The sequence below is a fragment of the Acinetobacter sp. ME22 genome, assembly GCF_022012315.1.
GTDB lineage: Bacteria > Pseudomonadota > Gammaproteobacteria > Pseudomonadales > Moraxellaceae > Acinetobacter > Acinetobacter brisouii_A.
Genome location: NZ_JAKLTL010000001.1, coordinates 113,746 through 171,416 on the forward strand (window position 1 = coordinate 113,746; position 57,671 = coordinate 171,416).

General features: G+C 38.1%; 51 protein-coding genes and 2 pseudogenes (2 of these 53 only partly in view). 36 read left to right on the plus strand and 17 right to left on the minus strand.

Annotated elements, in window-relative coordinates:
* The 10 genes from LVY74_RS00640 to LVY74_RS00685 all read left to right on the plus strand — a co-directional run.
* Window positions 1-1,354, plus strand: partial view of a hypothetical protein gene (locus tag LVY74_RS00640; RefSeq protein WP_237813378.1) — the 3' portion only. 695 nt of this gene lie to the left of the window's left edge; only the last 1,354 of its 2,049 coding nucleotides appear in the window; its start codon lies beyond the left edge, outside the window; it ends in the stop codon at window positions 1,352-1,354.
* A gap of 72 nt (window positions 1,355-1,426) precedes the next feature.
* Window positions 1,427-2,071: a hypothetical protein gene (locus tag LVY74_RS00645; RefSeq protein WP_237813379.1), complete on the plus strand. Its 645-nt coding sequence runs from the start codon at window positions 1,427-1,429 to the stop codon at window positions 2,069-2,071.
* 14 nt (window positions 2,072-2,085) lie between these two features.
* Entirely contained in the window at window positions 2,086-2,553 is a 468-nt protein-coding gene (locus tag LVY74_RS00650; RefSeq protein ID WP_237813380.1) for a DNA alkylation repair protein, read from the plus strand.
* Window position 2,554: 1 nt separating this feature from the next.
* Window positions 2,555-3,448 (plus strand): hypothetical protein, encoded by an 894-nt coding sequence (locus tag LVY74_RS00655; RefSeq protein ID WP_237813381.1) that lies wholly within the window; start codon window positions 2,555-2,557, stop codon window positions 3,446-3,448.
* A 73-nt stretch (window positions 3,449-3,521) separates the two neighbouring features.
* Window positions 3,522-3,800: a hypothetical protein gene (locus LVY74_RS00660; RefSeq protein WP_237813382.1), complete on the plus strand. Its 279-nt coding sequence runs from the start codon at window positions 3,522-3,524 to the stop codon at window positions 3,798-3,800.
* A gap of 15 nt (window positions 3,801-3,815) precedes the next feature.
* On the plus strand, window positions 3,816-4,271 hold the full coding sequence (locus LVY74_RS00665; protein ID WP_237813383.1) for a hypothetical protein: 456 nt from the start codon (window positions 3,816-3,818) through the stop codon (window positions 4,269-4,271).
* Window positions 4,272-5,228: a hypothetical protein gene (locus tag LVY74_RS00670; protein WP_237813384.1), complete on the plus strand. Its 957-nt coding sequence runs from the start codon at window positions 4,272-4,274 to the stop codon at window positions 5,226-5,228. It begins immediately after the preceding gene.
* Window positions 5,229-5,279: 51 nt separating this feature from the next.
* Window positions 5,280-6,008 carry a hypothetical protein gene (locus LVY74_RS00675; protein ID WP_237813385.1) on the plus strand — a complete coding sequence of 243 codons (729 nt, stop codon included), beginning with the start codon at window positions 5,280-5,282 and terminating at the stop codon, window positions 6,006-6,008.
* A gap of 76 nt (window positions 6,009-6,084) precedes the next feature.
* Window positions 6,085-7,671: a hypothetical protein gene (locus tag LVY74_RS00680; RefSeq protein WP_237813386.1), complete on the plus strand. Its 1,587-nt coding sequence runs from the start codon at window positions 6,085-6,087 to the stop codon at window positions 7,669-7,671.
* Window positions 7,671-8,315 (plus strand): hypothetical protein, encoded by a 645-nt coding sequence (locus tag LVY74_RS00685; protein WP_237813387.1) that lies wholly within the window; start codon window positions 7,671-7,673, stop codon window positions 8,313-8,315. The genes LVY74_RS00680 and LVY74_RS00685 overlap by 1 nt, the downstream gene beginning before the upstream one ends.
* Before the next feature lie 59 nt (window positions 8,316-8,374).
* Here the strand turns inward: LVY74_RS00685 and LVY74_RS00690 are convergent, their stop codons facing one another.
* On the minus strand, window positions 8,375-9,127 hold the full coding sequence (locus tag LVY74_RS00690; protein WP_237813388.1) for a DUF4850 domain-containing protein: 753 nt from the start codon (window positions 9,125-9,127) through the stop codon (window positions 8,375-8,377).
* A 158-nt stretch (window positions 9,128-9,285) separates the two neighbouring features.
* Here LVY74_RS00690 and LVY74_RS17790 point away from each other — a divergent pair, with 158 nt between their 5' ends.
* From LVY74_RS17790 to LVY74_RS00790, 20 genes and pseudogenes are all read left to right on the plus strand, one after another.
* Window positions 9,286-10,662: a hypothetical protein gene (locus LVY74_RS17790; protein ID WP_237813389.1), complete on the plus strand. Its 1,377-nt coding sequence runs from the start codon at window positions 9,286-9,288 to the stop codon at window positions 10,660-10,662.
* 10 nt (window positions 10,663-10,672) lie between these two features.
* On the plus strand, window positions 10,673-11,368 hold the full coding sequence (locus LVY74_RS00700; protein WP_237813390.1) for a hypothetical protein: 696 nt from the start codon (window positions 10,673-10,675) through the stop codon (window positions 11,366-11,368).
* A 74-nt stretch (window positions 11,369-11,442) separates the two neighbouring features.
* Complete coding sequence (locus tag LVY74_RS00705; protein ID WP_237813391.1) at window positions 11,443-15,249, plus strand: LPD1 domain-containing protein; 3,807 nt, start codon at window positions 11,443-11,445, stop codon at window positions 15,247-15,249.
* Window positions 15,250-15,433: 184 nt separating this feature from the next.
* The gene (locus LVY74_RS00710; RefSeq protein WP_237813392.1) at window positions 15,434-16,228 is read left to right on the plus strand and encodes a hypothetical protein; all 795 of its coding nucleotides are present in this window, start codon (window positions 15,434-15,436) and stop codon (window positions 16,226-16,228) included.
* Window positions 16,228-16,938 carry a hypothetical protein gene (locus tag LVY74_RS00715; RefSeq protein WP_237813393.1) on the plus strand — a complete coding sequence of 237 codons (711 nt, stop codon included), beginning with the start codon at window positions 16,228-16,230 and terminating at the stop codon, window positions 16,936-16,938. The genes LVY74_RS00710 and LVY74_RS00715 overlap by 1 nt, the downstream gene beginning before the upstream one ends.
* Complete coding sequence (locus LVY74_RS00720) at window positions 16,913-17,119, plus strand: hypothetical protein (RefSeq protein WP_237813394.1); 207 nt, start codon at window positions 16,913-16,915, stop codon at window positions 17,117-17,119. The genes LVY74_RS00715 and LVY74_RS00720 overlap by 26 nt, the downstream gene beginning before the upstream one ends.
* A 77-nt stretch (window positions 17,120-17,196) precedes the next feature.
* The gene (locus LVY74_RS00725; protein ID WP_111894508.1) at window positions 17,197-17,505 is read left to right on the plus strand and encodes a phage holin family protein; all 309 of its coding nucleotides are present in this window, start codon (window positions 17,197-17,199) and stop codon (window positions 17,503-17,505) included.
* A gap of 253 nt (window positions 17,506-17,758) precedes the next feature.
* Entirely contained in the window at window positions 17,759-18,283 is a 525-nt protein-coding gene (locus tag LVY74_RS00730; RefSeq protein ID WP_237813729.1) for a glycoside hydrolase family 108 protein, read from the plus strand.
* A 354-nt stretch (window positions 18,284-18,637) separates the two neighbouring features.
* Window positions 18,638-19,819, plus strand: a complete 1,182-nt coding sequence (locus LVY74_RS00735) for an MFS transporter (protein WP_237813730.1) — start codon at window positions 18,638-18,640, stop codon at window positions 19,817-19,819.
* A 77-nt stretch (window positions 19,820-19,896) separates the two neighbouring features.
* Window positions 19,897-20,361, plus strand: coding sequence for a hypothetical protein (locus LVY74_RS00740; protein WP_237813395.1), 465 nt, complete (start codon window positions 19,897-19,899; stop codon window positions 20,359-20,361).
* Window positions 20,362-20,757: 396 nt separating this feature from the next.
* Window positions 20,758-21,774 (plus strand): 3-deoxy-7-phosphoheptulonate synthase, encoded by a 1,017-nt coding sequence (locus LVY74_RS00745; RefSeq protein ID WP_237813396.1) that lies wholly within the window; start codon window positions 20,758-20,760, stop codon window positions 21,772-21,774.
* A 1,205-nt stretch (window positions 21,775-22,979) separates the two neighbouring features.
* Entirely contained in the window at window positions 22,980-23,159 is a 180-nt protein-coding gene (locus LVY74_RS00750) for a DNA-binding protein (protein ID WP_004911030.1), read from the plus strand.
* Window positions 23,160-23,387: 228 nt separating this feature from the next.
* Window positions 23,388-24,098 carry a hypothetical protein gene (locus LVY74_RS17795; protein ID WP_330847858.1) on the plus strand — a complete coding sequence of 237 codons (711 nt, stop codon included), beginning with the start codon at window positions 23,388-23,390 and terminating at the stop codon, window positions 24,096-24,098.
* A pseudogene (locus LVY74_RS00760) lies at window positions 24,095-24,688 on the plus strand (transposase); the annotation flags it as partial. The gene LVY74_RS17795 and the pseudogene LVY74_RS00760, both read left to right, overlap by 4 nt.
* Before the next feature lie 1,312 nt (window positions 24,689-26,000).
* Window positions 26,001-26,951 carry a TniB family NTP-binding protein gene (locus tag LVY74_RS00765; protein ID WP_237813397.1) on the plus strand — a complete coding sequence of 317 codons (951 nt, stop codon included), beginning with the start codon at window positions 26,001-26,003 and terminating at the stop codon, window positions 26,949-26,951.
* A gap of 47 nt (window positions 26,952-26,998) precedes the next feature.
* Window positions 26,999-28,231 (plus strand): hypothetical protein, encoded by a 1,233-nt coding sequence (locus tag LVY74_RS00770; protein WP_237813398.1) that lies wholly within the window; start codon window positions 26,999-27,001, stop codon window positions 28,229-28,231.
* A 188-nt stretch (window positions 28,232-28,419) separates the two neighbouring features.
* A pseudogene (locus LVY74_RS00775) lies at window positions 28,420-28,848 on the plus strand (IS5 family transposase); the annotation flags it as partial.
* Window positions 28,849-29,288: 440 nt separating this feature from the next.
* Window positions 29,289-30,683, plus strand: coding sequence for a GntP family permease (locus LVY74_RS00780; RefSeq protein WP_237813731.1), 1,395 nt, complete (start codon window positions 29,289-29,291; stop codon window positions 30,681-30,683).
* A gap of 37 nt (window positions 30,684-30,720) precedes the next feature.
* Complete coding sequence (locus LVY74_RS00785; protein WP_237813399.1) at window positions 30,721-31,878, plus strand: iron-containing alcohol dehydrogenase; 1,158 nt, start codon at window positions 30,721-30,723, stop codon at window positions 31,876-31,878.
* 43 nt (window positions 31,879-31,921) lie between these two features.
* A complete protein-coding gene (locus tag LVY74_RS00790) occupies window positions 31,922-33,418 on the plus strand; it encodes a CoA-acylating methylmalonate-semialdehyde dehydrogenase (protein ID WP_237813400.1) in 1,497 nt (498 codons plus the stop codon).
* Between the two features lie 45 nt (window positions 33,419-33,463).
* Here LVY74_RS00790 and LVY74_RS00795 read toward each other — a convergent pair whose 3' ends face one another.
* The 3 genes from LVY74_RS00795 to LVY74_RS00805 form a co-directional block, all read right to left on the minus strand.
* Window positions 33,464-34,216, minus strand: a complete 753-nt coding sequence (locus LVY74_RS00795; protein WP_237813401.1) for an IclR family transcriptional regulator — start codon at window positions 34,214-34,216, stop codon at window positions 33,464-33,466.
* Between the two features lie 575 nt (window positions 34,217-34,791).
* Entirely contained in the window at window positions 34,792-35,769 is a 978-nt protein-coding gene (gene acuI, locus LVY74_RS00800) for an acrylyl-CoA reductase (NADPH) (RefSeq protein ID WP_237813402.1), read from the minus strand.
* A gap of 81 nt (window positions 35,770-35,850) precedes the next feature.
* Window positions 35,851-36,495, minus strand: coding sequence for a TetR/AcrR family transcriptional regulator (locus LVY74_RS00805; RefSeq protein ID WP_237813403.1), 645 nt, complete (start codon window positions 36,493-36,495; stop codon window positions 35,851-35,853).
* Between the two features lie 392 nt (window positions 36,496-36,887).
* On the opposite strand from LVY74_RS00805, the gene LVY74_RS17730 reads away from it, so the two are divergent.
* Window positions 36,888-37,016, plus strand: coding sequence for a hypothetical protein (locus tag LVY74_RS17730; protein ID WP_269090913.1), 129 nt, complete (start codon window positions 36,888-36,890; stop codon window positions 37,014-37,016).
* A gap of 62 nt (window positions 37,017-37,078) precedes the next feature.
* Window positions 37,079-37,243, plus strand: a complete 165-nt coding sequence (locus tag LVY74_RS17825) for a transposase (protein WP_442862764.1) — start codon at window positions 37,079-37,081, stop codon at window positions 37,241-37,243.
* A gap of 297 nt (window positions 37,244-37,540) precedes the next feature.
* Here LVY74_RS17825 and LVY74_RS00810 read toward each other — a convergent pair whose 3' ends face one another.
* The 4 genes from LVY74_RS00810 to LVY74_RS00825 form a co-directional block, all read right to left on the minus strand.
* The gene (locus tag LVY74_RS00810) at window positions 37,541-39,268 is read right to left on the minus strand and encodes a cation acetate symporter (protein ID WP_237813404.1); all 1,728 of its coding nucleotides are present in this window, start codon (window positions 39,266-39,268) and stop codon (window positions 37,541-37,543) included.
* Entirely contained in the window at window positions 39,265-39,573 is a 309-nt protein-coding gene (locus LVY74_RS00815) for a DUF485 domain-containing protein (RefSeq protein ID WP_237813405.1), read from the minus strand. The genes LVY74_RS00810 and LVY74_RS00815 overlap by 4 nt, the downstream gene beginning before the upstream one ends.
* A gap of 118 nt (window positions 39,574-39,691) precedes the next feature.
* Window positions 39,692-40,567, minus strand: coding sequence for an enoyl-CoA hydratase (locus LVY74_RS00820; protein WP_237813406.1), 876 nt, complete (start codon window positions 40,565-40,567; stop codon window positions 39,692-39,694).
* 39 nt (window positions 40,568-40,606) lie between these two features.
* Window positions 40,607-41,872: a CaiB/BaiF CoA transferase family protein gene (locus tag LVY74_RS00825; RefSeq protein ID WP_237813407.1), complete on the minus strand. Its 1,266-nt coding sequence runs from the start codon at window positions 41,870-41,872 to the stop codon at window positions 40,607-40,609.
* A 1,055-nt stretch (window positions 41,873-42,927) separates the two neighbouring features.
* Here LVY74_RS00825 and dddY point away from each other — a divergent pair.
* Together dddY and LVY74_RS00835 are read left to right on the plus strand one after the other, a co-directional pair.
* Window positions 42,928-44,133 (plus strand): dimethylsulfonioproprionate lyase DddY, encoded by a 1,206-nt coding sequence (gene dddY / locus LVY74_RS00830; RefSeq protein WP_269090914.1) that lies wholly within the window; start codon window positions 42,928-42,930, stop codon window positions 44,131-44,133.
* Between the two features lie 14 nt (window positions 44,134-44,147).
* A complete protein-coding gene (locus LVY74_RS00835; RefSeq protein ID WP_237813409.1) occupies window positions 44,148-45,320 on the plus strand; it encodes a hypothetical protein in 1,173 nt (390 codons plus the stop codon).
* Window positions 45,321-45,554: 234 nt separating this feature from the next.
* Here the strand turns inward: LVY74_RS00835 and LVY74_RS00840 are convergent, their stop codons facing one another.
* The 7 genes from LVY74_RS00840 to LVY74_RS00870 form a co-directional block, all read right to left on the minus strand.
* Window positions 45,555-46,460 (minus strand): AEC family transporter, encoded by a 906-nt coding sequence (locus tag LVY74_RS00840; protein WP_237813410.1) that lies wholly within the window; start codon window positions 46,458-46,460, stop codon window positions 45,555-45,557.
* An 11-nt stretch (window positions 46,461-46,471) separates the two neighbouring features.
* Entirely contained in the window at window positions 46,472-46,903 is a 432-nt protein-coding gene (locus LVY74_RS00845; protein ID WP_330847859.1) for a TauD/TfdA family dioxygenase, read from the minus strand.
* Complete coding sequence (locus LVY74_RS00850; protein ID WP_237813412.1) at window positions 46,887-47,375, minus strand: hypothetical protein; 489 nt, start codon at window positions 47,373-47,375, stop codon at window positions 46,887-46,889. Before LVY74_RS00850 ends, LVY74_RS00845 begins: the two co-directional genes overlap by 17 nt.
* A 690-nt stretch (window positions 47,376-48,065) precedes the next feature.
* The gene (locus LVY74_RS00855; RefSeq protein WP_237813413.1) at window positions 48,066-48,872 is read right to left on the minus strand and encodes an oxidoreductase; all 807 of its coding nucleotides are present in this window, start codon (window positions 48,870-48,872) and stop codon (window positions 48,066-48,068) included.
* A 28-nt stretch (window positions 48,873-48,900) separates the two neighbouring features.
* Window positions 48,901-51,969 (minus strand): efflux RND transporter permease subunit, encoded by a 3,069-nt coding sequence (locus LVY74_RS00860; RefSeq protein ID WP_237813414.1) that lies wholly within the window; start codon window positions 51,967-51,969, stop codon window positions 48,901-48,903.
* On the minus strand, window positions 51,966-53,090 hold the full coding sequence (locus LVY74_RS00865) for an efflux RND transporter periplasmic adaptor subunit (RefSeq protein ID WP_237813415.1): 1,125 nt from the start codon (window positions 53,088-53,090) through the stop codon (window positions 51,966-51,968). The genes LVY74_RS00860 and LVY74_RS00865 overlap by 4 nt, the downstream gene beginning before the upstream one ends.
* 81 nt (window positions 53,091-53,171) lie before the next feature.
* Window positions 53,172-53,792 carry a TetR/AcrR family transcriptional regulator gene (locus tag LVY74_RS00870; protein WP_237813416.1) on the minus strand — a complete coding sequence of 207 codons (621 nt, stop codon included), beginning with the start codon at window positions 53,790-53,792 and terminating at the stop codon, window positions 53,172-53,174.
* A gap of 127 nt (window positions 53,793-53,919) precedes the next feature.
* Between LVY74_RS00870 and LVY74_RS00875 the strand changes: the two genes are divergently transcribed.
* Together LVY74_RS00875 and LVY74_RS00880 are read left to right on the plus strand one after the other, a co-directional pair.
* The gene (locus LVY74_RS00875) at window positions 53,920-55,356 is read left to right on the plus strand and encodes an efflux transporter outer membrane subunit (RefSeq protein ID WP_237813417.1); all 1,437 of its coding nucleotides are present in this window, start codon (window positions 53,920-53,922) and stop codon (window positions 55,354-55,356) included.
* 63 nt (window positions 55,357-55,419) lie between these two features.
* Window positions 55,420-56,196 carry a thioesterase family protein gene (locus LVY74_RS00880; RefSeq protein ID WP_237813418.1) on the plus strand — a complete coding sequence of 259 codons (777 nt, stop codon included), beginning with the start codon at window positions 55,420-55,422 and terminating at the stop codon, window positions 56,194-56,196.
* A 121-nt stretch (window positions 56,197-56,317) separates the two neighbouring features.
* Here LVY74_RS00880 and LVY74_RS00885 read toward each other — a convergent pair whose 3' ends face one another.
* Together LVY74_RS00885 and alc are read right to left on the minus strand one after the other, a co-directional pair.
* A complete protein-coding gene (locus LVY74_RS00885) occupies window positions 56,318-56,800 on the minus strand; it encodes a 3'-5' exoribonuclease (protein WP_171265590.1) in 483 nt (160 codons plus the stop codon).
* 775 nt (window positions 56,801-57,575) lie between these two features.
* Window positions 57,576-57,671 carry the 3' portion of an allantoicase gene (gene alc, locus LVY74_RS00890; RefSeq protein ID WP_237813419.1) on the minus strand. 918 nt of this gene lie beyond the right edge of the window, so only the last 96 of its 1,014 coding nucleotides appear in the window; its start codon lies off the right edge, out of view; its stop codon occupies window positions 57,576-57,578.

The window sequence follows — 57,671 nt, forward strand, 5'->3', positions numbered from 1 at the left end:
ATGGTCTGAAGATGATGAGGTCTCTGGATTTAAGTTGTATCGATGTCAGGAGAGTATGGCCTTATTAACACTGAACACCATTCTTGAGCGTGCATTCAATCCTGAAGATTATCAAAATAATTTTATTGATTATGCTCAGAATTTCACAGCAAGTAGCTTGGCTACATCGAGCAACTTTTCAGTGAAGTTTAGCCAAATGGCCTTAGACAATCAGACATTACAACTTACAGCATTACTGACTTTGGCCAAAAGCTTTGATGGAACATCTTATACATTTTCTGAATCAGGATCTGTGTCAACTACAATCAATGATTTGATCGCAATTATTGTCGATCGCTGGCAAGCTGCCAAAAACTATAGCTTGATCAATTTTGTTGGTGTGACGGGACTTGGCAATGTAATTGCCAATAATGCATGGTTTCTCTCATCACAGGGTGTGATTTACTATAATGCAGTGAATCCTCAATATTATGCATCTTTTTATCAAGTGCAGAGTGTGACCTATAGTTATACATCCTTTGAGAATGCTGCATACACATATTATGTGAATGTGATCTTGGCCAATAAGACGGACAATGATGATTATGGCGATTTTGTCTCTGCAACCCACAGCTGTAGTACTTCAGATCTTGCTTGCCAAGTTGAAATTGTTTACCAAAGCACCTCAGATCCTGAACTCACAAATACCCTGACGATTACAGTAGACCAGGTTGAAAATGCTGAATACTACCAGTATTGGTATCAATATGATGACGTCAATTATAGCTTCACATCTTTTGAGCAGGCAGCAGAAAACTATTACAACCGGGTCATTTTACCCAACAAAACTGAGACGGATGATTATGGAGCATTCCAGTCAGTGAGTCACAGTTGTGGTGTGACTGATGCGAGCTGCAGTCTTACAATTCAGTATTCAACTGCAGATGATCCAAACCTCAGTAATAGTCTAACTTTAATCTTTAGCTGCGTAGAGAATCCAGATTATGATGCAGATCCGAGCTCTTATAATCAGATTGAACTCAGTGGGGCTGATGTAACTGAGTATCTGGAAAGCTATTTGCAGGATAACCTAGAAAGTGAAGATTCTGTTAGCTTCATTCTTGATGCTTCTGCTGGGGACAAAATCTATGGCAACAATGCATTAGCAGAAAGCTTTACACAAATTTTATTAGATGCGATGCAGGCACGCACAGCGACTATTTCACCATTACCAATTCTGATGTGTACAACTACGGATCAGGCCTATGCTGACCACTTTTATCTCGATGAAGGAAAAAATTACTTTTATCGTATGAGTGCCTACTCATCTACTAAAGAGAAATTAAGTGCAAGTGAAGCAACAATCAGTGTTTGATTGGTACTTGGCTAAAAGGGAAAACTTCGCCTAACGCACACTATCACAGAACAAGTAATCAAGAGAGTAACGATGTCTCAGATCAACAAGGTTCTGTTATCGCAATTGCGTCAGGATTATGAAGCGATTCAGCAACAAGGTTCTCCATTATTGGCATGTCAGGGTATGTTGGTGCCTCAAGGTATGGAAGATATGCGCTTTTTAATTAAAGGCTCTATGCGTCCGATCGTTTCCAATGGTGATCCTGCTGAAGTGCAATATGCAGGAGGTTTTACAGGGATTGTGCCAGGGATTCCCAATACCAAGTATTCAGGCAATATTCAAATTCTGGTGACTGAAGCGGGCTATGATCAGTGGTTTGCAGAGTATATTGTGGCGACAGGTGGTGTAATTGACTGTGATTATTATGATGGTCGTTTAGATAACTTCACTCGGAGTTATGAGCTACTTAACTGTGCTATCCGTTTTGAACAGGCGGAGTTTGATAGCGAAAGTCGTTCTCAAGTCATGACGATTTCTTGCCCATGTGATTATAACTATTTTGGGATTAATGCCAGTATTGGAACTAATGGTACCGTACAGTTGGGGCAGAATAGCTCTGGTGCAACGTCCTTTGCCAGTCGTGTGCAAAGTGTTATTTCAACGACCCAATCTGCACTAAGTAGTGTGAGTCAAATTGCAAGTGCTGCAAGTCGTCTTGGCTCGTTGTTTAGTTAAGAGGTCATTAGCTCATGACCATGCAACTACAAGCCAAGGATAGTGAAAACCCGCAAGTACCGAGTTATCTCGGCATTACAGCGGGTTCAATCAATCATATTGCCACACAGCTTTATGAAGAACTATCGAGTAATGGCTATTCTCTGTTACCTGAAGATGTCATCAATACAGCAGTACTTGAGGCTCAGTACTATGCAGCATGGCAAATGCTGCAGGCACAAAAAAATGCAACCAGCACAATACTACTGGATCAAAATATTGTCTTACAAGCCGCAGAGTGGGCAATTCTAGATCCTGTGATTCGTGCGCATTGTGATTTACAACAAGCCCGTATGATGGAGGGCGTGCGGAGTCTAGGAGCTGAAGGGTTTGGTCTAGATGTGAATACAGCGACACAAATTTACAATGAAGCTAGAAAGACCATGCAGGACGAAGCTTTTTTTGAGGCACCATTTTCTTATGTCACCATGAGTGGTAAGTAAAATGCAGATCACTCTTGTTGATGCCAATTTAACGATTTCTGCTTCCAATTTATTAAGTGCAACACTACGGACGGATCTTGTCCCGGTTCCTACCAGTCTAGAGTTTACTGTGCAGGATACCGAGGCATTAAAAAAGGCTTTGGTATTAGGTGCTAAAGTAACTGTTGGTGAGTTCGGTGCCACCTTTAGCCTCATTAAGGTCATGCCATTGAAAACACAAACAGTTAAGGATGATCGCCGTGTTGGTGGAATAGCCTGCGTTGCAATTCCTGAAGGATGTAATCGATTAATTCAGGCCGTAGACAATGCTGTGATCTTAGATCAGAGCTCATTTAATGCGGCTTATCGTGCTAGTGGTGCCAAAATTAGTCTAGGATCTGATTTACCTTTGCCTGAGTTTATTTGTCTCAAAGGCTCTATGCCAACGCAACGCCTGGCACTCTACATGCAACAGGAAGCTGCCGTTATGGCTTTTCGCAATGGCAAGATTGGCGCCTATAAGATCGATGCGCTGTTCAAACAGGAAGTTGCCCAGAAATTTGATCCAAGTGCCGTAGTGTGGTTTAACAGTGATAAGTTGGAGAACATGAACAAGGCTTCTTATGTGTCAGTCGATGATGATGGTGCAACTATTTTAGGAGATGGTGATACTGTTTCTTCACAGAAAATCATTCAGAAAGCTGGCTTAACCAGTCGGCAGCTGAAGAACATGAATAAGGTTCTGATTCAACGAGGCACAATTTTACGCCCATTAACTACAACAATTCAGGCAGGAGATCTGCTGGAGATCGAGAGTAAGAATTATATCGTTCTTACAGCAGCACATTTGGTGAATACAGGTGCACTGGGTGGCGCAACAGCAACAGCAAGTAAGTTTTGGATTGGTTCCTTGTGATTTGGTACCTGTGACATAACCATGTGATTGTCAGTACGACAATACCCATAGTCAAAAACCATGGGTATTTTTTATGATTCGTACCAGTGTACTTGGAGAAGCTGTCGGGATTCAGTGGTCGGGACTTACTGACAAGAGTGAAACCAATAGTCAGTCAGGTTTGGGCTATCCATTAATTGTTGGTCAGTTTAAACGTGGACGTACAGACCAGCCAATGACCATTACCAGCGGTAACATCAAAGCACTACTGGGCTATGATCCAACCAATAAAGATTACATAGCTGTACAGGATTATCTTGATATTAAAGTGCCAAGTGTTCAAGTACTACGGATTGGTGGAATGAGCTCATAAGTAAGGATATTACCCATGCAATATGGATTTAAACGAGCAAGAATCCTCAGCTATGATTCATCTACACGTACAGCCAAAGTTCACATCTTTGGCTTAACGGATGGAGCGAGTGACGGTCTAACAGCAACATTTGCTTATGCTGTTGGTGAAGATGATCGAGATACTGAGCTTAAAATTCTAGGCAGTTCGAGTAATTTACCAGATGTCTATGTCTTTTTTGAAGGTGGTGATGAAGCTCGTCCAGTGATTGCTTTCTTTAGTAGTCATGGCAGTGATAATGTCACAGACGTACGTCGTATTCGGCAACAAAATATTGAAATCTTAGCAACAGCTAAGGTAACAATCGAAGCACCTGATATTTATATTACAGGAAGTAATACAGTCAATATTAGTGGAACAACGCAGGTCAATGTTAGCTCTGAGACAAAGGTATCCTTGAAAGCACCACAAGTCAGTATCAATGGTGGATAAATGACACAGTTCTGTATTTCATATCCACCGCCAAGTTATCAGGATCTCATCGCTCAAATTGATGATTACACCACAATTGATTTCTCTAATTTAACGTCGATCAGTGCATTAATTGGTATTCCAATACCTATTTATCCTGATATTAGTCAGTACACATTAGAGTTCTCGCAAATTGTTCAATACTGGCAGAACATGCTTTCAGTAAATACGCTCTTTGCAATGATCAAACCTATGGTCAATCTACTAGGTTTGGATCTCGCGGCATTACTTCCCCAAATTCCATATTTGGGAGTATCTATTCTTGATCTGATTACTATTGATCCAGCTCAGTTACGAATACAACTTAAAGAATTGTTAGCACAATATGGCCAAGATTTTATAAATGCATTCTCAGCATTTCTACCCATACCAATTTATTATGATCTTTCAATTTCTTCTTTTGAAATTAATACGTTACTGAAATCTATTTACAATATGTCGGTATATCAGTTGATTAATATTTGCAAAAGCTTGATCGATCAAACACTAGGTAAATTAAAAATTAACGCAGTGCTGAGTTTGCCAACCATACCAACATTGGCAGAGCTACAAGAGATGATCAAAGGAATTGCTTTAGAAAAAATAAAAGCGATTCAGGATGAGATTATTGAATTTGAAAATGAGTTCGAGGCAATCAAGGCTGCTTTAAGTCTTACAGATCTAAGCATTCCAGACATTTTTGCCTTAATTTCATTTGATGGGCTGTCTCTGATCACGTTTCCTGATCCATTTTTCCCAGACTTCTTAAGCTATGCAATTGAGTTAAGAGAAATTATGCTGAGCTATATGCAGGCAATTTATACTCAGATTACAGAGAAAATCGTGTCATTTGTTAAAAGTGTATTAGGAATATTAGGTATCAGTTTCCCTAGTTTATGTATTGAGTTGCCAAGTTTGGAACAAGTCGAAATTTTATAAACGAGATAAGATCACAATATCCATAGTCAAAAAAACTATGGGTATTTTTTTATGATTCGTACCAGTGTACTTGGAGAAGCTGTCGGGATTCAGTGGTCGGGACTTACTGACAAGAGTGAAACCAATAGTCAGTCAGGTTTGGGCTATCCATTAATTGTTGGTCAGTTTAAACGTGGACGTACAGACCAGCCAATGACCATTACCAGCGGTAACATCAAAGCACTACTGGGCTATGATCCAACCAATAAAGATTACATAGCTGTACAGGATTATCTTGATACTAAGGTACCAAGTGTTCAAGTATTAAGAATAGGTTCTATCATCGATTCTGATTGGGAAACTGCCGCTTATCAGATAGCATCATTGTCTCAATATCAAGAATTACCTGCTGGAAAATATCATGTTGTTTTACAAATATTTGAAGATAATGCTGTAAAAAATGTAACTGCTCAATACACTTCTAGTGCATCAATGCAGCTTACATATTTATTATTTTTCTTATTTGTGAATGCGGGTTTGGCATACATTGGCAATGATGTATATCCAGATAATGATGCTGTTAGTTTATTTGCTCTTTTTGATACAAATTCCGATGACAATACGGGTGTTTTTGGAAGTAGCCCAAGTTTCAATATTGTTGAAGCACGTTCGGTGGCCATTTCAATTCTAAAAACCTCTGTTGCTGGTAGTATAGATATTTATGATTATTTATTCTCATCAGGAACATCAAGTGCCAAAGTTCGGAGTGATGGCTATATGGCAGAATTTACCCTACCTTAAATGGGTTGGAACTATGAAGAATACTTGCTAAATCCATAAGCCAGAATACTCATTATTTGTTTATTCTGGCTTTTTTATGGCATTTCACGATGTACTTTCAATTCTGCTTGGAACGGATACTTCGGCATTATCTGTTCAACAACAAGATCTTCTAAATGATACAAGTCAGGAAAACATGGCTCGTATTCAAGAGACAATGAATCCGTTTACCCTAGGAACACTTGACAATAAGCAGAATAAAAAGCGTTCACGCATTGAAATTTACACTAAGTGGGAAAAGATGCTCCGTTTTGCACCGATTGCTGAAGCAATGGGAATTCATATTGCAGCAGCATTGGGTGGTGATGCCACAACAAGCCAGCAGGTTTTTATTACTCCAGCAGCCAGACTGCGCGATAACAAAGAAGCCAAGGTAAATAAAGCTCAGTTAGATCGTTTAAATAAACGTATCAAGCCTATGGAAAAACTCATTAATCAATATATTGTCAAAATATGTCGTGATGGAATTGGCTTTGGTGACGGTTATGCTCGAGTCTATGGTAAGAAAAATCAAGGCATTGTCGATATACTCGCAAATGAGTATACCTATCCGCCGTTGGTACAAGCATATGAGCAGGTCAATAAGACAGTAGCGTACCAGGTTCTGGATTTTAAGAACTGGCAAAAGTCTATCTCGAAACTCAATATGGTTCAGATGCTTCGTCTGAAAATGCCACGTATTACACATGTGCCTCAATACAACATCTCTGACAGTTTCTATGTCACAAAAACCTTGCAATCAGATGATATGGAGCAAGCACCGATTATTCCTGCTTCTGTTGGCGGATCTTTCTGTGCTGAGGTTGAAGAATTTTACGACAACATTATTTTGTGTTTATCTGCAATGAATAGCCAGCAAATTGCAGATGCAGTGAATCAGGTCTTCGTTTCAATCAATATGTCAGCTATGCCACCCATGCAGCGTGATGCTTATAAACGTGGTTTGAATGAAATGATGCGTAGCCATGAGGAATATGTTCGTGATGCGTTGGCAGGTGGTGAGGCGATTTGGAATACAAAATATCATTTCTTGCCTACAAACAATGAAAAGCAGGTCTTGAATCCAATAGGGGATATTAAAGGACAACGAACTTCAACCATTAACACCGAAACCCTAATGATCAATATCCGCCTATTAATGGGTGGTTTAGGCTTAGATCCATCGATGGTTGGTTGGGCCGATATGCTGGCAGGTGGATTGGGGGACGGTGCTTCATTTCACACATCCAGTCAGATTATGCGCCGTTCAATGATGGTTAGGCAGAGTGCAGCTACACTCATTAATCAGCTAATGGCACTGGATTGGGGCTATGCCTATAACGAAGAGTTTGAAGATCCAGCAGATTATCCATGGCAAGTGGAGTTCTATAGTGATCAATCAGCTGCAATGACCGAAGCAATTAGCAATCAGCAACAACGAATGAGTAACTTGACATTAAAAGCTCAGGCTATTGCCGCATTAAAAGAATTAAATCTAAGCGAAGCAGTGGTTGCCCGACTCCTAGAGCGTGATGGTGGAATGGATTATGACGAAGCAGTTGCCCTGGCTAAGGATTTGGCTGAACAGGTTAGACGGGAGCAAGCAATGAACCAAGGATATGGTAGTAATGGAGATGAAAGCTAATGGCAGGTCAAATCATTGAAAATGGGGGAACATTTGATTCTATCGTTGTCAACGCAAATAGCGAAGGTGGTTATTGGGCTGGTATGGAGGTTCAAAAAGCGCGATCAATCTATGAAGAACTTTATCAATTAGGAACTTTATCTTCTGCCCAATTCGGTATTGAACTCGAACCACTGTTTTCTGATCATAGTCTTGGGGATGATGTTCCATTATTAAAAATGAATAGCTCAGACCCATATTACATTCCTTATTTAGCTCAAAATGTAGATGCTTCAATTATTGATGCGGAGACTGACAGCATCAAAGTGGGTACATTTCAGTTAAACCAAATTACAGGAAATACATCAACGGAAGTGCAAGTCACTTTTCTTGAAACAAAAGATGCACGTATATTAAATAGTGCAATTCAGATTAAAGATGCAATGTTTAGTGATGATGGTACTCAAAGCCCACCATCTGATTATTTGCTAAAGATGACTGTATATAGCTTTCAGCGTGATCATCGCAATATTAGACCTTTTGAGCAGTCCTATGTTGTCGCATTACAGTCTGCGAGTGTGCCTTTTGAAGCTAGTAATCAAAACGGAGTACTAATAGTACCGTTGACTTTTATAAAGATGTTTCCAATGTTAGTTAATTTATAATACTAAAAGGCCCCTCAATAACTTGAAGGGCTCTTTATTCTATAACTTTACTTTAAAAATTATTTATGTGTTAGCGCAAAGAAATTTAGCATAATTCGTGCATACCCTATTTTATCAGCAGGTACAGCTACGCTCATATCATCATAAGGGTTATCTTCATCAGGTCTAAATTTGGCGATACCATTGGTTTGATACTGACCCTTCAATTGATATTGATAATAAACGGTTTTCTTATTAGCTCTAACAATATGCAAAGGCGTTGATACACCACTATATTTTATGCCAAATGATCTTTGATATTCTTGAGCTGCTTCAGGGAAAAAAGGGCTAGCTGCATCAAGAGCGCAACCAACACAAGCAGGAACAGAATATAAGCTTAGATTCGATTTTTGATCAGAGGATGTAATCGTGAGAGTAGTATTTCCATCAGCCCCCATATCACCTTGCATTCTTGTCCATTCTGCAGGTGCCAATATCCATTCATCAGTTTGAGCAATATTATAGACTCTCATATGAGAGGCTATATCTTTCGGTAAATCCATTGCAAAATAACATTTTGAAGATTTGCAGTTATTAGTTGGGTAATGGATTTCGCCATCTGTCGCATCACTTCCCATAGGAACACTAACTGAGTAAGCAGGGACATGCACGCCATTTTTAAATGTTGCTTGCCCGATAAAGGTTAAAGGGTGAATCTTTTTTTGTTGATTAATACTGAGTTTAACTCTAGGTGGACTAAAACTATATTTTTCAGCAAAACTCAATGTTGATAAAAGTGACATCGTTAATATTGCGATTATTTTATATTTCATTGAAAAGCTCGTTATTTATTACTAGTAATTTAATGAGTAAGTTAACTATTGTATCGGTTAATTATAGAGATAATAAAGTGATGCATTTGGTACACACCAAAAAATAAGTGCATTTGAATGACCACAATAGCCTCATGAATTTTCTTGAGGCTATTTTTGTGAAGAATACAAAAAACTTTATCCAGCAACATGCACCACATACAGGTTATGTTGTTACAGGTTTTGATGCGGCATTAAATACAGGATCATGCTCAATTGGCTGTATTCAAGGTGTACATCGTAAATTGACTGCAATTGTCACCGAGTCAGCAACAGAAGATGATGTATGGCATGTCGTTAATTTTAAATCACAACAAGGCTTTGATTCGTGTGCTGTCTTAGGTGTTTCTGATGAAGATGACGCTAAAAACATTGCTCATCTTTATTTTGGTCGTATGTTTGACGGTGTAGCAACGGAGGTTATGCTTTCAAATGAAGAAGGCTTAAAGCGCCATTTAGATAATGGTTATTTTCACCGAACCAAAGGAACAGCTATTCAGCCCTGGCAATTAGAAAAATTGCAGGATGTTATTGCTGGTGAACAGCCGATGTGGGATGGGCTTCAATTAAAGTCACATGATGGTTCACTGGCACACCTACTTTCAGATATGCAATTCCATGATGATCACAATGGTCTATTGAACCAGTTTGATGGTTTGCCGGCTTTACTTGATACCTTAGATGCTGAACATCAAGAATTTGATTCGATCATTATTGATTACCAACACCTCGAAAAATTCAGCAATATGCTTAGCAAAGCGATGGATCTTGCAGCAAAAGGCGGCGTTGCGATTACAAGTATGGAAACCTCAAAGCCATTCAAACGCAAGAATGTGGTTAATGTCGCCGTCACCTATAACGTTGCGGATGGGCAGAATGTCACGATTGTTTATCACAATCCAGACAGTACACCGTCAAAACTTGCTGCTACAGATACGCTGATTTCATGGAAAATCATGCTGAATAATCGTGATGTGACAGGTGCAATTCAACCAAACCAAGGTGAAGGTATTGCATTGCCTATTCTGGCAGGTCGCATTATGCAATTGGTCAATAAAAACAGTGCTCGTTTTCAGCGTACGCAAGCGAAAAAAGCCGAGACAAAGCAAAACTTAACCGATGCTCAAGGACGATTAACAAATAAGCAAGGTACATTGGAAGCATTAGATACAGAGATTGAAAGTTTAAAATTGCAATTGGATGGGATAGTTGCATCAAGTCCAAAAGATCAAAACACTCTACCTGAACCTGAACCTGAACCTGAACCTGAACCTGAACCTGAACCTGAACCTGAACCTGAACCTGAACCTGAACCTGAACCAAAATTCAGTCAGGATGATATCGATTATCTCAACCTTATCATCGATGGAGAAATTGCACCTTTAGATGCGGATATGGACAAGATTGTATATCTAGCTGAGCTAGATGAAACAGATCCATTGCTATTACAAGCGATGCAAATCATCAATGAAGCAATCGATCAGGCAAGTGCATAAGGGTAAAATCATGAATACAGTAGAACGTGCAAAAGCCCTGAAGCAGCTTAAAGAATTGCTTGGCCAAAAATCTCAAGTACAAGGTTTGGAATTGGCAAAGGTACTGCGAGATATTATCGCATTACGGCAAAAGCTGGGTATGAATACCCAGCAGGCTGAGGAGCCAAGCCCAGTTTTTACTGCCATTATCAATGGTCAAAAACCTTTTTCAATTGATACTGTACGGGAAGCGATTGATGAAGCTGAAGCTCATCCAGTACATTCACAGTTGGTTCCTGCAACTCAAAAACTATGGGATGAGTATCAGGGGCAAAAAGGCTTTGATGATATCCATGAGGAGGATGATTTTGATTCATGGCTACGTGATGGTCACTTTGACCAGATTGCTTTAAGTGAACTAAAGATTCATCCAATGGCTGGACAGATCCGTCATGCACCGTCTACCACGAAAAGTGTTGTCCTGGTGCAAGAAACCAAAGATCATCATTTCAAGATTCTTATAGGGCAGGAGGTTTATGAAAAAGCTGCAAAAGATGAATATGAATTTTTGCCATGTATTATCCTTCGGGAAAAAGAAGGTTTTACCGATCAAGTGATTAAAACTTTCATTCAGAAACATCCTCATGTGGCTTATGATCCACAATCATTTGCTCAGGCATTAGATGAAGCCATTGCAGACGACGCTGAGCAAGCTTTACCAGGCTAATTGGTACTCCTCCCAAAACCGATGTTTTAAGTCAGCCACAATCACCAAAATTCCTTTGTTATTGTGGCTTTATTATGTCTATCAAAATTGGTAAACGGGCAATTCAGAATAACCCTATATCTGTACTCAAAAAAATCTTATCTCAAGTTGAATCCCGCTTAGAATCCACGGCACAGAACGGTTTTTTCCAAGGTCGAGTAAAAACCATCAAAACAGCCAAAGGGACAAAACTTAATACTGTATTTGCCCTGATCAATATAGATCGAGTTATTGCGTCACATACTGCTGCCGGTGCAGAAAATCCCCAATACCCTCAAGAATTACAGCCGCGTGACCGTAGTCGAGATTCATCTCAAGCATGGGTACAAAAAACGGCAAATGATATCGATCCTGACAGTTTAGGTATGTCTGGCCGCGCAGATACTGGTGCACCGATTGTGGGTGATGATCTGGTGGTAGAATCTGGAAATGGTCGAACTATGGCACTCAAGCTGGCATATGAACGTGGTACTGCAGATGAATACAAAGCATGGTTAGAAAGTGAGGCGGAGTATTTTGGATTTAGCCATACACAGGTGCAAGCCATCCAAAAGCCCATGTTGGTACGCATGCGTACAACACCGATTGATCGTGCACAGTTTGCCATTGAAGCCAATCAGGATGACAAACTTAGCTTTACAGCAACGGAACGCGCCAAAGCAGATGCGAAACGGATTGATGATCAGTTGACCATGTTATTTTCACCCAGTGAAGATGGTGATCTGCTGTCTGCCAGCAACCATAAATTCCTGACTGGATTTATGGCCAAACTTGGAGATACTGAATCTGCACAATATCGTGATCGAGACGGTAACTTTACCCAGGCATTTGCAACACGGGTTAAACAGGCGATTTTTGCCAAGGCATTCAATGATGATCGTTTACTTGAAATGATGGCAGATCACAGTAAGCCTGAAATGCAGAACATGATTAATGCTCTGACTGCATCGGCACCTAAATTTATTGAGGCTCAGGCAGTCAGCCGTGCTCAGGTTGAAGATGTGGCCAGTAAGATTGTGGATGGTTTAGAGCAGTCCCTTGACCAAAAGGTCATGAATGCCATCATTGATGCAACTAATGCTATCTTAGCCGCCCGCCGTAATAATCAGGAAATTACCGAATTCATTAAACAACAAGGCTTATTTACAGATCTGCATGAAGGCGTACCTGAATTGGCAGTATTCATTGCTGAAAACAATCGCAGTGCCAAGAAACTAGCAGTCTTTTTTGAAGCAATCGCTGAATATGTCGAGAAAACTGGTTTAGATAGCCAAAACTTAGGGCTGTTTGGTGAACCTGAACCCATCAGTGTGGGGGATGCTGTGCAGTATGCGTTACAGACCTATCAGAATCATTTTAAGAATAAAAACCTTGTAATGTTTGATTCTGTTTCAGCGGAAGCAATTTTTAAATCATTCAGAAATATTTTTGAGAATATGCTGTCTAAAGAAGGGGCAGATCTATTCCATCAAAACCTAAAATCAGCAATTGATTGTCAGGCTCATCAGGCAGCGACTTCGCCGTTGAATGACTTACCTGAACCCACAGATCAGGAGAAATTAAGTGGTCATTATCAAAAAGGCATACTGGATATCGCGGGTTTAAAGATTGCTATTGAGAATCCCGCAGGATCTGTTCGCCAAGGTGTTGATGCAAATGGTAAAGCTTGGCAATCCACCATGCAGCATCATTATGGCTATATTCTGGATAGTAAAGGCTTTGATGGGGATGAGCTGGATATCTTTGTTAAAAACCATCTCAGTGACTTCAATGGCAAGATCTATATCATTCGCCAGATAGATCCGATCACAGGTGATTTTGATGAGCACAAATTGGTGATTGGTGCAGATTCACCTGAAGAAGCGCAGCAGATTTATCTTTCAAATTATGAGCAAAACTGGCAGGGCTTTGGTTCTATTGGTGAAATTTCTATGGACGATTTGAAAAGTAAGCTTAATCGAACTTGGAATGAGTTTGACGATGCTTATTTGGGTAATACTGAAATTACCCAAGCGAATGCCTTAGAAATCTTACGAACAATTTATACCAGTTTACAAGACAATCCGAATACTGGTGATTTGCTGAGTAACCCATATTCGATTCAGGATTTGGGTGAGAAGATTGGCGGTGCACGTAAAGATACGGCTATGAAAGGCATGAAGAAATCCCGAACATCAGCCAATCTGGATTCCAGACCAGGATGGATGCGCCGTTTTAATATAGTTGAAATTGTTGCTGGGAATGGCGCTGGTACTTGGGAAATCATTGATACCCGTAAAAAACACTGGAATGGTGGTGCTGTAACAGTTGCCCGAGGTTTTAGCAGCGAAACAGAAGCAGAAATGGCAATCCCATTGGTAGCTGTATCACAAAAACATCGTATTTATCGCGCTGCAGGTGAGAACCGCGATAAATTTGCTATTTACCGAAATATCAATGACCGAAAACGTGTTCAGATTGTTGAAACGCTATTTAATACTGAAGAAGAAGCCAAGCTGTATATGGTTCTACATGCTAAGGACATCATTGAAACTAATAGCACATTTGGTGAAGTAGATATTCCAAAGCCTGAAAATACAGTGCGCCAAGGTCCAGAGTATCGTCAGGGTAATGCCGATGGCCAAGACTTCATGAACACTTTTGGTTTGCGTGGGGTTGAGTTTGGTAACTGGAATAATCAGTCTGAACGTCAGGAATTATTAAACGATGCTTTTGATGGCTTAATGGATTTGTCCACAGTACTCGGTGTTTCCCCTAAGGCAATCAGTTTAAATGGTGATCTTGCTTTGGCATTTGGTGCACGTGGCCAAGGTCTAAGTGGTGCTGCAGCGCATTATGAGCGTTCTCGCGCAGTGATTAATCTGACCAAAAAGAATGGCGCAGGTTCACTGGCACATGAATGGCTACATGCTTTAGACCATCATTTAGGGCGTTTAGATGGGCGCGCAAGTTCAGATTGGAATCAACATAATGATGGTACCCGATCCCTTAAAATTGATGAAACTGGTTATCGTGATTATGTTAGCCATGGCTTTTCGTACAACTCAAAGCTTGATCTTGAAGTCATTGAAGCTCATAAAAAGTTGATGAAAGCGCTTAGCTATAAGAATGAACAAGTTGCAGCAGATACAGAAGGGGCTGAAAAATTTGTTAATGAAGCTAAAGATCGTGTTAAGAGTAAGTTAGATGAAATTCGCGCATATTTACTGAGACAGCTTGATCCAAAATACTACAAACGTTTAAACAAACCTGCTTCAGAGAAACAAATTGCTGAGTTTGATGAATGGGCAAATAAGATTCTCTCAGCTGAAATGTTAGAGACTGAAGCGCGTAAAAATCCAAATGCACGTAGCGCTTGGGGATTCCGACAAACCAATGATGCTTTGGATGCAATCAATAACATTATGAAAGCTGTTCGTGGGCGCCAGGGATTTGCAAACGATGGTAAGGGAACGTTAGATTATTTACGTAGCTATATGAGTGGTTATCGTTCACGTCTCGAAATGCTAAAAACCGAGCAAAGTAGTGATACGAAGACCAAGCAAGTGGTGACCGATTTTAAGATGGATGCTAATCGTTTGGATAGCGGTCGTTTAGGTAGTTACTGGCAACTAGATACAGAAATGTTGGCACGTGCATTTCAAGGTTATATTGAGGATAAGGTGAAAGAGAAACAGGGATATAGCCCATTCTTGAACTATGGACCTGAAGGTGCTGCGCTGATTACGCCTTGGGGTGTGAGTTTTGTCTTTCCACGAGGAGAAGAGCGAAAACGTATTAACCAGGCATTTGATGAATTGTTTGAGCTGATGCGCCGTAAGGGCATATTACCTACCGATTAAAGTTGCGGATACAGGAATTCCTGTATCCGATGAAATCAATAACTTAGAGCTACTGATTAAATGCTCATCGAGGGAGAAATTTCTTATTTTGTTGATTCATAAGCTATCAGGAGCTTCTGGAACCTCTTAAAAATTACTCTATTTAGGTAACCCAAAATACCCTAAACACAATTAGGGTATTTTTATGGGTGATTCTGCAATTGCTCAGGCGAAGGCGGCAAATGCAAGCACGATTAAACTGCCACAAAGCAGTGTTAGCTTGCTGTATGACAATATTTCTTCACATCTTGTTGCCACGATCACAGCATTAGACAGTACCAAAGAGGATCTGCCTGTTTTAGGTGATGGCATAGTAAAAGGCTTGTTTGTTGATGGAGATCAGAATATTGAAAGCCAGTGGCAAACGCCGTTTGAAAACTCCAATCCTGAGCAAAAATTACCAACGCTCATGGCTGGCATTCAGTCTGGTGAATTAAGTAATACGCTCGGAGCAGTCGCTGAAGCGGTAGGGCTTGATAGTGTTACTCAGAAATTACAGGATGGTTTGAGTGGGTTGAGAGGAAAAACTAACTTAACAAAGATTAATACTCGTCAGGTTTTTCTTTCTACCGCATCAATTCGCCTAAACCTGACATTGGCGTTTATTGCGATCAAGGATCCTAAAATTGAAGTCGAGGATCAGATTTCATTATTACAACAATGGGCATTACCACAATCCTTAGCAAGTGAAGGGATTATTAGTGGCTCTGTGCAAAGTAAAAGCATTGATTTGTTTCCTAGTATCATCCCTCCATTTGTTTCACTGACTTTGCATGGCAAAACTTATAAGCCGCTCATTATTGAAAGCGTTCAAGTACCTCTTAATGTACCGATTGATGTGAATGGCAATCGTTTATCAGCACAGGTGCAGATTAACTTAATGAGCCTTACTGCCTGGGATAAACAAGACATTATTAATTTATATGGTGGCTCTAAATAATGATGCACTTTGATTCGATTCAAATCGGTAGCACATGCTATCAACTTAAAGAGCTAACTTTTCATAACTCACTTAAAGTTGCAGCGATTCCCAAGCAGTTAAATGAAAAGCGTCTCAGTGAGTTGTTACGGCATATTTTGGTTGATGGTCTAGATCCACTCAAAATGACTGTGCAGGAACGATATGCGCTTTTGGTCACGTATCTTGAAAAGCAAACCAAAACCTTGCTTGAGATTGATATGAATATGCACCCCTATTTGCCGCAATATCAGGAGCAGTGGTTTACCTCAATACGTCTTGAGAATTTAACTGTTCGCCAACTTACGGGGCTTGAAGCTGAATACCTTGAGTCAAAATGCAAAAGTGTTGCGGAATGGATCTCTTGTGCCATGGCATTACAAATGCGGTATGACCAGCATGATGTTCTTGCTGAAGCAATCGACCTTGATAACTTTGAACCACAATTCTTGCTACGGTTAGAGCATTTCAAGCAGCTGGGACAAATTGAATTCAATCAGCATTATGAGTTGTATTCTGAATGCAATAACCAGTTACAAAGCATTCTACGTATAGCAGTCAATGATCATGGTTTTGTAGTTCGTGGAGGTACGGATGATGCGCCAATGCGATTTTGCCCCTCTGCCATCTTTATCGGACTCATCAAAGACGTGGACGAGTTGCATTATGGAGAAGATGTTCACGCTCAGTAATGATACGGGTATTGCCATAAACCATGTCTTTGATCTACCACTAAGTTTTGATCCTGATTTTTATGGATCTGATGCCTACAAAGCAGTTAAGGCAAAACGAAAAGCTGAAAATGAAAAGCAGCAGGTCTTTTATAAAATCATGAATGAAGTCATCAAAGGTATTAACAGAATCATTCGTTAATTGTCGATTTTGGAACCTCAGAAAACCCTTAATAATCCAGCACTCATAATGAAGTCATTCAGTAATGGTTAGTAGTTATGAGTGTATATGAATTTCTTGCCCAATTTGCCAAGTCGACTTATGAGACCTTAACAGTGAATAGTATGGTCATTTGTGCCATGACTTTATCAGTTGTGACATCTGCAATTAAGTCGATCAAACAAAAGGGCAAGCTGGATTGGGTCGAAGCTTTGCTATGTGGATGCTTAACACTCGCAGTATCCAGTACTTTGGAATACCTCAAACTACCCCGTGAAATTTCAATTTTCTTAGGTGGATTCATCGGCTTTAAAGGCAGTCTTTGGATTGATGCGTTTATTAATCGCAAAACAGATAGTGAGGAATGATTCAATGGGTATATTGGGAGAAAGTATTTTTCGGTTTAAGTCAGTTCAATATGGCGCTGCAGCTGTAGGTTTGATTGGTGTGATTTCACCATTTCTACAGACGATCGTAGATACAGGAACATTGCAGGAACCGTATCTCACTTTAGTAAAAGGTGCATTGGTATTGTGTGCAGTCATTATTGGTAAAAAACAATATCAACCTGAGCTACATCAAGACAATGTTCTCAGTTTTGCTGAGTTGAAAGAAGATGCAATTAGCTTTGATGAGGCGTTTGAGCGATTGATTGGCCATGAAGGTGGCTACTCTAATGATAAGAATGATCCAGGCAACTGGACAGGTGGACAAGTAGGCAAGGGAACATTAAAGGGAACTAAGTATGGGATAGCTGCAAATACCTACCCGAACTTGGATATCAAGAACTTGACACTTACTCAGGCAAAAGAGATTTACCGAAAAGACTGGTGGAATAAGCTGGGTGCTGATGGAATCCACTCGGCAATTGTATTTCAGTTATGGGATTTTGCCATTAATGCCGGCAAGGTCCGAGCAATTAAAGAATTACAGCAAGCGATAGGGTTTGTTGGCTCTCAAGTAGATGGTAAGTTGGGTCCTGCCACTAAAGCCAAGATTAATGAATTTGATATCAATGATGTCATTCTGACCTTAATGGCTGAGCGCTTAAAGTTTTATACAGCGTTACCAACTTTCTCCCGTTATGGAAAAGGTTGGGTAGGTCGGTGTGCTGAGAATTTGAAATATGCGGCTAAGGATAATTGATTGATTTCTATGCCGTAGACCATAAGTATTTTGAATAAATTTTTCATAAAAAACTATAATTATTGATTATTTATTCAACATGTTGTACTAATTAGAAATACGCTGTAGTTTTTGTGAAAGCCCTCATTGAGGGCTTTTTTATTGTCAACAACATCCATAAATAGTATGAGATAATTGTTAATGCAACTCATTTGCTTATTTAATAAGCAGTATACAAATAAATTTTTTATGATGATTTTTTTTATTTGTATACTGATTTGTATACTAATGAACTGCAACCAGTTACTTTCCAATACAACTATATGCAACTTTAATATTTTTTAAGTTGTTGATTATGCAAAGGTATACAACTTGATCCAATCCATTCCAATCCGCAGCAAACTAGGTGGATTTTACTTTTTCTACTATGCAATTGTTGGCATTTTCATGCCGTATTGGAATTTATATCTCCAGCATCAGGGTTTCAGTTTTCAACAAATTGGATGGTTGTCTTCGATTGCAATTATTACCCGTTTTTTTGCGCCATTTATTTGGGGATGGATCGCAGACAAAACGGGTAAGCGCATGTTACTTGTCCGTATTGCGACTTGGGTTGAATCCTGTATTTGGTTTTTCATTTTTATTATTCCCAATAATTTTCAGTCTATAGCAGCACTAATGCTGATTTTTAGCTTTTTCCAAAATGCAATCTTGGCTCAATTTGAAGGCGTGACACTTTTCTGGCTGGGTGATGAAAAAGCGAAATATTATGGGCGAGTGAGAAAATGGGGATCTGTTGGATTTATTGCTGCTGTATTTCTAATTGGTGAGCTACTCGACATCATTTCAATTCGTTGGCTGCCTATTATTTTATTGAGCATTGCATTCTTGGCATTCCTTTGGGCATTTACCATTCAAGAACCGAGTAATGCACCTAAAGCACAAAAAAAATTACAACCGCTTTGGCAAAATATTCGCCGTCCTACCGTTTTGGCATTCTTTTCGATTGAATTTATTTTACTGTTTTCATTTGCACCATTTTATAGCTTTTACAGCAACTATTTACATGCTCAAGACTATACAACCGCACAAATTGGGACATTATGGGCGACAGGCGTAATCGCTGAAATTATCATGTTTGCTTATGCGCAACGCATCTTTTTACAACGTTTTTCATGGCAAAAATTGGTGATGCTCTGTCTATGCTTAACCTCCATTCGATGGGTCGTGGTTGGGCTATATTCAGATTCTTTTGCTATACAAATCATGGCACAGACTCTACATGCTTTTAGTTTTGGTTTATTTCATCTGATTGCAATGAAAGTAATTTTTCAGAATTTTAGTGCTGAGCAACAAGGTCGGGGACAAGCCTTGTATAGCACCATGTGGGGCATTGGGGTTGCCCTAGGGAGTATTTTAACGGGACATTATTGGAATGTGGTTTCAGGACAACACATCTTTCTCTATGCGGCATTGATTGTCCTTTTGGCAATGCCTTTGACATATTGGCTACCAAGGCATTGCCAAACTGATGCATCAATCGCAATAAAACCTTAAATAAACAAGTTATTCATACAATTTTCTGTAACAAATATGATAATTTGATTGAATCACTTAGAGGTCTAAAACAACTTATGAAACAATTATTCATCTCCAGTGTCTTTTGTCTGTGTTCAACTTTCGCATTGGCAGCACCACAAACAAATCAAGTTAGCCCAGATAATCAGAATGACAATTCAATCAATATTATTGTGCGTCCACAAATTGCAGGGCTATGGGGAATGAAGATCCCAAACAATAACAAATGCGTGGAATATTATAATTTTAAAAGCAGTAATCAAGTCATTATTAAAAGTGCTTCAGAGTGGTCAACAGGTATTTACGAATATCAGCCATCTCCTGAGAATTCCAAAATTGGTGCACTTGCATTACAAGTAAAATATGACAATAACCAAAAGGACTGCTTAGGTCATCAACAAGACCAAGCAGGAGAGGTATCCCAGTATTTTGTGCAATGGCGAGATGCAAATACGATTCAATTTTGTGCATCGGAAAAACAAGATAAATGTGTGGTTACACTGCATCGTGTTCTACCTTAGTTGATGAAAATAAATGAGATTTTTAAAAAAACTCACTTATTTTATAAAAATACTTGTTTAATTAAATAAACAAGCGTATTTTAATCATGAACAGTTTATTTATGATGAATTTGATGTTACAGCAACCTATCTCTACTTCTTACAGCGCGTATTACTGGCACTTTAGATAGTCGCCCGAATACGTTTGGGCACGGAAAAGATAGGTTGCCCATCAAAACATTTAATACCTGATTGGCAACCCCAATCAGGTTTTTTTATATTTTAAATTTGGAGAATGACAATGTTTACAACTGATCTAGTGGCTTATTTTCAACCTCGATTCTGGTTCTATTTTGCAGCGAATCGCTCAGAAATACATACACCCTTATTGATGAATTAAACGCCAAGGAAAATTTTATGAACAGCATTTTAATTACTCCACAACAGCTCAAACAGCAACAACCTTTGAGCAGCGAACTTGCTGCACACGTACAACAACAGCGCCAAACAATAGAAAAAATTTTAAAAGGGCAGGACTCACGTTTATTGGTGATTACAGGTCCGTGTTCAATCCATGATCCAAAAGCCGTTTTTGAATATGCAGAAAAATTAAAAAAACTACAGGCTCAAGTTGAAAAGCAAATTTACTTTGTGATGCGTGCATATATCGAGAAGCCGCGAACTACTGTGGGTTGGAAAGGTTTTCTATATGATCCAAATTTAAATGGTCAGGCAGATCTTAATGAAGGTTTAGCTCAATCTCGTGAACTGTACTTACAAATTTTAAATCTGGGTTTACCACTTGCCAGTGAAATTCTAAATCCAATGGTGACAGGTTATTTTGATGATCTTTTGGCTTGGGGTGCAATTGGTGCACGCACATCTGAATCACAAATTCACCGTGAGATTGCAAGCAGCTTGCCATATCCAGTCGGTTTCAAAAATGGTACTGATGGCTCTGTACAAATTGCAACGGATGCTATTTTATCGTCACAGCATTCACATCAGTTTTTCGCAATGGGACAAACGGGTGCGCCAGTACTACTAGCGAGTTCGGGAAATCCTTTGGCACATATCATTTTGCGTGGCTCAAACTCTGGAACAAATTACGATGCTGCCTCAATTCAGGCAATTCAGAAAAAATTGAAACAGCCAACTGCAATTATTGTCGATTGTAGTCATGGTAATAGTGGCAAAGATCCGTTCCGTCAGCCAGAAGTTTTACAGCAAGTGGTACAAGAGCGAGAACTCACTCAAGTTCGTGGTGTAATGCTAGAAAGCCATTTGGTTGATGGACAGCAGAAAATTTCTGAATGTATGGTCTATGGTCAGTCTGTTACTGATGGTTGTTTAGGTTGGGATAAAACTGAAGCATTATTAATTGATATGGCTGAACAGCTTGATCAGCATCAGTTAAAGAAGATTGTTGCCTAATTCAACAAAAATAGAAGATAAGGGGAAACCTTATCTTCTGATTCGCTATGATGACTCTATAATTCAAGGCATCGCCTATTTTATATAAATGTTTAATTTTTAATCATTTATATTTTTGATTAACATTTAATCATATTAATTTTCTGTGGTTGAGTGCTATACATACCTAAAATTTTCCATTAATTTTTTAATATTTTTACAAAAAATTTATTCAAATATTTGTTTTATAAAAAGTTTTTAATATTTTGCATTGGAATCATGGAATCATGGAATCATGGAATCATGGAATCATGGAATCATGGAATCATGGAATCATGGAATCATGGAATCATGGAATCATGGAATCATGGAATCATGGAATCATGGAATCATGGAATCATCAGAAATTAGACAGAATCGACATTTGAGCCACAAATTAAACGAAACAGATTTAAATGATTTTTAAGCTGAGATTCGACCACAAAGCAGCATTCTAGGCTACGTTTTATAGTAATCATCTATTTCGTATAATGTATATTATGTTAAATAAAGTGTCAGAGATTATGCCCAACTCTATTTAGCGGTCGTCACGCGACACATAAGTTGTCATTTGCGACAGATGTTATGTCATTCACATGATTCATGGTCTGACTCTTAGACTCAACTTTTCTCTTATTTTCCATAACGTCCTACCTAAGGCTCCTAGCAATTTTTTTAGCTCTAATAAAATACTACTTGGCTACTGTTTTATTAAAAAAGCTCCTGAATATTTCATATTTATAAAAAAGATTTTATGAAAATGTAATAAAATATTTCAATGCCTTAAAATACATTTATCCCTTTTCCTAGGCTTTTTAAAATATATTCATGAAGCGTTAAAAGTATTATTGGGGTTTTATAAAAATGTATTTAAATCACTCTATCTTTATTAAGTATATAAAAATCTTAGAAAATTAATTCTGCTTAAAACCTTAGTTATAAGTTAATAATAACTATTTAAAAAAATTAAACTTAGCTCTTAAACTCTTAAGATATTTTAGACAAAATATTAAAGACTTTTGACTTTCAATAATTCATATTTATTTAATAAAAACAAAATCTTATGTGCAATTCTGACTCTATTTTTTGATTTTTTATGGAAAATTTTGGTCTTAAACAAGAAATATAGAAAATTGTAGTTTTTATAAAATTACTATATTTTTATAAAAAAACTAGGAGCTTTCGAGATGATAAAAAGTATCCAGCAAGTAAAAGAAGAATTTAATAGTTCTGGTATTTCAATTGCGGAATGGTCAAGGGAAAATAATTTTCCTGCTCCATTGGTCTACCAAATTTTAAATCACACGCGCATTCCGCAAAGAGGAAAAAGCCATCTGATCGCTGTGAAGTTAGGTATAAAGCAATAGAAATTTATTCTTATAGGTTTGTATAAAAGAAAACGACTTATGTCGGCAAACATAAGTCGTTTGATTCCAATACAGAAGTACTGAAAGTTAGTAATTTAAGTATCTTCTGTATTGGGTAATTCGTCAAGCCCAACATTTTGTTTTTTACAAAGTGAATAAACAGGCTCGTTTCTGAATAGCAGCCCTGCTGTTTTATTTTTAGCGAGTTTGTTAAGGAAGATACTCAAAATGAAAAAATATAAAGATGATCCAAACTCAAATTTTCATGAGCAGATCGAACTTGCTTTTAAGCGTGGCTCTGATATTGCAGGTGTCTTGCGCGGCATCAGGAAAATTCATCAAGGTAGCGTAGGTAAACGTACCTCGTTATTTCCTAGTAAGAAAAATGCTGGAATGATACCTGTTGAAAGTAATTTGGAATTAGCATATGCAATTGAATTAGAGAGAGATCTTTCTGTTGTTTCCTATCGGACACAAGCATTAAAAATCCAATTAAGTCAAAGTGAATCAAATTATCCTGACTTTTTAGTTAAATACTCTGATGGCCGTGTTGAAGTCCATGAAGTAAAAGCAGATAAACTTAATTTGACAGAGAAAAAAGCTAAGAAACATCATCGAATTAAAAAAATAATAAATTACAATAATATACGGTATAAGATAGTTGATAAAAATGATGTTGTGCTGGGCTTTAACCAAAGTGCACTATTATATTTTTATCAACGCTTAGGAATGCAATCGTGGACAGATCAGCAGATAGATAAAGCAATAAAAGTCATTCCTACTCATAGTCGACTATTATTCACAGAAATACAAAAAATACTTGAAAACAATAGTTTGCCTGTTGATATAGCATACTACTTAATATTTTATAAATATATTCCTATGCCATTTTACATTCTAGCTCTAGTAGAGACAGTCAGATCTCGGGGGCTACTATGAACTCACATTTGTTAATCCCAAAGATAGGATTAAGATTTTTACTAACTGGAACACCTTATGAAGTTAGTTGGACAAGTCAAGGGGTGGTACGTTACTCAGCAATTGCTGGAGGAAAAATCTACTCAATTAGTATCGAAAAATTTACTGAAAAATATCATTCTGGTGAGATCACATTAAATGGAGATTTATCTGACTCACTATTAAGTATGGAAAAAACTAGGGATCTCTTGAGAAAACAGGAATATATTAAAACTGTGTTAAATTCAGTTAGTCATCCCTATTCACATTCTAATGTTTATAAGACAATTATGGATGTTTCAAAACGAATAAAGGACCATTCTCCCCCTTCGTCCCGTTCAGTCATGAGATGGATAAAACTGTATTTAGATAATGATAAAGATCTCTATACTTTAAATAAATTCAAGGTAGGAAATACATTTCTTCGCTTCAATATTGAAATTGAACAAATTATAACTCTTGCAATTAAAGAGTGCTATTTAGAACCGAAAGAACGTCGAAGTAGCATTGATGTTGTTTCATTTATCAAAGCAAAAATGCTTGAGCAAGATATAAATGTTAATCAATGTCCATCATTACGTACTATCCAACGAAGAATTAAGCAGTTGGATCCTTACCTCGTACTACGAGCAAAAAAAGGTACAAGAATTGCAAATACAACATTTAAAGCTGCTGGAATAAAAAAAGAAAGCCAATTTGTAATGGCAATAGTCGAAATTGACACTCATTATTTAGACATATTTATTATCGATGAAGAGTCAAAAGAAGTTATGGGGCGTCCTTTTCTAACGTGCGCTATTGATATCTTTACTCGTTGTATTGTTGGATGGTATCTAAGTATGTTACCAGTTAATGCTTCAAGTACTCTTGCAACCATTAAAGATATGTTAGACAGACCACATCAGGGACTTCCTGGTGGAATTCCCAGTTTGATTATCCCTGATAATGGTGTGGAATTTAAAAACAATACAATGAGCAAAATATGCTGTGAATTAGGTATTACGATTCAGCCAGCTCAAAATAGAACCCCAGATGATAAAGCTAAAATTGAACGTTTTTTTGGGACAATAACTCATAATCTGATTCAGAAAATAAAGGGTACTACATTCTCAAATCCTCGAGAAAAAGCTGATTATGATCCAAAAAAAAATGCTAGCATTACTTTAGCCAATTTAAGATCCTATCTAACCGAATGGATCGACGAAATTTATCATAAAAGTATACATTCAAGTATAAGTCGAGCACCTATACTTGCATGGAAAGATGCGGTTAAAATAAGCCCTCCTATTCTGCTCTCAAAATCTCAGATTGATGTCCTTACACGGAAAACTTTTAAAAGAAATATAAATCATGGTCAGGTTAAATTTCTGTATTTAACTTATAAATCTCACGTACTCGCAACATTGTCAGCTCAGGGGATACTTGAAGTTTTCCTTATGGTGGATGAATCAAATCTAGAATATATTTATTTTCAAGATCCATTAGATAGTAGTAATTATATTCGAGCTGATTCAACTGATCCAACCTATACAAGAGGATTGACATTGTATGAACATGAATTAGTTCTCGAAGAAAAAAAGAAAATATCAAAAGCAGATAAAGAAAAATTAGGTGAACATATAACAGATTTTGCACGATGGGCTTTACATCAGCGTATTCAATCAGATGTTAAGCTAAATAAAAAAGCGAAACAACTTAAGATTGAGCTACCAAATCATTTAAAAGTTCTTTTGGAGGATCCAATAGAATTTAATCTAGATGAACAAAAAAAAGATTGTTTCAGTACTTTACCGCTGATGTCATCACAAGCCAAAGACTTAGTTTTAGATAGTTTATCTGATAAGAAAGATAACTATTCAGATTTTTTGACTTGGGAGTTTGATAATGAATAGTGATCAAATTATTTTAGATAAAATTAATAAAATCATGCAACTAGTTGTAGTTTCATCTGAATTTAATACAGCTGATAAAGGGATTTTACTTTGTGCAGAAAAAAATAAAACATACGCGCAGCCATTTGGTTGTTTGCTATTAGCAAAAGGTGGCTTAGGGAAAACAACTCTCTGCCAAACTATTGTGAAAAAGCATCCCCCTACTTATCGGACTGAGGAGGGATTTAAGAAGTCCATAGTCCCTGTGTTTTATATAGAAGTACCCTCACCAGCTACTGTAAAATCTGTTGCAAGTTGTATGTTAAATGCTTTGCATGATCCTGCTCCTTTTTCAGGGAGCACAACGCAGATGAATCACAAACTTGTAGCACTGTTAAAAGTATGTGAAACAAGGCTGATATTTATTGATGAATTTCATCATTTGTTTGATCTTCAAACTTCGACTAAACGAATGAATACAGTGGTATGCAACTGGATAAAAACCTTGGTAAATGAAACTGGTATTTGCTTTTGCCTAGTAGGTCTACCTGAGTTTGAGTCGTTATTGAAGATTGACAGTCAGCTTGCACGAAGATTCTCACAAACCTTTAAGCTGAATCAGCTTAGAGTTACAAAAATAGATGAACCAGGGACATTACATGCTTTCCTTCATCAGATTTCATTAAATATAGAAAAATATTTACATATTAAATTTGAACCTTCTTTAACAAGTCAACTATTAGCTTTACAGATTTATATAGCTACAAATGGTCACCATGCCTACCTAATGCTTCTTTTAGAAAATTGTCTTTTCCAAGTGATGAAAAAAGATAAATATATAATAACGATTGAAGAGTTTATTAAAGCATGGGATGACGGTATTACTTCCTATGTAAGTAAAACTAAATCAAATCCATTTCGTCTAGATATGACTAGTATTTCTTCGAAAATAAGAAACTCTTAGCTCTGATTATATGTGTAATCATACTTTCATTAAGTAGAGTAAAAGCAATGGATAAGCCAAATTTTAATAGAAAATTTCTTGTCATCCCTATACCAGAAGAAGATGAATTTATTCTGAGTTTTTTAAACCGTATAAAAATAGCTAATGCTTACCCTTCACTAAATTCTGTTATAAAAACAATTTTTGATAAGAAGATAAATATTATTAATATAGTTAAAGGAAATTTTGACAAGTCGGTTTTTTACAAATTTACAGACTTAGCAGAAGATGATATAAATAAATTGTGTATAACTAATAAAAACAATTTTTATATAGTTAGTTGTCTATTAATTTGTCCATATTGTATTAAGCAGAACTGTTATGTCTCTCTTGCTGGATATAAAAGAAATGCGATATGCCCCACCCACTCGACTCCATATATAAGTAGGTGTCCCCACTGTAATAAGTTGTTAGATTGGAATGCTGAAAAAATTGAAATCTGTAAATTCTGCAAGATTTCTGTTTATTCAAATATTAGTGATTATATCATTGAATATGATGAAAAAATAAGCCAAAATGATATTTTTATAATTTATAATGATTTTTTGGATTTGAAAGGTATATCGCCTAGCAGGAATGAGCAGTATAGTTTAAATAATTTATATAAAGGATTAAGAAAGTCTATTGATTTTTTAATGCAACCTGATATGTTTATGATCAAAGAGTTTAGAGAGTTATTCATAAGAACTGATATTCGATTTCCTAATTATAAAGTAGTTAGATATGAATTTTTCTTATTGTTGCTTAGAATAATTAGATTGATAAATAGCATTTCTTTAATCGGTTTGAAAATCAGAGAGAGTCTTTCAAATATTGTGGGATTTGAGTTGGTTGAAAATATTTCTAATAATTACGACAAAGAGTTATATAACTTTTTGAATTATTACGATGAAAATTTTGGTCAAAGAAAAGTAGATTTAAATGTAAGAAAAATATTGAACACAACTGATGATGTTTCAGATTTAATAATTAATAAATATTTTGAAAAAAGCGATAAAAATAATACTATTAAATTAGAGGATTTTATTCATTTTTGTAAAAGTTTATCTAGAAATTTAAGCTTTAAAGATATTAATGATGACTTTATCTTTCTTCATGAATTTTTACCAAGCAAACAATTAGAATTGCTTGATAAAATATTTTATGGACCAACTTTTTTGTATAATTTTAATTATGAAGACGTTTTATTAGGGGTTAAAATAAAAAGAAAAGATTTAAATTTAGTCGAAAATAGTCATTAAATTTAATTAAGAGTTATGTAAAAAATAGATACTAATTTAAACTTTTTGATATCACTTCGTGATTTATTCTGTTCAAGGTATTTTTTTCAAAACAAGTAAATATAAATAATGGAACCCGCATAAAGAATGCGAGCTCTATATCGTCTTAGGGCTTTCTTGGTGGAGATGTGGTTTGTTGAGATGAATTTAATGTGAGTGATTCACAGGTACTTGGTGATTTACTCAATCAGATTCCAGAAGATGAGAGAGTTGACCCCGTCTATACCTATGGAGCTTATGATACCAAACAGTGCCGACAGGTCATTGCGGATCGGCAAGCACAAGCAGTGATTCCACTAAGAAAAAATGCGGAGCCATGGAAAGATAAAAAGATGGGCTCGCTAGAACGCAATTAGTTGCTTCGAACAGTTAAGCGTTTAGGAAGAACTATCTGGAAGAAATGGTCAGGCTATCATCGGCGAAGTTTGGTGGAAGCCAATATGCATTGCATCAAATTATTGGGGGATAAACTCATTGCGAGAAATTTTCAAAGCTAAGTCAATGAGATGCATGCACGTGTGGCAGTATTAAATAAATTTACGGACTTAGGCAGACCACATACCCAAGTTGTCACTTAAATTTGAGTAGATATGGGAAATCTTAACTTTTAAATCTTTGTGCAACAAAGCCAAGCTAATGGGAAACGCTAACCATTGGAAGCACAACAGCTCTTTGAGCTAGACCAGACCTCGATATATTCATCGATATCCGACTTCGGCTTGTCAAAAATCATTTTCATGCAGAAATATAAAAATAAGTACAGCTATTCAATTACATACACTATTCCTTGAGTTGATTTTAGGATTTTTACAAACCTTCAATCAACAACTTCTTCTTTTTAAGATCAAATTAACATAAGTATATGTTTTAAAATAATTAAATAATATTTTTTCAAACCTACACTCTACAACTAAAGTCGAACTTCTCGATTTTCTGTTGACATGACTAAAAAATGAAATATATTAATAATGATACGATATGTATCATTATACGAAATATTTTAAATAGGATGTTTAAAATGATAGGGCTAATCGGAATAGTCTTGTCCCTAATATTGCTGATGTATTTAGCATATAAGGGCTTCAGCGTTATTGTTCTTGCACCAATACTTGCGTTATTTGCAGTTGCATGGAGTGGGCTCAGCAATGAGGTACTTGGGTTCTATTCTCAAGTTTTCATGACAGGTTTAGGTGGTTACATCATCAAATATTTCCCACTCTTTTTATTAGGAGCTGTGTTTGGGAAATTAATGGATGACTCAGGTTCAGCTCGAACTATCGCCAATTTTTTTGTAGAAAAATTGGGACATAAAAGAGCGATGCTTTCTATCGTGCTTTCATGTTCGATTTTAACTTACGGTGGCGTTTCGTTATTTGTTGTTGGTTTTGCTGTATTCCCAATTGCATCTGCACTCTTTAAAGAACTTGGGATTCCGAAGCGTCTAATTCCTGCAGCAATTATGTTAGGTGCTCTTACGTTTACCATGACGGCATTACCTGGCACACCTGCTATTCAAAATGCTATACCAATGCCATTTTTTAATACAGACCTATACGCTTCACCTGGCTTAGGAATACTAGCATCCATTTTTATTTTGGTTACAGGAATGTGGTGGTTAAACAAGCGCATTGCTAAAGCACATTTACAGAATGAAGGTTATGGCAATCACTTTGAATCACACCAACGTGAAAGTGGATTAACCTCATCATCTCCAAGTTTACTGATTGCTTTTGCACCAATCTTAGTAGTTATAATTTCCAACTTACTGTTAACTAAAGTTATTTTACCTTCTCTGGATACGGCATATCTTTCTACTGATCAATTTGGAAATACTTCATTAAGTTCAGTCATTGGGCTATGGGCGATTATCTGTGCATTGGTCTTAGCTTGCTTAAGCATCATCGTTCTAAATTGGAAGGCCTTTGTTGATATCAAAGATTCAATTCAGCAAGGGGTGTCATCTTCATTCTTACCTATTTTTAATACGGCTTCTGAGGTGGGTTATGGCTCAGTCATCGCTTCATTGGCAGGTTTTATTATTCTGCGTGATTTTCTAATCGGTATTGCACCAAATAATCCTCTAATTTCTGAAGCTATTGTTATCAATGTATTAGCAGGGATTACTGGTTCAGCTTCGGGTGGTCTTAGTATTGCTCTAAAGACAATGGGTGAAACCTATAAAAGTTTAGCACTAGAGCATGGGATTTCATTAGAACTCATGCACAGAGTCGCATCTATGGCCTCTGGCGCACTTGACTCACTTCCACACAATGGTGCCGTAATTACTATCATCACCTTATGTGGGTTAACTCATAAACAATCTTACTACGACATGTTCATTGTCGCTGTTGTTATACCGCTGATTGCATTAAGTGGTGTCATTACCCTCGGTACAATATTTGGATCATTCTAGATAACTCAATACCTTAACTCTATATGGTGAATTAAAAATGTCTCATACGATAAACCTTCCTCGAATTATGCAGGTTGGAAAAAATGCTCGAAGCCAGCTTCCTGCAATATTAAATAGCTTAGGAGCAAAAAAGCCTTTGATCATCACTGACAAAATGATGGTTACATTAGGTTATATCAATGAAATCCAGAACATACTCAAAACAGCAAATATTGAAAGCGACTATTTTGACGAGACTATTCCTGAGCCAACTTCTGCTTCAATCGAAGCAGGTGTAAATCATATTAGATCTCATCAATATGATTCCATCATTGCTGTAGGTGGCGGAAGCCCAATCGACAGTGCCAAAGCCATTAGTATTTTGGGCATGTTTGGTGGAGAAATTCGTGATTATAAATTTCCCCGACAAGTGAATGAGACTGGATTACCTATTATTGCTGTTCCAACAACAGCAGGTACAGGTTCAGAATGTACTCGATTTACGATCATTACTGATGATAAAACCAGTGAAAAAATGCTATGCGCAGGGTTAGGTTTTTTACCTGTGGCTGCAATCGTAGACTATGAGTTAACGATGTCAATGCCTGCCCGTACAACGGCTGATACTGGAATTGACGCACTCACGCATGCAATTGAAGCTTATGTTAGCAAAAAGGCAAGTCCCTATAGTGATTCCCAAGCGATTGCGGCAATGAAGCTCATTGGTCCAAATCTACAGACCGTTTTTCACGAACCAAATAATGAATCTGCACGTGAAAAAATGATGCTCGGATCTACATTTGCAGGTATCGCATTTTCCAATGCCTCTGTTGCTTTAGTACATGGTATGAGTCGACCGATTGGTGCTTTTTTCCATGTTCCGCATGGATTATCTAATGCAATGTTACTACCGATGATTACAGAGTTTTCGATACATGCTGCACCAGAACGTTATGCAGAATGTGCTAAAGCAATGGGTGTTGCCCATATGGATGACTCTGACAATGTTGCAAATCAGAAACTTATCCAAGCATTAATCGAAATAAATAAAGACCTCAAAGTTCCAACATTAGCTGAATTTGGAGCTGATAAACAATTTTTCGATGAAATTGTCGAAACAATGGCTGAACAAGCTCTCGCATCTGGTTCACCTTCCAACAACCCTGTCGTTCCTACAATTGCAGAAATGGTTTCACTATATAAGCAACTCTGGTAAGGCATATTTAATTCATTTTTTCACATCAAGAGGATAGATCCACATGGAATTAATCGGGCATTTTATTAATGGGACTCTGAATACCCAACATGCAAGAACTCAACCTGTTTACAATCCATCAACAGGTGAGCAAAGCAAGGAAGTAGCGCTTGCAACCAAAGCAACAGTTGAAGAAGCAATTGCCGCAGCTGAAGCAGCATTTCCTGAATGGCGAAATACTCCAGTGATTAAACGTGCACGTGTCATGTTTAAATTCAAAGAACTGCTGGAAAAAAATGCTGAAAAAATTTGCCAACTTATTGGTGAAGAACATGGAAAAATCATGCATGACGCTGCTGGTGAATTACAGCGTGGTATCGAAAACGTCGAGTATGCTTGTAGTGCACCTGAATTCTTAAAAGGCGAATTTAGTAAAAATGTTGGCCCATCTATTGATTCTTGGAGCGAATTTCAGCCATTAGGTGTAGTCGCTGGAATTACTCCATTTAACTTTCCAGCGATGGTTCCACTTTGGATGTTCCCTATGGCTATTGTCTGTGGAAATACCTTTATTTTGAAACCTTCTGAGCGAGACCCATCATCTACTTTGTTTATCGCGCAGTTGATGAAAGAAGCTGGATTACCAGATGGTGTACTCAATGTGGTAAATGGTGATAAAGAAGCAGTTGATACTTTACTTTTAGATACTCGTGTACAGGCTGTGAGTTTTGTCGGATCTACAGCGATTGCTGAATATATTTATAAAACTGCTACAGCATCAGGAAAACGTTGCCAAGCCCTTGGTGGTGCAAAAAATCACGCAATTGTGATGCCTGATGCAGATTTGGATAATGTAGTTAGCTCTTTACTTGGCGCTGCGTTTGGTTCTTCTGGCGAACGCTGTATGGCACTTTCGGTTGCTGTTGCGGTAGGCGATGAAATTGCAGACCAAATGATAACTAAGCTTTCTGAAGCGATGAGTTCACTCAAATATGGTCCTTATTTGGATAAGAATAACGATTTTGGACCAGTCATTACAGCTCAACATAAAGCTAAAGTTGTAGGTTATATTAATAGTGCTGAAGAACAAGGTGCGAACATTGTGGTTGATGGTCGCGATGCTGCTCCAGTTGGTTATGAAAATGGTTTCTACGTTGGTGCCACACTCATTGATCAAGTCACTGCTGACATGACCAGTTATAAAGAAGAAATTTTTGGACCTGTATTACAAGTGATTCGTGTAAGTACAATGCAAGAAGCTATGAACCTTATTGATAATCATGAATATGGTAATGGTACTTGTATTTATACACGTGACGGTGAAGCAGCCCGCTATTTCAGTGATAACATTAAAGTTGGTATGGTCGGAGTTAATATTCCGCTTCCTGTACCTGTTGCTTATCATAGTTTTGGTGGTTGGAAACGTTCATTATTTGGTGACTTATATGCGTATGGTCCAGATGGTGCTCGTTTCTATACTCGACGCAAAACTATTACTCAACGTTGGCCAAGTGCGAATGTTAGAGAAGGCGCACAATTTTCTATGCCGACTTTAAACTAAGATTAGCAAGCAAGATAAGGGGGAAGCTGATATAGCTTCCCTTTTTTATTTAGTATCAATCAAATGACTCAGATCGTTGGCAGCTTGACGCAATAGGGGTTCAAAAGCCAAAAGATCATCTAATGATTTACGTATAGTCGGTGCATGTACATATAAACACGCAACAATCTCTTCTTTTCTAAAGATTGGAACTGAACATGCCACCATACCTGAGATAAATTCTTCGTTATCTGTTCCAATTTGATTTGAATAAATTTGACTTAAATTTTCTTCAAGCAAGATTGGATTTGTAATGGTATTTTTAGTCATTTGCTCAATAGACAGATGTTCCAATATTTTTTTTCTACGTTGATCTGGTTGAAAACTCAGTAGTAATTTCCCACTGGATGTACACCATAGTGGCACAGTTGAGCCAATCGGTAGATAGACTTGTAAGGGCCAATTCGCTTGAACGCGGTCTGTATATAGCATTTGATTGTTATGCAGTATAGCGATTCCGCACGTTTCATTAATTTGGTCTGACAACTTTTGTAAAATCGCTAACCTTTCTATTTTTAGAGGTTCTTGCTGCCATGCACTCATGAGCAAATCATAGGTTCGCTCGCCTACGATATACCCACCATAGGTATCAACCTTAATGAACTTTTCCTGCTCCAAGGTCTGCAACAGTCGATGGATACTAGGTTTAGGAATATCCAGTTCTACTGAGAGGTCTAAAGGGGTCGGAGGATGTTTGGCTGTTGAAATAGCCTCAATAATATCTAAAACTCGGGTTATTGATGAGCCTTTTCTATTCATTGTAAGTACTCGATAGTCAAAGGTAGTTACCTGTGCAAAAAGAATAATATAATCTTTCAAATTATAAGTGATGTATAGGCTTCATCCTAATGATTGCTGAATGTTTTTAGCACCTTGGGTTTTACAAATTAAATTAGAGCAAACAATCATCATATATTTTTATAATATTAGCGAATAGGCCATCTAAATTAGATGCAGAGGTACTTTCATAATCTGATAATTCATTCATCTGCTAATCAGCTTTGTTCTGAACCTAGTTTAATTAAGTGGACTTAATTGATCCATTCAAGATTATTACTATATCCGTCAAAAATGAATTTACTCTAATGGTCACTTTGCTACTTGAATTTGAGCAAATTAGGTAAACTTTATTTTAATTCTTTGTGCAAAAACTGAGGTAGGAGAAACTTCTTCAGTTGCCTAAACGCTTATTGCGGGACTTTAGTAGAGCACGGTATCGTTGAAGCCTGCTTATAGGCTACCTCGATGTTCATGACTAGAATTCATTCAATCTATGATATGAATGAACAGCATAGATTGAATGTATGGTATATGATTTTAGAAATGTTGCAAAATTATAGTTTTACAACAACTCGACCTCTGACTTTTCCATCTAAAATGTCATTTGAAATATTGATAGCATCCGTTAATTGAATTTCAGTTGTAACTGCTTCCAATTTGCTTTGATCTAATTCTGTAGCCAAACGCTGCCAAGCTTCTGCTCTTAATTCGATTGGAGCCATCACACTATCAATTCCATATAACGTGATTCCTCTCAAAATAAAGGGAGCAACTGTAGCGGGAAAATCCATCCCCCCAGCTAAACCACACGCTGCAACAGCACCTCGATATTGGGTTCCAGCACATGCATTTGCCAAAGTATGGCTACCGACAGTATCAATCACACCAGCCCAAACTTCTTTGCTTAATGGCTTTCCTGGCGAAGATAATTCAATACGATCAATAATTTCACTTGCACCCAAGTAGGTTAAATATTCTGATTCTTGAGGTCGTCCTGTTGAGGCAATTATCTCATAACCCAAATGCTTCAGAAGCATAATAGCGATACTGCCCACGCCGCCATTTGCACCCGTCACTAAAATTTTTCCATCACTCGGCTGGATCCCGTGCTTTTGCAAAGCCATGACACATAGCATAGCGGTATAACCAGCTGTACCAATGATCATCGTATCTTTAAAAGAAAAGGCTGAAGGTTTTCTGATGAGCCAATCCCCTGAGACCGTCACTTGCTCAGCCAGTCCTCCAGAATATTTTTCACCCACGCCCCAGCCATTGAGTAGAACTTCGTCGCCTTCTTTCCATGCTGGATGTGTTGATTCAATCACAGCACCTGAAAAATCGATGCCTGGGGTCAACGGAAAGCTACGTACCACTGGAGCGCGCCCAGTAATCGCCAACGCATCTTTATAATTTAAGGTTGAATACTTTACCTCGACTCTAACCTCTCCTTCTTGCAAAGGTTTTGCGGCAATCTCTGTAATTTTTGAGCTGTAACCCGTATCATCTTTAGTGATTTGAATACCCTTGTACATAAAACTTCCTCTTTATTTAATTAGACTAAATGTCTAGAATTAAGTAAAAAATAAATGCATACATCTGCATTTATTTTTTACTTAATTTTGAACACAATTTAACTGTTCTACACCGACCGCAAACAAGCGATAAAATGCATCTAAAGGACTGTCAGATTTGACCAAGCGTGCTCTCAGTACCGCACCTTCCCACCCAATCCAAAACTGATAAGCAGCCTCATCACAATCAACTACGCTATATTTTGCATCTGACTGATACAAACAATCTGAAACTAATTTCTCCCATACCTTAAAGATACTTTCGATTCGAGCGATAATCTCAGGTGGTAAATACGAAACTTCTTGCCCTAAGTTGCCTAAAATACAACCGCGTTTAAAATCGTATTTTTGCAGCTTTTCACCTGCATCTTTTACAAAATTTTGCAGCCTTTCTAATGGAGAAAGATCGGGTGGGCTTAAGAACTGCTTTAATCGCTTCACAAAATAAAGCTCATAAGCATTTAAGACTTCTAAAATAAAAGCCTCTTTATTTGCAAAATAATGGTAGAAAGACCCTTTAGGCACTTGGACTGATTTCATCAGATCGTCCAAGCTCATGGCATTCATACCACGTTCAGTCAGTAACTCGATCCCTCTGCGGATTAACACATCTTTCGTGTCGGCATAGTTCCCACCATGTTTGGTTGGTCTGCCGCGTGGTCGTTTGGGTAAGGAAGAATAATTCATACAATTAAAATAGACCATACATCTATAAATATCAATAGCGCACTTCGTTCATAAATCAAAGAACGTACAATTTTTTTGATCTTAAATGAGGACTCTCCTAATCTAATAGATCACGTTTTTCTCCATTTTCTAGGTCAAACAGTTGATATACCAATAATAATATTATTCATTAAGTAGACCAATTGACTAAGGCGTATCTTAATTTGAAAAATTAGTTTTTAAAGAATGATCAATGCCTGTTTTATACAAGGCTTATTGAATCAAGAATGGATATTAATTGATGGAAGCTAGATACATGCGTATCAACATGCAAGTAACACTCGGCTTGATTTTGAGTGAGCAATTGAATAGTCAAGAAGTGAGAACCACAAAAATCCATTGTTGCACCTGATGTGAATGGATTACCGATTGATTTTAAAATCACCAGAGGTGAAGACCGTATCAGCCAACTTGTAGAGCAGTTGATTGGTGAGATGGGTCAGGCAGAATACCTCATTGCTAATAAAGGCTATGATTCATAAAAAATCAGAATATTGGCATGAACAAACAATTCCTGCCGATCATTCCAATGGAATCAAACAGTATGAGAGAAAATAAATCATTTGATCCATATTTATATCGCTTAAGGAATTTGGTTGAAAATGTCTTTTCGAATTTAAAACAGTTTCGAGTAATAGCGACTCGATTTGATGAGTTTTCTCGAAATTATCAGTCTGAGGTTTTCATTGCTTATTATTATGTTGATTAGGTGCAAAGCCAAACAAAGACTCACCCTAATATCTATGAGCAAATTATTATACCCATGATGTATTGCACCATGTATAGAGGACTTGATTAAAATAAAAAATAGATTAGAAAAAGTTAGATCTATCCGATTTATCTTATTCCGATGAACCATTATGATTCTGAAAAATAAGTTAAAACCGGATAGAAATAGAATCTTACATAGGATTACGTTTTCTCTGTAAAGTTCTAATTAAAAATTACTTTAACTTATTACAGAGTTTTTTCGCCCTTTCTCGACTCTGATCGTGGTCTAGCAATATTAGTGTCCAGATGCTCCCTCCGCCCCTAACCCAGTCTCAGATCGTACCTGTTGAGCAACAAAGGCTGCCCGCTCACGCGCCGCGTTGGCACTACGGTCAGTGATTGAAAAAAACCAGATACCAACGAAACCTATAGTCATTGAAAAAAGTGCTGGCGAAGTATATGGGAATAAAGCTGAACCCTCTGGATTTCCAAGTGTAGTTTCCCAGACCGATGGTGAGACCACTGTAAGTGCTACAGACGATAGAAGCCCCAAAAAACCACCTATTACAGCACCGCGAGTTGTGCAATCTTTCCATAACACTGACATAAAAAGCACGGGGAAATTAGCCGAAGCAGCAATAGCGAAGGCTAGAGATACCATGAATGCGATATTCTGTTTTTCGAAAGCGATACCTAATAAGACAGCAATGATACTCAATACAACAGTAGTGATTCGAGAAACTTTAAGTTCACTTTTACTGTCTGCTTTACCCTTTTTAAATAATGTGGCATACAAATCATGTGACACAGCTGAAGCACCTGATAGCGTGAGTCCTGCAACCACCGCAAGAATAGTTGCAAACGCTACAGCAGAAATGAAACCATAGAATACGTTACCGCCCACTGACTTAGCTACAAGTACTGCTGCCATATTAGCAGTGCCTGCTCCACCATTGATTACACCCTTGGTAACATCCGCGAACTCAGGGTTGGTCAACACTAGTGCTATAGCACCAAAACCAATAATGAAAATTAATACGTAGAAATAACCGATCCAAGTCGTAGCCCAAAGTACAGATTTACGTGCTTCCTTGGCATCTGGCACAGTAAAAAAGCGCATCAAAACATGTGGCAAACCAGCAGTACCAAACATAAGTGCCATACCAAACGAAATAGCTGATATTGGGTCTTTCACAAAACCACCAGGCCCCATAATGGCTAGACCGAGCTGACTAGCTTCATCTGGTGAATGACCAGCGTTGGCTGCAATTGCCGTTCGTACCTCTACACCTCTTGCGAATAATGCTTCTGGACTGAATCCAAACTCGGCTAGCACCATAAAAGCCATAAACGTCACACCTGCTAACAATAAGCAAGCCTTGGTTATCTGTACCCATGTGGTAGCTGTCATACCACCAAACAGTACATACAACATCATCAATGCACCAACAATTACTACTGCAACCCAATAATCTAAGCCAAATAGTAATTTGATTAGCTGACCAGCACCAACCATCTGCGCAATTAAGTAAAATGCCACTACCACTAGCGTTCCAGATGCTGCAAAAGCACGAATTGGTGTCTGTTTGAAACGATAGCCAGCAACATCCGCAAAAGTAAATTTACCTAGGTTACGCAAACGCTCAGCCATTAGAAAAGTGATGATCGGCCAACCTACCAAAAAACCAATAGAATAAATCAGGCCATCATAACCAGTAGCCATAACGGCAGCCGATATACCTAAGAATGAAGCTGCCGACATATAGTCACCAGCAATTGCTAATCCATTTTGGAAGCCAGTAATGCCGCCACCAGCAGTATAAAAATCCGCAGCAGACTTTGTTTTCGTAGCGGCCCATTTCGTAATCAAAAGCGTAGCAACTACAAAGGTGCCAAACATGCCAATAGCTGTCCAGTTTGTGGCTTGCTTGGCTGTTTCGCCTACATCACCACCAGCCGCATGTGCGACAGTTGTAACCAAGAAACTAAGTATTACCGTTAGAAAGCTGATGGAGTTCTTCATCGTGTCGCCTCCTTCAGAATTTGCTTTGTCATTGCATCAAACTCACCATTAGCTCGGCGTACATAGATAGCCGTGATCACAATAGTGAAGATGATCACCGCCATACCGATTGGAATACCCAATGTTGTTACACCGCTACCAACCGGTTGTGCCAGAAATGGCTTATTGAATGCAATAAGCGAAATATAACCGAAATACACCAGCAACAGCATTGACGTCAAAATGAAACCGAGGCGATTACGTTTTTTGCGCAGTGCTATATATTCGGGATTTTGCTGGATCCTTTCGACAATGGAATCATTCATTTTTCTCTCCTTGTAATGAACCATATTGGGTTGGACGAGGTGATGTATTCCTTTTCCCTCGTCCTTTTGGTGCAAGTACACCTAAATATCCTCGATGTACTTTTAAGGCCACCAAACCTTAACGGTGACGGAAGACTGGTGCACGTTTGCTCAGAAATGCATGCATACCTTCCTTCTGACCATCAGTCGCAAATGCTGCCTGAAACAGTCTGCGCTCGTGCAACATACCTTCAGCTAAACCAACTTCCAGTGCGCGATTAACCGCTTCTTTCGCCATACGTACCGCTGGTGCATTATAGCCAGCGATCGTGTGTGCTGCTTCCAACGCTGTTTGTAATAATTCCGCTGAAGGGACAATACGAGCCACTAGCCCAGCGGCCTTGGCCTCAATAGCATTAATGCTTCGTCCAGTCAGGATTAGATCCATAGCGAGTGACTTACCAACTAATCGAGTAAGTCGTTGCGATCCACCAATCCCAGGCAAAATACCCAACTTAATCTCTGGCTGTCCGAAGTGTGCATCTTCAGCAGCAATAATAAAGTCACACATCATAGCTAACTCACAGCCACCACCTAGTGCATAACCACTAACGGCTGCAATGATAGGTTTACTGATGCTTAGTAATTCCTGCCAAGCAGCGAAAATATCATTTGCTTGCAGTTCAGCGAAGGTTTTATCTGCCATCTCTTCGATATCGGCACCTGCTGCGAAAGCTCTTGGGCTACCCACAATGACAATAGCGCCGATGTTGTCATCAGCATCGAATTGTCGAAGAGCGGCAACTACTTCACGAGACATACACACGTTCAGCGCGTTAAGGCTTTTTGGTCTGTTTAGGGTAATTAATCCTACACGTTCACGTCGCTCAACCAAAATGGTCTCATAGCGTTGTGCAGAGACTGACTCAACAGGTGTATTGGCTGCAGTCGCAGATTTTGTAGCGCTAGCTTGAGTATTTACATTTTTATTAGCTGATGTAACTGATGCAGTCATGAGTGTTATCTCCTAGATAAAACAATAATCGAAAAAAATTTAAGCAATGGCCTGCTTTAGTTGGTCATTGTCTTCTTGTGGTAGTGGTTCATCATCTGTGCCAACGGCAGGAGCGTAATCCCCAGTTCCCGACATTAGTTCGGCGAGAATGCTTTCGCGATGCTCATTGAGTCCTGGTGCACGCAGTGGAGTGGAAACATCAATATCAGCAAAGGTGTTGATCTTGATTGGATTACCTGCTGTTCGGAAAGCTCGACCTGCTTCACCTTGAACCTGAATAATCATGTTTCGTGCAGTGAGCTGAGGATGATCGAGCAACCGGTCAATGGTATTAATCGGTGCACACGGAACGCCAGCTATGTTTAACTGATCAATCCAATGATCCATAGGTTTTGTACGTGTGATCTCCTCAATCGCCTGAACTAGCGCAGGACGATTACGGCAACGTAAATCATTGGTGACGAATCTTTGGTCAAGTGCTAACTGTGGGTTGCCAAGTACATCTGCCATAAGCATGAAAAGCTGATCATTACCAGCTGCAATTACGAAACGACCATCTTTCGCTAAAAAGGTCTCAAACGGTGCAAGTGATGGGTGGTTATCACCTGTACGTGTAGGAACTTTACCTTCCACATCAAAACGTGCTATTGCAGTCTCCATAAGTGCGGCTTGGCAGTCCAACATACCAATGTCGACGCGCGAGCCCTGCGCATCGCGAGTACGCTTGTAGAGCGATGCTACGATGCCAATAGCTGCAAATAAAGCAGCACTAAGATCGCCAAAGCTCGTACCAACTCGCGCTGGTGGAGCATCAGGCCAACCAGTCAAGCTCATAATGCCGCCCATTGCTTGTACCACCATGTCATAACCTGGTAGATCACTGAGTGGACCCGTGTGTCCAAATCCAGAGATAGAAGAATAAACAAGATGTGGGTGAGTCCGTGCAAGTCTTTCAGCACCGTAACCTAAACGATCCATCACACCAGGTCGGAAGTTCTCAACCAATACGTCTGCCTGATCAAGCATCCGTTCGAGCAGATCACGGTCCCGCGGACTTTTGATGTCTAACGCGATACTCTCCTTGCCTCGGTTAAAGCACATAAAATACGCTGATTCATCGTCAATAAATGGTCCAAATGCACGAGTATCATCACCCGTAGCAATTCTTTCGATTTTGATGACACGTGCCCCAAGGTCAGCCAGTATCATTGTGCAATACGGTCCTGCAAGAACACGTGAAAAATCCAGAACAGTGATGCCATCTAGCGGCCCTTTTTTCGGGGGCAAGCCTTGTGAGGTATCCAATGTTACATCTCCTTGTTTAACAAATTTTGTATCCCTACTGATCAAGTGAATGGCTTCTTTGGTCATCATGAGTGCTGAGCTGTTGGTATTACTGATCCAAATATTTTTTCATAAATTAATTAGACTAATAGTCTAGAAATAAGTAAAAAAAATATTGAAGCTTTACAACATATTGGACAAACATTCGACACATAGACAGGCTAATCCGACATCAAATATATTAGACCACTCACCTAGAAATAGAGTAAAAAAGACTAGGGGTGCTTGGATACTAGACTAAGCATTTTTACAAGTCAACTAGTAATATTTTACTAATTCAGTTACATTTATTTCCAATATATTCCTATAAATTCAACTACTTATCTCCGATATATAACTCTATTTTTATATAATGACGAACTTATGCGAGGAGAAAATTTAAAAAAAATAATGTGTCATTAAATGAAAAATAATAACAATTTTTAAATAACTAAGTTAATTTTTCATCATTAAATTCTCTTATAAATCTATAATTCAGAAATGCATGCTGGTCTAAATTCTCTTAAATTTTCAATATCTGTATGTTCGCCTTCCTTGTGAAAGCATACTCGCATGACTTTATTATCGATTTTTTAGCTTCATTAATATTTACTTACAAACAGTATCACAATGTTTTTAAAAATAAAAAATAGAAATATCCTACAAACCATGAAGCTTATCGGAGAACCGCAGTTGTTAATTGAGTTAAGTATATTGCAATTAATAGACACTCAGTCTAATATTAAGAAACAAGGACAAAATCACTTTCCTTTTCATTAATCGTTTAGACCTTGGTGGTTACCAATGTCTTTTTTTGGACTCATTTATAGACACATGGTCTAATTATTTTAAAATAGTTCAAGAATTAGCTACTTTTCAAGGAGGACAGTAGTTTAGAAAAGCCATTTCAATGGCTAATAGACGCCCAAATGAATTGGGATCTGATGGATCAACATCAATGTTGAATAATTAAACATGGAAGACGGAACCTACAAAATGGAGGGTTCCCAATTATTTAAAACCAAGGAAATGGAAACATGAATAAACGAATTTTAGGTGTAGTTTTTGGAACTACGCTTGCATGCTTTCAAGCACAAGCGGCCGAGTTCAAATGCCAAGATGATGTGAAACCTGCACACTTGACTGCCGAGGAACAAAAGCTGGTAGACCAGTTCTGGGCCGAATCCTTAGTCTATTTGGACCAATACCTCAAAGCGCTTGAGACACCTACTGGTCAATGCAAAGACTCAGCACAAGCAACGACCCAAACATATTCCTCAGAAACGGGAAAAGCACAAACACGTTGTATTATGAAATACCGTGATGTAGAACTGGTCGCGAAACATCTCAAAGCTGTACTAGCCGAGCCAGACAAAGCAAAGACATGTTTCGATTCACAAAAGAATTATAAAGCGTTCCCACTCTACACCCCAAACGCTGAGGTGCAAAAACTATCAGCAACCTCCAAATGGATTAATCGCCCGTTATTAACCGATTACTATAAAAAATTGGGCGGAGAAATCGGCGCAGCTGGTCTGGAGTTGAACGAAAATTTTTTAGCAATTACTTCACGTACCGACACTAAGGCACACTGGACGAAGGATATCAGTATCAAAGGATTACCAACGCTTTGGTCTTCCGTAGGTTGGATTCCGTTTTATGCTGAGAATCCAAATGCGGGAAGTGACCGTTTCCGTGGTGGATATCTTTATGCAGAGCTCATGGGACCATGGGGTAATTTACGAATTAAGGAAATTGATGGTGAAAAAGTGGGTGCAGAGATTGGCATGACCGTTCAATTATTCAATACATCCTATCCCTACCATTATCACCATCCTCAAGAGATTTATATGACACTGACCAAACCTCAGTGTATTGATCAAAATAAACATATGGTCATGCATTGGGACAGCGACCAGTTCAAACAAAAGCGTAGTGACAATGGATGGACGGTAAATATCGATGGCTCTAAAGGAAAATGGAAAAAGTGGTTTTCCACTCAAGATCCAGACCAAAAATGGCTGACCTATTTTGAACGTAACGCAATCCATGCATTTCACGCACTTGAAGGATGTAATCAGACGATTAAAAATTCTGGTTTAGTCACTGTTTGGGCACGCACGACAGCACAGGACAACGAACAAACAACTCAGCTTTGTCGACCAGTGTCTGGTACAAAAGATATAAAAACTATGAAACCAGAAGACAAAGCCGTCTGTGAATTACACGACTGGAAGCCATAAATATGAATAAGATTATGATAAGAATATTCGCAAAATCCACTTTAAGTTGTTTATTAGTCTCAATGTCTTTACCAACGAATGCTGGCATCACTTTTGGTGATGCTCAAAATAAACTTGGGGCAGTCACAGTTTCAGGAACCTTACGAGCTAATTATCAAGACAAAGATTATGGTGAATCTGCTTCTGATCAGAAAATTAAATTCGATGCAGCCATTTTAAATGTAGCTTATGAATCACCAGACTGGTTTGGTAAATTCCAATATCGCTGTTATCAATACGATAAATTCTGTGATTTCTCAACATTAGTACAGACTTATGCAGGATACCGCTTAAATACAACCGATAATATTACAGTCGGTTTACAACCAATTCCTTTTGGACCTGGACGATATTGGGATAGCAGTTTCTATGCAGGTATTAACAATACTATGGGCCTGCAAGATGCTTTAGATTTAGGTGTGAACTATCACTTTGAAATGCCAACTACGACTAAAGTGGATTTGGCTTATTTCGCAACTGATGGTGGTAATTACCACGGGACCAGTAAAGATTCAGCACGCTATACGGCTAATGTTGTTACCTCATCTGATCCACTTAAAACCAACCTAAATGAAAAAAATATGTGGATGGCACGCGTTGATCAAGACCTTAAGTTTTTAAGTATTGATGATTTGAAAGTATCGGTTGGGGGAAGCTACTGGTATTCAGCTATTGAAAATAAAAAGACATCTGCCGATGGAAATCGAAATACATGGGCCGTGTTTAACCGCATTAACTATAAAAGCCTGAATGTGGTACTGACAGGCGGCAGACAGTCGATTAGCAACAAAGATGCTTTAAGCCCAACAAGCTCTACTTTTGGTTCGTTTGATAGTGAATACAACATTGCCAATAAGGGCTATTTCTATACGGTTGATACGAGTTATACCTTTAAGAACGTACGGAATTCTCTCAACATAACGCCCTATTTTGTATTTAGTGGTTTCAATAAAAAAGAACCAAACTTTGATGACTCACAGCGTAACATCGTAGGTGTGGTATGGGACTACAAAAATGTTTCGCTCTATACCGAATATTTAATGAGTCAAAACGATCCATTTATTGGTGGAACGGGCAACTCACTTGCAGCAGGTGACGATGGAAAATGGAATAAATTATTTAACATCATGTTCCAATATAATTTTTAAATTTCTAAAGAGAAATAAAATGAGTAGCGATCTATTTGATCGCTCTCTTTTTTGAATTATATAGGTACCGAAATTGGTATGACCGTGCAATTATTCAAAATGTCCTACCCTTGCCGAGCTTCTTGAAGCTCTTTCTACAATCTAATTTGCCTCCATTAACTATTAACAGCCTTATAGTCCTGTTAAGAGATAAAACGCCTTACAATTTAAAGGCGTTTTATCATTAACTAAGGATTAGAAATTAATAACAAAATAAAGTGCGATAGGAACCGTAACCAAAGCCAGCATTGTACTTAACATGACTGACGTAGCCGCTTTTTCGGGGTGTAAGCCCAAAGTATTTGAGATTACAACAACATTGCCAGCCATTGGTGTAGCAACCATGAGGGCAATAATCTGCAAGATTTGTTTATCTACTGGAATAATAAACATGAAGATCAATATGCCAACAATTGGGTAAATAAGATGCTTCCATGTCAATGATAAGGCTGAGAAAAGCCAATCCACTTCAATTTTAGAGAACTTTGCAATCGTGACACCAATAGTCATCATGCCTAAAACACTATATGCGCCTTTAAAGTTCGCCAGAAATGAAAGGAGCACATCGTTAAATTGAACATCGAGATATTTAAAAACGATACCAATAAATGCTGCGTACAAGATCGGCATTTTGACGACTTTCAAAATACTCTCTTTTATATTTAATGAGCCCTTGGCGGTAAGGAAATAGCCGACTGTAAACTTATAAAGGTTGATGCCGATAATGATAAAAATAGCGATCGCAATTTGTGTTTTGTCAAAGATTGCGAGTACAAGTGGAAGTGCAAAATAGCCAGTATTCCCTGTGCCTGCAGCAAAGCCAAATAGGTTTACACGACTATCTTTCCAGAAACATCTTGCAAACATTAGACCAGCGACAGCCATGAAGGATGCCAGTAAAAATGCACCCAAAGAATACTTCAGATATGTCCAATTGGCGGGGGATTCCACAATTGAATAAAAGATCGCAAAAGGAGAAATAATATAAACGAGCAATGTTGAAATATCTTTTGAGTCCAGTTTGAACTTTTTACCTACTCCCCAACCAACAACAGAGATTGCGATTAATAAAAAAACTCTTAGTACAACTTCAAAAATCATCTTTAAACCTACTATTCAATATCCAAAACCGTGGCTGATGAGAATGTGTATGTCCCATAACATCTCTGCAGCCATCGTTTCCCTGTAATCTCGCCACGCCCATGTAAACAACGGAGATTATTAAAAATAATCAGATCACCAGCATCCCAAGACTTTTGAATTTGGCATTCAAAGACAGCGGTTTTTAATTCAAATAAAGCACACTCGCTTGCGTCATCAGTCGCATTGACGTTATGTAAAGCAGCCTTGATTTCGTAATGCCCATCCACCAAGTCAAAGATAGAACTTCGAATACGTCTATTCTTTACTTTGAATGTTTCAGGGGCTGTATGTACAAAACGAGGTTCAACCAAGACCTCTCTGGATTTCTGGCTGAGCTTGTTTACAACATCAGATAGCTTAACCAAGTTAGTCGAAGTCTTTTTTTCATCTACTAGACACATCAACGACAGGGTGTGTGGTCTGATATTTCTCGACAAATAGGCTCCATCGGGTATGAAAGTCGAACTCTGCCACGCCTTCACTTGAGATGCTTTTATTATCAGCATGATCAACAGGGGTGATCTCATGGACCAAAGCACCTTGCTTTTCTTCTTTGAAGGCAAATGGATTCAAACCACAAGCCTTTGTGATACCCAAAAGAACGAGCTCTGAAATATATCCCTTTGTGTAGGGTCTGGAGGCACTTGTCGGTGGTGGGCACAACGGATCATCAATGGGGAGATTTGAAAACTCAATTAGACCTCCACCTATACGGAGTTCATTTAAATGAATATCTCTTAAATTGAGATACTTTCTTGCCAAACTCGCACTGTGTTCGATAATTGATGATGTAAGGCATTCATTAAATTCTGGCAATGCTTTTAATTCATTTTTCCAAGAATTAGCACAATGTTCCTCAATCTTGATTTGCATGATGTTCCTATGACGCAATTTGATTATTATAAAGTTTCAGATATTTACTAATTTTAAAATTTAGAGCGGTAAAAATGGACTCATCTCCCAAACTCTAAGATGTTTAATTACAAGCTATAAAATAAATGTTATTCGAAGTCCTATTCATAAAAATGGGAAAAACAAGTTCTTTAATTTAAATATATTGAAAACTACATATAAAAAACAGAACAACCAATCATGGAAAATATTTTACTAATTAGTATGACCTAAGTAGGTAATACGAATTTTAAAATCTAGCCAACACGATATATTTAAGTTTTATTAATCAATTGTGTCATTGGCATTTTGTTTAATGGAGCTTGAATTTGTATGCATAATTTGCATCGCTTTATACTTTTTTTCATTATTATTTAATAATAAATTCGTTTAAATTCCACGTATTTCCCCTTCATTAAATTGGATTTAATGTTCTTGGAATTAGTTTAAATTAACACCATTAAATAGTTTTAATTTATAATTTTTATAAATCAATAGATAACAAATCATTTTTTAATTATTTCACATAGATTTTTATTTTTTGCAAAAATCTCCTGAAATTAAATTTGATTGTTAGAATTTATAACGATGAGATGGCGAAAATAATTTATACAATATCTGGGTAAAAAACAAACCTAAATACAAGTTTATATTTAGGTTTATTATAATAAATTATTTCAAGCCAAAAGTCTGTCTAATACTTTTATCAACTGGCCCACTCGGCATAAATCGACGTAATTTACTTAATAAAGAGGCCTGCCCTGATGGTGTCCAACGCATTTTCCAATCATTAAGTGCAGCCGAAACAATTGTATTAGCAACACTCTCAGGCTCAGGAGCCTGATCTATTTGTTTTAATATGGCATGAGTCGCTAAATTACGTTCATTATCATATTCAGGAATTTTGTAACTTGTTACAGGAGTATTCTTGTCCAAATTAGTTTTCGTAAATGATGGTTGGACAATTGATGCCCGAATTCCAAATTGACGAAGCTCATGATCTAAAGATTCAGATAATCCTTCAACCGCATGTTTAGTCGCTGAATATAATCCCATATACGGTGAAGGTAAGAAACCTAGTACTGAACTAACATTTATAATTCTTCCATAATGCTGTACGCGCATATAAGGCAATACTGCTTGTGTGGTACGAAGGATACTAAATACATTGGTGTTAAATAAAAATTCTGCATCTTTTATCGAGGTCTCCTCTACTGCACCAATTAAGCTTGCACCAGCATTATTAACCAAAATATCAATACGCCCAGCTTTATCAATAATATACTGAATCCCGAGTTGGACAGAGTCTTCATCTGACACATCCATCTCAATAAGTTCAACACCATCTAAAGGTTGAGCTTTGACTTTATTTCTTACTGTTCCGAAAACTTTGTGTCCGAGTTTTGCAAATTTTTCGGCTGTAACTTTCCCAATACCAGAAGAAACACCTGTAATTACAACTACTTTTGAGTTAGACATATGAACTCCTATAACTTTTTAAATTTGATCATTGAACCGCTGGTTTAGTCCCGATCTTGAACCAGATTGAATACATGGCAGGTAAGAACACCAACGTTAATATAGTTCCTGCAAGAGTTCCGCCAATGAGTGTGTAAGCTAATGTCCCCCAAAACACTGAGTGAGTTAGAGGAATAAAAGCTAAAATGGCTGCTAAAGCCGTCAAGATTACTGGTCTAGCACGTTGTACAGTAGCCTCAACTACAGCATCGAAAGGATCTAATCCTGCTTGTTTGTTATGCTGAATTTGGCCAATTAAGATGAGGGTATTGCGCATTAAAATCCCAGATAAGGCAATCAAACCCACCAAGGCATTAATACCAAAAGGTTGTTGAAATAAAAGAAGTGTAGGTACAACCCCTATTAAACCCAAAGGACTTGTTAAGAACACCATGATCATTGCCGCGATAGATCTCACTTGAAGAATGATAATCAGCAAGGTCATTGCTAACATGATTGGAAAAATAGGAAGCATAGCTTTCGTGGCTTTACCTGACTCTTCAATCGAGCCTGCTTCAATAATGTGATAACCCTTTGGTAGATCTTTAATGATTGACTCAAGCTGTTTGGTAATTGCAGTAGATACGTCTGGTGGTTGTAATCCTTCAGCAATATCTCCACGAACAGTTATTGTTGGTATCCGATCGCGGCGACGTATAACAGGTTCTTCCATGCGGACTTCGATTTTACCAATTTGCGCAAGAGGAATTCGCTGTCCACTTTCCCCTGTGAGTGTAAAATCACCAATTTTTGCAGGGTCTAGCCTGATATCACCTGCAGAACGGGCAACAACCTGTACTGTACGAATATCTTCACGTACAGATGTAATCGGAATACCTGTTAATAAAAACTGTAATTGCTGTGCCACTGAAGCCGAAGTGAGACCAACACCTTGTAGACGGTCTTGCTGTAATGTGAAATGAAGCACTGGTACACGAGTTCCCCAGTCTGTATTTACAGTTCTCATCATTGGGTTAGCGTTCATCACATGCTGAACCTGAGCTGCAATAACGCGTAACTTTTCTGGATCAGGTCCTGTAACCCGATAAGCTACTGGATATGGTGAATATGGCCCAAAGACTAGTTGTGTTACACGTAGCTGTGCCTCCGAAGCAAGTCCATTAGAAATAGCTTGTCTTAAACGGTGTTTTAATGCTTCACGTTCTTCTTGGTTGTCAGTTCGTATCACAATCTTAGCAAAGGATGGATCTGGTAACTCAGACCCCATTGAGAAATAAAAACGAGGTGCACCTTGACCAATATACGATGTCACAATCTTTGCTTCATTTTGCTTCTCTAACCAAGCTTCTACTTTAGCTGTAGCAATACTCGTTTGAGTAATTGATGTGCCGTAAGGCATTTGTACTTCAATAAGAACTTCTGGTCGATCAGAGATTGGGAAAAATTGTTTTTTCACCAATGCCATTCCACCCACTGATAAAACAAATAACCCTATAACGCTACCAGCAACAAGCCATTTACGTGCAATCACACGTTCAAGAATTTGTCGGAATTGGTTATATCTTGGTGTGTCATAAATTGCTTTATGTCCACCTTCAACTTTTTTAAAATCAGGTAACATTTTCACACCTAAATAAGGAGTGAACACTACAGCAACAACCCATGAAGCAATCAGTGCAATACCCACAATCCAGAACATATTACTGGTATATTCACCAGCTGTAGATCGAGCAAAACCATTCGGCATAAATCCAACAGCAGTGACTAATGTTCCAGAAAGCATAGGTGCCGCTGTATGGCTCCATGCATAGGCTGATGCAGCTATGCGACTAAAGCCCTCTTCCATTTTCACAACCATCATTTCAATAGCGATAATGGCATCGTCAACCAAAAGTCCTAAAGCAAGAATGAGAGATCCTAGGGTAATTCGGTCAAAATTCTTACCTGTTGCGAGCATTACTACAAAAACAATGGCTAGTGTGAGTGGTACAGCCATTGCAACGACAATACCAACGCGCCAGCCCATACTAATAAAACTTACAAACATCACCACAAGCAATGCTGCAAAGAACTTAATCATGAACTCATCTACCGATGAGCTAATATTGACCGCTTGATCAGTCACTTTGTTTAAACTGATGCCCAAAGGTAAATCTTGATTAATTGAACCAACTTCTTTCTCTAATGATTTACCAAGATCTAATCCATTCCATCCTTCGCGCATCACGACCCCTAACAGTAAGGTCGGTTCCCCACCATTACGAATCATAAATGTTGCAGGGTCTTCAGTACCTCGTTTAACTGTCGCAATATCTGACAATTTCAAAGTGCGACCTTGAGCCGTTATCGGCGTATCACGGATTTTTTGCAACTTGTCAAAAGCACCATCTAATCTGACAAAAACTTGAGGGCCTTTGGTTTCAATAGAACCAGCAGGTGTAAGCACATTCTGATTATTCAGTGCAGCAAATACATCTTGTGGATTAACGCCAAGTGTCGCCAAACGCTCATGCGAAAATTCAATGTAGATACGTTCTGGTTGCTCACCAATAATGTTGACCTTCTTAACCCCAGGTACATGAAGCAACTGCTGTCTAATTGTTTCTGCATCACGCACTAGTAATCTTTGTGCTTCATTTTTGGCCTTCAATGAATATAAAGCAAAAGTTACATCCGCATATTCATCATTAACAAGTGGGCCAATAACCCCAGCGGGTAAATTACTCATTTCATCATTAGCTTTCTTTCTAGCTTGATAAAATTCCTCCTGAACCTGTGATGGAGGAGTACTATCAAGTAAAGTCAGTGTCGTAAAAGCTAAGCCAGGTCTGGTATAAGTTTCTGTTCGATCGTACCAACGCAGCTCCTGCATCCGTTTTTCGATTTTTTCAGCAACTTGATCTTGCATCTCTTGAGCAGTTGCCCCAGGCCAAGCCGTCACAATGGTCATAACCTTCACTGTAAAAGCGGGATCTTCAGCTCGACCTAATTTAAAAAAAGCGACAATGCCTGCAATTGAAATCAAAAAAATCAGAAATAGCGTAATACCGCGTTCACGCACAGCAAGGGCCGATAAGTTAAATCCTTTTTCACTCATGAGTGGTCCCCTTCATTTCCAATTGAAGGATGAATCGCTTGTGATGCAATACGTACCAATTGACCTTCTCGAAGCAAATGCGCACCTAAAGCAACAATTCGATCTCCACTTTGAATACTGCCAGTGACATAGGCATATTCATCATCAAGCTGTTTCACAACAACGGGACGCCATGTAACTTTTTGAGTTTTTTTATTAATTACCCAGACTCCAGCTCCTTTACCCTTATCAAATAAGGAACCGATTGGTACTTGTAAAAAATGTTGTGGACTCTGATTTTGATTGGCAATACGAACAGTAACCGTTGAACCTAAAGGAGCGTTTGCTAAATCTCCTTCTAATACAAAACGTGCTTCAAAAGTACGAGTAAGCTGATCAGCTGTGTTTGATAACTGTCTAAGCTTAGCTGGGACACTTATATTTTCTTTACCAAAAAGTGTAGCTTGACCCATAGCCCCGATTACAGGACGTAATGTCTCTGGAAGCTGAATGATTGCTTCCCTTTGCCCAGAATGGGCAAGACGAATTACAGTTTGACCAGCACTCACGACCTGCCCAGGTTCAGCAAGTGTTTCCATAATTGTGCCATCACCATCTGCAATTAAATCCGCGTAGTGGCTTGCGTTTAAAGAGACCTTAGCTTGGGCTTGGGCAGAGTTTAGTTGAGCTCTTGCTGTATCGGCTGCAGCCTTAATTTGATCATAAGCCGAAACTGATATAGCTCCACTTCCAAGCAAATCACGATATCTAGCTTCATCTTTTTCTGCTTGCTCAGAACGTGCTCTAGCTGCATCAACAGTTCCTTGCTGAGCTTTAGCAGCAAGTTCCAAATCAACTGGATCAATATGCATTAATAACTGCCCACGTTTTACCGTCTGACCTGCTTCAACAAACCGCTTAATTACTTTGCCAGAGACACGAAAACCAAGATCACTTTCTACTCGTGCTCCTATCGTGCCTGTAAATGCTCTTGAGTCGGAAGTGATTTCGTCTTGTACAGTTGCAACTCGTACTAATGGAGCAGAAGTACGGGGGTCAGATTGCGTATTTTCAGCACACCCAAACAAGAAAAAAGGAAAAATACATAATGCTGTAAACGGAATAAGGCGACGATAAAGCATATTTGAGCCCCCCCTTAATAAATTAAACAGGAGACTCATTTTTAATCAAGTGACCAATTTAGTCAATAGTCACAAAAACTATTATGGAGATAAACTTCTCAGTACAAGGCTAGAAAGCAAGACTGGAGCATCGGTGTTATATGAAATACTATGTTGTAAAAGTAGTGGGTGAAGATATGGTCTCATAACTAAATAAATAGCTTTTACAGCTTCATCAATAGGTGTTTTTCTTTCAAAATCACCTATTTGACGACCTTCTTGAAGAATGTTTTGTAGTACTTTAAGAATTCTATTTTCATAAGCGACTGTTGCATCCCATTTCTCAGAAGCAGCAGAAGCAGCAATTTCATAAAGCTTACGTTCTTGAGAAAATAATCGAAGACTTGCCTCAACAATTACTTTAAATAACACCCGTAATTTTTCTGCTGGATATTCCGCTTTATTAATTTCAATACTCACTTCCTCCTCAATTTCACGTAAACAATTGGCACATATCATCTCGCCAATTGCTTGTTTAGATTCAAAAAATTTATAAATATAAGCTTTAGAAAAACCTATAGATTTTGCAAGATCAGAAACTGTAGTTTTCTCATAACCATAGCGGCTGAAATGCTCTGTAGCGGCACTCAGGATTTGATCTCTTACATCATGATCTTCTGGTCCTCGCTTCGAAACAGGATAACTACTTTTTTCTCTACTCATATTTTCAATTTAAACCTTTATCTGGAAGTGGCAGTTTAACTCTTGCGAAATAATATTGACAACCAGTGACCAAATTGTATTATAGTCACAATTAAACTTTTGTTCAAAATCTCGTCTCGGGGGAAATATGTTATCTAGATCTATCGTTCTCCTACCAATCATCATAAGTACTCTTACTGCGTGTACTGTAGGTCCTAATTATAATCGTCCTCAAATATATCTACCCGAGCAATACCTTGGCGCATCTTCAAATTTATCAAATGAAAATAGCAAAGCAGATATTGCCGTATGGTGGCAAAGTTTCAATGATCCGCAACTTACTAAATATGTCACATTAGCCTTAAAACAAAATCTTGATCTAGCACAAGCATATACTCGTGTGACCCAAGCCCAAGCTGGATTATCAGCGACTAATGCCTCTTTACAACCAATTGGTACTGTTGGTGCACAAGCTGCTAAGGTTTACCAATCTGTTGAAACACCATTGGGACAAGTTTTAAATTCGATGCCTGATTTTGAGAGACATGGTAGTTCATATGATGCAAATTTAAGTGCAACGTGGGAGTTAGATATTTTTGGCGGTCTTCGCAGAGATCGTGAAGCAGCGCTTGCAAATTATCAGGCTGCAAATGCAGGAGGCTCAGCAGTCCGATTAATGGTCACAGCTCAAACTGCTGATATTTATATTAATATTAGGGGTATTCAATCTCGACTAGACATTGCCCATCAACAATTACAAACACAACAACAACTTCTTTCAACCATTAATCTTTTATACAGCAAAGGATTAGCTTCTGAATTTCAGGTCAAACAAGCTAAAGCGAATGTTACTCAAGTTCAAGCTGTAATTCCTGCTCTTGAAATGAATCTAGACATTGCCATGAATGCCCTCGACGTCATGCTAGGAACAGTACCAGGAACTCACCGAGCAGAACTCGCTGAAGTAAAACCAATTCCGGTTATTCCTCAGATTGCAGAAACAGGAACACCTCGTGATCTTTTACGTAGACGACCAGATATCATCATGGCTGAAAGGCAATTGGCAGCTTCAAATGCACGCATTGGCAGTGCGATTGCAGAATATTACCCAAAGGTCTCTCTAGGCGGTTTGATAGGTAGTGCAACCACAGCAAGTGGAAATTTATTTTCAAGTGGTGCAAATCAGGCTGTGGGCTTATTAGGCTTACGTTGGCGTTTATTTGATTTCGGTCGAATTAATGCAGAAATTCGCTTAGCTAAGGGACAAGAAGCCGAAAAACTTGCAGCCTACCAATTAGCCGTCTTACATGCGACGGAAGATGTAGAGAATTCATTAACAACTTTGTCCAAACGACAAGAACAGTTAATTGCTCTTCAAGATGGAGAAAATGCATTAAAGCATGCACAGAAAATCGCTCTAATTGCCTATCAAAAAGGAATTAACAGTCGAATAGAAGTATTACAAGCAGATTCAAATGCTTTGCAATTTTCAGATAGAAAACTTCAGGCCCAAACCGATTCAGCCCTTGCGGTTGTAGCCGTTTACAAATCATTAGGTGGCGGTTGGCAGGCTCAAAAATTTTAAAGGTAAATATTTAATTATTTACCTTTACTACTTAAATGGTTTTAAAAATGTAAGGAAAACAAGATGACTACATTATCCGAACTCATAAATAATTATGATTTCAATCAACCCCTTTCAATCCCTAAAAATTGGTTACAAGGACGTACAATTTATGGGGGATTATCAACTGCATTAGCTTTACAATTCATTTTAAAAAAGCTGGATTCAACACATAATCTGAGATTACGCTCTGCCCAAGTAGCTTTCATTGGCGCTATGTCAGAACATATTGAATTTAAATTCGAGATTTTAAAAAAATCTAAATCATCACAATGGTATAAGGTTGAAGGCTTTTCTAACGGAGAACTTGGGTTATCAATTAACTTCCTATTTACACAAGATCGGGTAAGTAAAATTAATCATGATTTTACTTTATTACAGAATGTGAGATCTCCTGAAAACTATCAACGCTTACAAGATCCTCAAGCCCCTGCATCATTATCAAATTTTGATCTGCGTCCTGCAGGTGGCTCTATTCCAGTTAGTTCAGCAAAAAAACCTGAAATCATCGCATGGGTTAGAAATCTTGATGATTCAAATATTGATCCTTACGTTAGTCTGATTACCCTTGCAGACAGCCTACCTCCTGCCGCGATGACCACTTTTACGGAATTTGCTCCTGTAAGTTCTATGAACTGGAATTTTGATCTTCTCCACCCAATTGAAAAGTCTGAGTGGCATTTATTACGTGCCAATAGTATTTTCTCAGAAAATGGCTATTCCTATCAACAAATGCAAATTTGGAACTCTAATGGAGATCTAATCTTACAAGGTACCCAAACCGTAGCAGTTTTTTTATAAAAATTTTAGTTTTTATAACGTAACCATCTAGAATTTTTAGATTTAGACTGGACTGAATAGCCACCTATTTTTTAGACTGCGTAATTGAGGAAATGGACTGCCACCACTCTCCTAGACAAATTTAGTCTATTCTTTTTGCATAGGAGAGAACCTTATGGGCATGCTTCAATGCATAATCTATGCTCAAAGCTCTAGCATCAGCTAATGCATTGTGAGGAATCATAGAATTCTTTGTCGTAAGTGACAAATCAAGTAAGAAGCCCAATACAGGTACATTGATACATTGCCCTTGTCCTAAGAGTAAAATACGGTTAAATAACTCTATATCTGAAGGATAGTCAGCTACGATAGTAATGTGATCCTCTTCTTGAGAGTTAACTTCCCATAAGAAATTGCACAGCTTCTTCACTAACTCCCACATAGGAATAGCGGATTGCCCTAACTTTGGAAGTACATGTTGTACGACAAAAGGACTAGGACTCTTACAGTTTACCACCTCATAAAACTCATATTTACCATCAATAGACACCAATCCTAATGAAATCAAATCACCTGTACCTTGATCATGCCAACCATTAAATTCACAATCTAAAAATAAATACATTTCTCATCTCTAATTTGGATAGTTGGTTCTTAAATATAAGAAGAAAGCTTACTTAAATTCAAGTGAGGTTGGCCAGATGCTTACGATACACGCTCGCTTGATACGAAACAACCTAGTGTCTAACGCTATAATAAACTTTATCTATTTTAGCTTTTAAGACAACATAAACTGACATTATTGATAAAATACATATTGCTATCGTGAATGAAGATCGAGCAATTTTTTGAAACCCCTCCTCCTGTAATAAATAAATTAAAGACCGTAACTAGGGCTGAGCAAAATCAGTAACTTCACCTTCTTGATAAAAGATGTTTTGAATAGCAAATGAAGTCTTTATTTTTTTTGAAACATTTTATGCAAGCATTTGAATACATTGAGTATAAAAATGACAGCTTATGTGTCGCAAATAATTGTTCCTGATTGTCATCAAGCACTCTAAGTCTTTGATTATTTGTATATGAAAATGTCAACTCATGTGTCGCATGACGGCGGTTGGCACAACTTCACTGGAGAGATTCACAGCAAGTTTAATCTCTCCAGTGAAGCACGTTAATCATTATGCGGAAATCCTGCGCTATCTCATTGTTGCTATATGATGGTCTAACCTGATCTTTAGAGACTAGCCTAATGTATTCCATAAGAAGCACAAATCTCCTTATATTTTTCTACACATGTGCATCTCAAAGTGATGAGATACACACTATATTTTCAAAATAATTTGACTCATAAACCTATTTTGGATGGAACAGACTCAAGCATCTAAAATTGTTTATATTCACACAGTAGCCGTGACTTTTCCCCATACACGCACACGGCTAATGCCGCCATCTGGGATCATGTTGACGCGAATATGTGAGATTTTCTCGTGCGC

Excerpts from the sequence above, each read along its gene's own strand:
- LVY74_RS00645 (WP_237813379.1), top strand. The coding sequence starts at position 1,427 with ATGTCTCAGATCAACAAGGTTCTGTTATCGCAATTGCGTCAGGATTAT.
- LVY74_RS00650 (WP_237813380.1), top strand. The coding sequence starts at position 2,086 with ATGACCATGCAACTACAAGCCAAGGATAGTGAAAACCCGCAAGTACCG.
- LVY74_RS00655 (WP_237813381.1), top strand. The coding sequence starts at position 2,555 with ATGCAGATCACTCTTGTTGATGCCAATTTAACGATTTCTGCTTCCAAT.
- LVY74_RS00660 (WP_237813382.1), top strand. The coding sequence starts at position 3,522 with ATGATTCGTACCAGTGTACTTGGAGAAGCTGTCGGGATTCAGTGGTCG.
- LVY74_RS00665 (WP_237813383.1), top strand. The coding sequence starts at position 3,816 with ATGCAATATGGATTTAAACGAGCAAGAATCCTCAGCTATGATTCATCT.
- LVY74_RS00670 (WP_237813384.1), top strand. The coding sequence starts at position 4,272 with ATGACACAGTTCTGTATTTCATATCCACCGCCAAGTTATCAGGATCTC.
- LVY74_RS00675 (WP_237813385.1), top strand. The coding sequence starts at position 5,280 with ATGATTCGTACCAGTGTACTTGGAGAAGCTGTCGGGATTCAGTGGTCG.
- LVY74_RS00680 (WP_237813386.1), top strand. The coding sequence starts at position 6,085 with ATGGCATTTCACGATGTACTTTCAATTCTGCTTGGAACGGATACTTCG.
- LVY74_RS00685 (WP_237813387.1), top strand. The coding sequence starts at position 7,671 with ATGGCAGGTCAAATCATTGAAAATGGGGGAACATTTGATTCTATCGTT.
- LVY74_RS00690 (WP_237813388.1), bottom strand. The coding sequence starts at position 9,127 with ATGAAATATAAAATAATCGCAATATTAACGATGTCACTTTTATCAACA.
- LVY74_RS00700 (WP_237813390.1), top strand. The coding sequence starts at position 10,673 with ATGAATACAGTAGAACGTGCAAAAGCCCTGAAGCAGCTTAAAGAATTG.
- LVY74_RS00705 (WP_237813391.1), top strand. The coding sequence starts at position 11,443 with ATGTCTATCAAAATTGGTAAACGGGCAATTCAGAATAACCCTATATCT.
- LVY74_RS00710 (WP_237813392.1), top strand. The coding sequence starts at position 15,434 with ATGGGTGATTCTGCAATTGCTCAGGCGAAGGCGGCAAATGCAAGCACG.
- LVY74_RS00715 (WP_237813393.1), top strand. The coding sequence starts at position 16,228 with ATGATGCACTTTGATTCGATTCAAATCGGTAGCACATGCTATCAACTT.
- LVY74_RS00720 (WP_237813394.1), top strand. The coding sequence starts at position 16,913 with ATGGAGAAGATGTTCACGCTCAGTAATGATACGGGTATTGCCATAAAC.
- LVY74_RS00725 (WP_111894508.1), top strand. The coding sequence starts at position 17,197 with ATGAGTGTATATGAATTTCTTGCCCAATTTGCCAAGTCGACTTATGAG.
- LVY74_RS00740 (WP_237813395.1), top strand. The coding sequence starts at position 19,897 with ATGAAACAATTATTCATCTCCAGTGTCTTTTGTCTGTGTTCAACTTTC.
- LVY74_RS00745 (WP_237813396.1), top strand. The coding sequence starts at position 20,758 with ATGAACAGCATTTTAATTACTCCACAACAGCTCAAACAGCAACAACCT.
- LVY74_RS00750 (WP_004911030.1), top strand. The coding sequence starts at position 22,980 with ATGATAAAAAGTATCCAGCAAGTAAAAGAAGAATTTAATAGTTCTGGT.
- LVY74_RS17795 (WP_330847858.1), top strand. The coding sequence starts at position 23,388 with ATGAAAAAATATAAAGATGATCCAAACTCAAATTTTCATGAGCAGATC.
- LVY74_RS00765 (WP_237813397.1), top strand. The coding sequence starts at position 26,001 with ATGAATAGTGATCAAATTATTTTAGATAAAATTAATAAAATCATGCAA.
- LVY74_RS00770 (WP_237813398.1), top strand. The coding sequence starts at position 26,999 with ATGGATAAGCCAAATTTTAATAGAAAATTTCTTGTCATCCCTATACCA.
- LVY74_RS00780 (WP_237813731.1), top strand. The coding sequence starts at position 29,289 with ATGATAGGGCTAATCGGAATAGTCTTGTCCCTAATATTGCTGATGTAT.
- LVY74_RS00785 (WP_237813399.1), top strand. The coding sequence starts at position 30,721 with ATGTCTCATACGATAAACCTTCCTCGAATTATGCAGGTTGGAAAAAAT.
- LVY74_RS00790 (WP_237813400.1), top strand. The coding sequence starts at position 31,922 with ATGGAATTAATCGGGCATTTTATTAATGGGACTCTGAATACCCAACAT.
- LVY74_RS00795 (WP_237813401.1), bottom strand. The coding sequence starts at position 34,216 with ATGAATAGAAAAGGCTCATCAATAACCCGAGTTTTAGATATTATTGAG.
- acuI (WP_237813402.1), bottom strand. The coding sequence starts at position 35,769 with ATGTACAAGGGTATTCAAATCACTAAAGATGATACGGGTTACAGCTCA.
- LVY74_RS00805 (WP_237813403.1), bottom strand. The coding sequence starts at position 36,495 with ATGAATTATTCTTCCTTACCCAAACGACCACGCGGCAGACCAACCAAA.
- LVY74_RS17825 (WP_442862764.1), top strand. The coding sequence starts at position 37,079 with ATGAGAGAAAATAAATCATTTGATCCATATTTATATCGCTTAAGGAAT.
- LVY74_RS00810 (WP_237813404.1), bottom strand. The coding sequence starts at position 39,268 with ATGAAGAACTCCATCAGCTTTCTAACGGTAATACTTAGTTTCTTGGTT.
- LVY74_RS00815 (WP_237813405.1), bottom strand. The coding sequence starts at position 39,573 with ATGAATGATTCCATTGTCGAAAGGATCCAGCAAAATCCCGAATATATA.
- LVY74_RS00820 (WP_237813406.1), bottom strand. The coding sequence starts at position 40,567 with ATGACTGCATCAGTTACATCAGCTAATAAAAATGTAAATACTCAAGCT.
- dddY (WP_269090914.1), top strand. The coding sequence starts at position 42,928 with ATGAATAAACGAATTTTAGGTGTAGTTTTTGGAACTACGCTTGCATGC.
- LVY74_RS00835 (WP_237813409.1), top strand. The coding sequence starts at position 44,148 with ATGATAAGAATATTCGCAAAATCCACTTTAAGTTGTTTATTAGTCTCA.
- LVY74_RS00840 (WP_237813410.1), bottom strand. The coding sequence starts at position 46,460 with ATGATTTTTGAAGTTGTACTAAGAGTTTTTTTATTAATCGCAATCTCT.
- LVY74_RS00845 (WP_330847859.1), bottom strand. The coding sequence starts at position 46,903 with ATGTGTCTAGTAGATGAAAAAAAGACTTCGACTAACTTGGTTAAGCTA.
- LVY74_RS00850 (WP_237813412.1), bottom strand. The coding sequence starts at position 47,375 with ATGCAAATCAAGATTGAGGAACATTGTGCTAATTCTTGGAAAAATGAA.
- LVY74_RS00855 (WP_237813413.1), bottom strand. The coding sequence starts at position 48,872 with ATGTCTAACTCAAAAGTAGTTGTAATTACAGGTGTTTCTTCTGGTATT.
- LVY74_RS00860 (WP_237813414.1), bottom strand. The coding sequence starts at position 51,969 with ATGAGTGAAAAAGGATTTAACTTATCGGCCCTTGCTGTGCGTGAACGC.
- LVY74_RS00865 (WP_237813415.1), bottom strand. The coding sequence starts at position 53,090 with ATGCTTTATCGTCGCCTTATTCCGTTTACAGCATTATGTATTTTTCCT.
- LVY74_RS00870 (WP_237813416.1), bottom strand. The coding sequence starts at position 53,792 with ATGAGTAGAGAAAAAAGTAGTTATCCTGTTTCGAAGCGAGGACCAGAA.
- LVY74_RS00875 (WP_237813417.1), top strand. The coding sequence starts at position 53,920 with ATGTTATCTAGATCTATCGTTCTCCTACCAATCATCATAAGTACTCTT.
- LVY74_RS00880 (WP_237813418.1), top strand. The coding sequence starts at position 55,420 with ATGACTACATTATCCGAACTCATAAATAATTATGATTTCAATCAACCC.
- LVY74_RS00885 (WP_171265590.1), bottom strand. The coding sequence starts at position 56,800 with ATGTATTTATTTTTAGATTGTGAATTTAATGGTTGGCATGATCAAGGT.